Here is a 57,671-nt window from a genome sequence, read left to right as displayed (position 1 = left end):
AAGGCGTTTTTTATTCAGTTTTATATTCTATTTTCACTTCGTTTCCTAGGAAAAACGATTCATTCTCCTTTTTTACAAAATTCAAATTCGGTTCATGGATTATTTCCAAGTTGTTATTGTCAATCCATTTCGCAGAAACTTTTTTACCTTTTCCATTAAAGTACATTATTCCAGCTCCACCACCTGAATTCCATTCCATTATTCCGCTTGTATGGATATATTTTCCGTTCGTAAATTCTTCGTTGATTCTGAATTCCTTTGTTCCATCAGCAGTTGAAATTCGGACGAGTTCGTTTGTCGTAAACTCAAATTTTTGTCGAACTCTTCTTTTTGCTTTTGGCTTTTCAGTCGATATTAATTTCAAGAAGTTCTGTAATTCAGTTTTTCTTTCCTGAATTGTCTTTTCATCTGCACCAAGTTCTTTCCACAATTCCAAGTCAGTTCCGCTATCAATTATTTCTTTTACTTGCTTTAAAATTTTAGGCTCAAGAGATTTTGTTTCCCATTGCGCTAAAGCAAGTCCGAATAATGAATTATTTCGGTCGTCCGAATCTGAAAAATAATCAGCAAATTCCGTTTTTATTTCGTTTGAAACCCAAACTTGATTTCCTCCATTATTATACTTTTCGAAAAAGTTCGAGTAAATATCTAATGTGGTATCATTTCCTTTTATTTCAGTGTTCCAAACTCCCATTCAGTTTCGATTTTCAAATGCCTTACAACTAGTTTATATGCGTAATAAAATTACTTATATATTCCTTTTACGGTAGGATATGCGGAACTTTTAGCAATTTTATTAACACCTTCAAATATAAAGAAATAAGATAAAAAAGTGTAATTTTTTTATCGGGATTACAAACTAAGCCTAATTAGGTTGTCTTCCTTCTTCAATAATAAAAGCAATTTTAAACAAGTTGACACACTTTATTGAATACTCCCCCATTGGGTCGCTGATATCACGGCGTGCTCCGAAGACACCACGGCACGGGTTGCTAATATCACGGCATGCTCCGTTAACACCTCGGCACGGATCGCTGATATTACGGCATGCTCCGAAGACACTACGGCATGAGTCGTTATTATCTCGTTACGATTAGTTAATACTTTTCTCTACTATGTTATTATTTTTTTTCTTAGGATATAATAAGCTAAAAGTATTTTCATTGTTTTTTAGAACATTATTTATGCTTTTAACTCAATGTTAAAGAACAAAAGATATATCATTACTTTTCTAGCTGTAACCATGGTTTCTTTTTTTGGCTCTACAAATAACCTCACTAAAAAAACATAAACAACTGATAATTAATGCTTTTTTTTATTATTTTAGTTCGCAAAAAATAAAAAGCTATGTCTAAAAAACCAGTTGTAACTCTAGGTAGTAATCACCTATGTCCAATGTGTAGTGGGTCTACACCTCATGTTGGAGGACCTGTTACCCAAGGAGAGCAAAACATTTTAATTAACGGTAAACCTGTGGCAACTATTGGTAGCATGTGTATATGTAATGTAGGTATGGATACTATAGTTACTGGAAACCCAAGCATTCTTGCTAATGGTAAACCTATAGCATGTATAGGTGATATGACTGCACATGGGGGAACTATTACTTCTGGAGAGAATAATGTTCTTGTTAGTAGTAGCTCACCACAATCAACTGTAGTGATGCCTATTGATCAAATTCCATTTCCTGATATTAGTTTTAAAGACAGAATTGGGGCTGCTTTTACTGGTAACACAAAAATGCTTAAACAAGCTGAAGCCAATCAACAAAAAATAAAAGAACTTGCTGAGCAACAAGAGCAAGAAAAAAAAGAAAAAGAACTCCCAAAATTACAAGGTGAAATTATTTTTATAAATGGTTATTTAAGCGACTTTAAAACAAACAGCGAATCACACTGGAATGCTATAATGGATTTAAACCCAGATAAACCAGGTTGGTTCACCTCAAGAGGTGAAAACACTAATGAATATAAACGTACTGATCATGATGATTATTATACTGCAGAACAACGTGAAAAGGACCTCCACAAAAGTAAATTTAGAAAAATTGTTGAAGAAAAGTTTAGAAATCCCAATACGTTAATTTTTAAAACTCCCGAAAGTAAATATTATGGTTACTGGAATGATATTGCTAATGACTACAAAGCTACAAAAACCTACGCCAAATACTTTAATGCAGAAGGTAGAGTGCACTACATTAATGGTTCACATGGGCTAGGAAGTAGCGGAGCACATAGAGTTGATCATGGTATTGCTTTAGGCTATGAATGGGCTCGTTATAATTGGAAGCTCATCAAAAAAGAAAAGGTTGATGCTAAAAAAGAAGAATCTCCACAAATAGAAAGCTATTCTCCACATTATAAACCCATAACTATTGTTGGTCATAGTCAAGGTGCTTGTATGGCAGCAGGTGTAAAACTGGGTATTATTAAGTATGCTAACGAAATGGGATGGAAAAAAGTAGCCATAAATACCATTTTTTTAGGAGTGCATCAACCTAAAGGATTGTATGGAAAAAACTACGATAGTCTTATTAAGAAAAAAACACAAGAGTACATGGTTTACAAAAATGCTGTACTTAGAGGAAAAAATGAAGATAGCGGACATAAATTTTTAAGTGCTATTTCTGAATTGTATAGTCCCAAATATAAAAAGGTTTTTAACAAACGAGGTTTATTTGAACATGTAAAAGCTATTTGTTACGATTGGAACGCTTATAAGAGTAGAGCTGTACAATTTACTTTTCCGAACGACAGAGGTGATTTAGTAACTATAGATGGAGATATACCAGAAATAAAAAGTGCCTGTCACCCTAAAAGAGATAAAACGTTATTTAGTGCTGAATATTTTCATAAACAAGATAGTATTCCTTCGTATTACCAAACACAACAAAATAAAAAAATCATTGATTTGTCTATGTATGGAGCTGAAAGTGGCTATGTAGTTATTCCTCCTTATGTAGCTGAAGAACGTTACGATTACGATGCTTTAGAAAAGCTAGACTCTCCCACTATAAATCAACAAATACACGGTATACATTGGAAGGGTTATAGTAGAGTAGCCATACGTTGGGGTGCAGCTATGAATGCCTTCAAACTAGCTAAATCAAGCTACCAGAACTATACAAAACATAAATTTACCGCAAGTGCTGTTGGTGATCTTTTAATTGGGACTTACACGTTTATAGAAAACAATCATAAAAAAATAGCGTTATATAAAAAACTAATTGCTAGTTATAACAATAAAACGATTAAAACTAACCTTACTAATTTGTTTGAAGGACATTTTAAAACTCCTATTAAGGTACCAAAACACCTCACCCGTAAATGGAGATATTCTAGCAACGAAAAGTATGCTATCATTCTATATAATTTAGTCTATGTAACTTATCAAAATATGCTACTACAATACGCTCCCTTACAAAGTGCTGATTTATATGCTCACTTTGCTCCTGTGGGGCATATTTTACACACAAAATTATTACAAGACAATAGTGGTAGTTTTAATGATCAGTACGGTAATACTTCTATATTTGAACGTATAAAGAATGCTGGAAAAGATAAATTCTATAGAATGAAATATAAAGTAGAACTTGGAAAAGAGTTAACAGATGAAGAAAAACGAAAACAAGAAAAAAAGAAAGTTGAAGAACTAAAAGATAAACTTATTGATTCTTCTATTGCTGACACAGAATATATAAATAATGTTATCAAAGCATACGTACACAAAAAGAAAAGTTATGAATCTAAGTTATATGATGAAAGTAAAAATAAAAATTAGTGCTATTTGTTTGCTTTTGTTAACTAGTTCTAGTTGTAATTATTTAAAAAAGAAAAAAGCTATACAAAAAATGGAAAAAGAATATACAGAATATCAAGATTTACATAAACATCAAGGAACAGAAAATTATGATGTAATTACGTTGTTTAAAGAACACTCTATAATTGAAGAGAAATTAGCTGAACAAAAACAACTATTTTTATCTGTTATAGGTAAAGAAAAAGAAAAGTCTAAAAGAATAAAAGTAGATTTTTTCGGAAACCTATTAGGCACAGGTTTATCTTCTGAAACACTAATAGATGGTACTATGTCTGGGTATAAAACATATGGAAACTGGCTCATTAATAATGACACTACTTTAAATAAATATATAGACCCTTTTTTAAATAAAGAAATTAAAGATCCTTTAGATTATAATTTCAAAAATGTAGAAAAAAGAGAATGGTTACAAAAGTTCAAAGAACTATATTTAGATGCCTCATATGTACATATTGACTCATATGATTATTATTTTAAAATCAAAGAAAAGTGGTATTTAATTCAAACTTATAAAAAAGCAAAAGAGTTAAATATTGATATAAAAAAACAGTATCCTACCAAAATAGCTCCCGAAGAAGTACGTATGGTAAAAATTCCTGAGGTCTTTGATAATTTATTAGAAAACAAAACCCTACAATTAGCAGAATATGTAGAAATGGACAAACAAAAAAGTAGTGGTTTAAACCCTATTAGTTTTTCCTCTGGTTATTACATGTTCGAATTACATTTACCACAAGGGGATATCTTAAAATTTAGACGTTATGGTGCCATGGGGTTTAATGCTGATATGAATATATATCAAATACCTAAAGAATTAGGTGGTAGCGACGAAGTTTTTTTTATAGAACAATTACCAAGACAAACTTATCCTGATAAATCCTTTGCTGGTTTTTATGCCATACGACCTAAAAATTACAAAAAATTATCTGAGTATAAATCATATTCCGAAAAAGAGAAAAAAAATTAACATGAATAAAAAAAGTGATAATTTTGGTTGTACACATGTGACATATGGTATTGTTTTCTCTGATATCATTGCTATAATTATATGGCATGAAAAATATATATCTGGTAAATGTAGTTTTTGTACAGGCTTAGGTGAGTTTATTATTTTGTTATTGTATTTAGGAGTAGCTTCAACTATCGGAGCTTTTCTATCACTACCTTTTCATTACATCTATCACTACATTAAAAAGAAAAAACAAAATAATTAATGTTAGCTTCATAAATTCTACTAAAACACTCAAAGTTTTATTTTTAACAAAAAAACAACAACTTTTCTTGTTTTTTAGAACATAATTTATACATTTGGCTCAATGTTAAACAACAAAAGACATATCATTTCTATTCCAGCTGTAACTACGGCTTCTTTTGTTGGCACAACAACTACAATTATTATTACAACCCTTTAGGGGTTATTTTTCTACATATCATTTCCGTATATATTTATTTTTTCAAAAGACTTGAAAACAGATAAATAGCTTAAAAAATCTTATTTTTAATTTATTATTCATTTTAAAATGAACGTTTTAAAATTTGGTGGTTCTTCGGTAGCCAACCCTCAAAACATAGAAAAAGTAGTACAAATCATTGCCAATGCCTCTGTAAACAGTCCACTTATTGTGGTGGTTTCTGCTTTTGGTAAAACAACGAATAAACTTATTGCATCGGCAGAACAAGCTGCTCAAAACAATGCGAATTATCTTGAAAACTATAAAGAAGTTGAGTTAGTACATTTTGAAGTAATTGAAAAATTAGTCCCTGATAATCAGCAAGAAGAAGTTAAAAAGCACATAACTTCCCTTTTTAAACAGCTGAAAACCTTACTAGAAGGTTGTTTGTTACTAAACGAAATTACACCCAAATCACTAGCTACTATTAGCGGGTTTGGTGAATTATTATCTTCTTACATTATTGCAAGCATTGCTAGTAAGAAACTAGATGTAGTATATAAAGACAGTAGAGAGTTAATTACAACTTCCAACGCCTTTGATAAAGCACAAGTTGATTTTCAAGTAACCAACGCTAATTGTAAGGAGTATTTTGGCAATAATAAGCACCAAGTAACTTTGTTACCTGGATTTATAGCTCGCACAAAAGACGGTAAATCAACTACCCTAGGACGTGGAGGATCCGATTATTCTGCGGCTATTTATGCGGCTGCTGTCAATGCTGATGAATTACAAATTTGGACAGATGTTAGTGGTATGTACACTGCGAATCCTCATATGGTAAAGCAGGCATTTCCTATTCCACATATTTCGTATCAAGAAGCCATGGAATTGTCACATTTTGGAGCAAAGGTTATCTACCCTCCTACCATTCAACCAGTGTTGGAAAAGGAAATTCCCATTCGAATAAAAAACACTTTTGAACCTGAAAATATAGGAACACTCATTTCTAAAATTACCGAAAACGGAAAACCAGTAAAAGGAATTTCTCATATCGAAAATATTACCTTACTAACTTTAGAAGGAAGTGGCATGGTAGGTGTTTCTGGCATTTCTAAACGTTTATTTGAAACTTTATCGACGCATAATATCAATGTGGTATTAATCACACAAGCTTCTTCAGAACACTCTATTTGTGTGGGAATTTATGATGAAGATGCCAAAAAAGCAGCTCTAAAAATCAACGAAGCTTTTGCTTTTGAAATAGAACGTCATAAAATAGATCCGATTATTGTAGAACAAGGCTTGGCAATTATCGCTTTGGTAGGTGATAAAATGAGAAATCACCAAGGTTTGAGCGGACAAATGTTCAGCTCTTTAGGCAAAAACAACGTAAATATTCGTGCCATTGCCCAAGGTGCTTCAGAAAAAAATATTTCTGCTGTTATCAATAGTTCAGATGCCAAAAAAGCATTAAATACGCTACACGAACAGTTCTTTGAAGAGAATATAAAGCAATTAAACTTGTTTGTTACGGGTGTAGGAAATGTTGGGGAACGCTTTTTAGCACAAATCCACCAGCAGAAAAAGTACTTAAAAGAACAGTTAAAACTGAATGTACGCGTTGTAGGGATTTCCAATTCTAAACAAATGATTTTTGATGAAGGTGGTATCAGCTTAAAATCATGGAAAGAACAATTACAAAACGGAGAAAAAAGTTCTTTAGAGCTTTTTTTCCAAAGAACAAAAGCGTTGAACCTTCGTAATTCAGTTTTTATTGACAATACAGCCAATCAAAAAGTTTCTGAAATATACGAACACTATTTAGCCAACAATATAGGGGTGGTTACTTGCAATAAAATAGCCTGTGCTTCTGAACTCAACAATTATAAAAAGTTAAAACACATTTCACGAAAATACAGTGCACCATTTTTATTTGAAACCAATGTGGGTGCTGGTTTACCTATTATTGATACGCTTAAAAACTTAATTGCTTCTGGTGATCGAGTGCATAAAATACAAGCGGTGTTATCGGGCTCTTTAAACTTTGTTTTCAATAATTTTAATGAAAGTATTTCTTTTCAGGATGTGGTACAACAAGCACAAGAACAAGGATACACTGAACCCGACCCTAAAATTGATTTGAGCGGTGTTGATGTAGCTCGAAAAATATTAATTCTTGCGCGTGAAAGTGGTTATGAACTAGAACTTTCAGATATTGAAAACAATGCTTTTTTACCTGAAAAGAGTTTAAAAACTACTAATAATGATGATTTTTATGCTTCTTTAACCGAGTTTGAAAGCCATTTTCAACAAGTATATAAAGAAGCTGTCGATAAAAATTGTCGTTTAAAATATGTTGCTGAATTCAATGATGGAAAAGCAAGTGTTGGCTTACAACACATTCCGTTTGATCATCCTTTTTACAATTTAGAAGGTAGCGACAATATCGTATTGTTTTTTACAGATAGATATCCTGTAAATCCCTTACAAATAAAAGGAGCCGGTGCAGGTGCTGAAGTAACTGCTTCTGGAATTTTTGCTGACGTCATACGAATTGGAAATAATATATAAAAATGAACTATTTAAAAATATTTTCACCAGCAACCGTTGCCAATGTTTCCTGCGGATTTGATGCTTTAGGCTTAGCGCTCGAAACGGTTGGTGATACGATGACTTTTACCAAAACAATTACAAAAGGTGTTAAAATCACAAAAATAACTGGAGCTGATTTACCATCTAACCCACAAATAAATGCTGCGGGAGTGGTTGCGCTAGCGATGTTAGAAAAGCATCCAGTTGATTTTGGTATCGACATCACCATTCACAAAGGATATACTCCTGGAAGTGGTTTAGGAAGTAGTGCTGCCAGTGCTTCGGGAGCTGCATTTGGTGTAAATCAGTTATTAGGAAATAGCTTCTCTCCTCTTGAATTGACTCAGTTTGCTATGCTAGGAGAAGAAGCTACTTGCGGAACTCCGATAGCTGATAATGTTTCTGCGGCTATTTATGGTGGTTTTACACTGGTACGTAGTTACGAACCTTTGAGTATTGTAAAAATTCCTGTACCTGCTGATTTAAGAGTGGTGGCTATTCACCCTCAAGTTGAAGTAAAAACCAAAGACGCCAGAGCAGTATTGCCAAAAGAGATTCCTTTAAAAGATGCGGTTACACAATGGGCGAATGTTGGCGGATTGATTAGTGGATTGTATACCAACGATTATCAATTAATCGCAGACTCTTTAACAGATATCATTGTTGAACCTGCTCGTAAACATTTGATTCCTCATTTTGATGAAGTGAAGCAACAAGCAATTAAGGCAGGAGCTTTGGGGGCAGGAATTTCAGGTTCTGGCCCTACAATTTTCACTTTATGTAAAGGAGATGCAACTGCCGAAAACGTTTATAAAACCATTCAAAACACGTATCAAGACAAACAAATTGATTTTAACATGATTCTTTCTAAAATCAATACAGAAGGAATTAAAATTTTAGAACAATACTAAACACAAAATTATGAACTATTATAGTCTCAATCATACATCACCTAACGTTAGCTTTGAAGAAGCTGTTGTAAACGGATTAGCTCCAGATAGAGGATTGTATTTTCCTGAAAACGTTACTCCATTACCAAAAGAGTTCATTGATAACATTGGTGAATATTCTAATGAAGAAATTGCGTATGAAGCCATCAAGCAATTTGTGGGTGATGAAATTCCGAAAGACGTTTTACAAGAAATCATTAAAGAAACCATCAATTTTGAGTTTCCTGTGGTATCTATTGAAGAAAATATCGGTACACTAGAATTATTTCACGGACCTACCATGGCTTTTAAGGATGTGGGAGCTCGTTTTATGGCTCGTTGCTTGGGGTACTTTAATCGCGATAAAAATCAACAAGTAACCGTATTGGTAGCTACTTCAGGCGATACTGGAGGTGCTGTTGCTAATGGATTTTTAGGAGTGAAAGGTGTAGATGTGGTCATCCTCTACCCTAGCGGAAAAGTAAGTGATATTCAAGAAAAGCAATTGACTACTTTAGGACAAAACATTACTGCTTTAGAGGTTAACGGTGTTTTTGATGATTGTCAAGATATGGTTAAAACTGCTTTTTTAGATGCTGAAATCAATCGTACGTTAACCTCAGCAAACTCTATTAATATTGCTCGTTGGTTACCCCAAATGTTTTATTTTTTCTTTGCTTATAAACAAGTTTATAAGCAACATAAAGAAGTTGTTTTTTCAGTACCTAGTGGAAATTTTGGAAATATTTGCGCAGGGATTATGGCGCAAAAACTAGGGTTACCTATCAAACACTTTGTGGCTTCGACCAATGTAAATGATACGGTTCCTAATTATTTAGCAAGTGGTGAATATCACCCTAAACCATCTAAAGCGACCATTTCTAATGCCATGGATGTTGGAAATCCGAGTAATTTTATCAGAATTCAAGAATTATTTGATAATGATTTAAATACTTTAAAATCAGTATTCTCTTCTTTTTCTTTTTCTGATGACGAAACTCGTGACACTATGAAGAACATCTATAAAACCTCAACCTATATTACAGATCCACACGGAGCTGTTGGATATTTAGGTTTGAAAAAATACGGATTACAAAATGAGTATGGAATTTTCTTAGAAACAGCACATCCCGTAAAGTTTTTAGATGTTGTAGAAGAAGTTTTAAATGTAACTGTTGAAATTCCACCACAAATAGCATCTGTAATAGACAAACAAAAAGAAGCTATACAAATTAGTTCCTATCAAGAATTGAAAGATTTTTTAAATGCTTAACACAAAAAATGCCTCAAAAGTGAGGCATTTTAAATTTTATAAGGTTCATTTACAATTTGCCCTTTGCTTCTTGTAAGCCTTCTTTCATAACTTCGTCAAATTGAGAGTTTGGATAATCTTTTATACCTCTTTCAAAATACTTACTGGCATTTTTATAATCCTTATACTTTAAATAAAACTGCCCCAGCCTGTTTTGCCAGTATGCGCTTTTATATCTATTGGTTTCTAAAACGTCTTTAAATTCTTCCATAAAAAAACTAAAGTATTTAAAGTTATCACGTTTCCATGCTAACCAAATCAATGCATTTTTTGTACTATTATCTATTTTTCCGTCACCACCAAAACGTTTAGCTCTTTCTTTGAAATAAGATTTTAGATAAGGGATTCCTCCTGCTTTTTCATAGGCATCAATACTTTCAAACACCAATGAATCATAGTTGTGATAATAATACATGATTCCCTTGTGCATAGCTAAATGAGGCATTGTTTCATGTACCTCATCATTAAACAACTCATACTTCCAAAGTAAATTTTTAGGATTGTGCTTTTTTAATATTTTATTAAACTCTTCTGTAGATTCAATATAATATATATCTCTTTTAGAATTAGCCATGTATAAATACACATCACTATCTGATTTAAAATTTTCAACTAGCTTTTCAGAAGCATAGCCTCCATCCGTTATAATTGCTCCTTTAAATAAATCGTTTTCCTCTAAAATAAGTTTACTTATATAATATGCAGCAGCCTCCCAACCATAAATAACACGTTCGTTCGTAGTTCTAAATTTATCATCTATAAATTTGATTACTTCGTCTTTTAAAAAAGAAGTGAACTTTTGTCTCTCTCTATTAAATAATGTTCTTCTTAAAGGATTTTCATTTTTTATTCCTACAACAATCATTTCTGGAATTGCTCCAGGTGTTCTCAATGATTTCTGAATAGCTACACCATTGGTAAAAAACCACTGACCATCTAAAATGTACAAAACAGGATATGCTTCTTTTGAAGTAGTATAACTATCGGGTAAATAAACCTGAATCTCTCTATCTTGATTTAAAATAGTTGATTTAATAGTATAATTAGTTCCTATGGTTACCTTTCTTTCTGGTGTTTGAGAAAATAAATAGAGGGACCAAAATAAAGTGAGTAATAGCGTAATATGTTTAGTCATTTGATAAAAAGTTTAAACTCAAATGTAAAAATATGATTGCCATATAATTAACATTTGAGTTTTTTTATAAATACTTTAACCAAAATTAAAGTTCTATCACATTATCTACTAAATTTTCATCATTTCTTGTTCCGTAAGGATCTATAGCAATATAACTAGGTTTTTCATTTACTATGAACGAAACTTCTATGAGTTCTCGGTTGATTTGTTTAGACTCATAATACAACACAGTACTATTATCTTTTACTTGTAAAGGATGGGTTGTAAAGATTCCTATTTTGATAGGCTCATTAATCCCAATTTCTTTAATATCTCCGTTTTCCATTGTTTCAAACCGTTTTGCTTTTATGGTGGCGATAACTTCATAGGTTCCATCCGGCAACTCCTTATACGAACTTTTTTCTACAGCTATATCGTAAGTTATTACCTTTTTAAACCAATCTTTTACCAATGGGTGATATTCTTCGGGAGTAATCTTATATATTTCTTCAAGTAATTCTATAGTATGTGCTTTAGGAGAACTTTCAAATCGATGTCGGTGTGTAATGGTTTTTACTATGTCATTAACTTGCTTCTCTCCTATCAAATCTCTTAATGCCATTAATACGGTATAAGCTTTACCATAAGAAATATAACCTTCTTCTTGTACTTTATAAATTGGAGGTTCAATGTTTTCACCAAACGCTCTTCCTAAAAAATATCTCCTGCGTGCATCTTCAGCTAACTCATATAAAACACCTTTTCCGTACATCTTTTCTAACACTACGGCTTCTGTATATTTCGCTAATCCTTCTACTAATAAAGAACCACCCGCTACTGGCTTAGCTATTAACGTATGTCCCCACCATTGATGTGCTACTTCATGAATTGTTCTTTTAGCGACTAAATTAAAGGTGTTTTCATCACGAACATCTGACAAGTATAAACGATCTTCAGTCATGCTAATAACCCCGGGATGTGCAAATCCACCAAACCCCCAATGTGAAGGAACTTCTGCAATTCGAACATGTTTAAAATTATACGTTCCAAAATTTTCTTGACAATATGCTAAGGTTTCTTTTGTACTTTTCTCTATTTCATCAATATTAAAATCGTGACTAGCGTTGTAATATTGTTCTATAGAGATTCCATTATATATTGCTTTTTTAGTTGTATATTTTGCAGAAAAATAGGCTACCATAGGTAATATTTTTCCTTTTGATTTGTAGTGGTAATAGTTTCTATCGTTTTCTGACCAAGTTTTAATTAAATCTCCTGAGCTTATGGCTATTTGGTCTTTATGTGTAGAAACAACTGTTTCAAAACGCACTTTTTCAATTTTAATATCTTCTAATGCTATATGCACATCTGAGTTATCATCCTCATCTCTTTCTGGTAATCCTCTTTTTTTACGTTCTGTTTTATCCAAAATTTCAAATCCAGAAGCATATCCTATAATAGGCTCAAAATTTCTAAAAGTTATATAGGTACCATTGTTAACAATACTTTTGTCTTCTTCATATCCTTTTAGTTCTTTTTCTATAACAAAAGTATAAGCTACAGAATCGTTGGGTTGTAGTTTCTCTTTAAATTCAAACACATAGGCTCCATGTGTAGTATCTTTTGTTGATAAACGAGCTCTTTCTAAATGAATTTGTTTTATAGGTATTCGTTCAGTTATTAATAATTTGGATACTGCTTCATTACTTTTATTTTTTAACACATAATTTGCCTTGACAGTATACTTTCTTTTCTTCGGAAAAATAGCTACTTCTGTTTTTTGAGAAACTGGATATAGCTTTTCTAACGTTTGATAATGTTTATACTTACGTTCGTAATCTTCACTAAGATTTAAGTTATCATCATTCGTATGGTAATCTGAAAGAAAATTGGTATTGTAAAACACTAAGCTTCCTGCTCCAATAACTAACAAAGAAAAGCTTAAAAGTAATATCCTCTCTGTTAAGTTATAACCTTGCTTTAGTTGCTTTATTTTATACGAAAAACCTTTTACCATTCCTCTATTCCAAACTTTAAAAGCTATTAAAACAAATAAGACTCCTATCCCTAGCCAATACAACCCTAAATGATTAAACTGTGTAGTATTGCTATTATACATAGCCATATCTCCCAAGGCTACTCTAGGCATAAAACCAATACTTGTTAAAGGGTGTTCTAGACCTAAAAGATTAGCTTTCATACTTATTATAACTAACAAACCAAAAGCTCCCATTCCTACATACTTACTTTTAGCTATACTATTTATAAACACGGCTAGCATAGCGTATATGATAAGCTGTAAACCATAATAATAAAATACAGAAGCATACATACCAATGTTTATACTTTCAAAACCTAAACTAACTTGAAAAGTAATACACATAAATATTCCTAAAGCAATTAATAATATGGGTAATACTGATAAACTGATAAACTTAGCAGCAAAAAACACCCAATTTTTAGTTGGAGTTGCCCCAATAATTAAATTAAAATTTACGCTATGTTCTCTCCATACTATTTCTGAACCATAAAAAATTAGTAATAAAAGACCGAAAAGGGTTAACGGATTTGTAATAAGTTCTATTAGTTGATTTGTAAATGGATATACACTTACTCCGTATTCACGCCCTTCAACAAAATTTGCATACAACTCAGAAAAAACAATTAGTAACCACATAGCTACAATTACTAAAAAAGGTAAGCTTTTAAACACACTATTTAACTCTAAACGTACTAATGACAAAAGCCCTTTTATTTGTGCTGTAATATTGTATGTTCCTTCTATTGCTTTATAGGGAGTTAGCTGTTTTATATTATTTTTTAATGTTTTTTGTTTCTTTACTTTCTTCGTAATTTTTCTAAAAGAAAACCTTTTATAGGTAAGGAACAATATTCCAAGAGAAAAAGCTATCCAAAGTATTCTATTCCATAAAAACAATCCTGAAAAAGAAAGTAACTGCGTATTTTTCTGATGAGCTGTCCAATACTGAGTTTGCTCAAAAAAAGCTGCTATTCCAAAAGAATCTGCTATTGCGGCTACCGACATCATTTCTGGTGATGCAGGAACAGATTGGGCTAATAAGGGTGAATTTAAAAAAATAGAACTCACAAAATATAACATATAAATGCATACTGCACTTGCGTAAGTTGCAATGCTATTTTTAGTAAATATACTCACAGAGAATATTAAAGAAGTACATATAAAAATATTAGGTAGCACTATATAAAACCAAGGCTGTATATAATTAAGTAAACTAAAGGTTCCTAACCTTTCTGCATCTAAACCAGAAAAGTAGTTCCCTAATATATATCCGACTATAAAAGGAGAAAAAGCCAAAACACTAAATATAAATGCTCCTAAAAATCGACTCCAAAAATAATGCTGTTTTGTTATTGAAGAGCTATAAATTAAGCCCTCCATATGATGCTGTTTGTCTCTTATGGTAGCAGTTACCGTAAAAAACATAATAATAAAAACACTTCCTAAAGTAAAAAGACCTGTATGAAAATAAACTTGATAAACAGCATTAAAGTTTACTCCAGTAGGCGCATAACCTTGACTTCCTGTAAAATAACCTAATCCTAAAAATAATATTGAAAATATTGGAAAGGCTCGTTGTTTTAATTGATAATACGTTTCAAATTGTAATAATTTCTTAAACATAGACTAGGCTTTTTTATGGTGAAACAACGTAGTGAAATAGTAATCCTCTAAGTTTGGAGTAATTCTTTCAAATCCATTTGATAAAGTAGCTTCAGAGAAAACCCTTATTTGTGTTTCGCCTGATACTAATTTGGTTGAAATTATATCATATGTCTTTCTATAGTGTTCAATATCACTTTTAGCTATAATTTTTGTCCAAATATTGTTTTGAATACTCGCTACCAGCTCTTTTGGGTTTCCTTGAGATATAATTTGTCCTTCAGATAATATTGCCATTTTAGTGCATAGGTTTCTAACATCTTCTACTATGTGAGTAGATAAGATGACTATCACATTCTCTCCTATTTCACTTAAAAGATTTAAAAAACGATTGCTTTCTTCTGGATCTAAACCTGCCGTAGGCTCATCTACAATAATTATTTGAGGGTTTGCCAACAAAGCTTGCGCAATTCCAAAACGTTGCCGCATTCCTCCTGAAAATGTATGTACCGCTTTTTTTCTGTGTTGATAGAGGTTTACTTGCTGTAATAAAGAAGTTACTTGCTCTTTTCGCGCTGAGTTATTAGTAATACCTTTCAGAATAGCTAAATGATCTAACAATCTTTCGGCTGATATTTTAGGGTACACACCAAATTCTTGAGGTAAATACCCTAAGTATTTTCGTATTTCTTCTGGCTTATTAATAATATTACAGTCGTTAAACACAAGCTCTCCAGAAGAAGGCTCTTGTAAAGAAGCGATAGTACGCATTAAAGAAGATTTACCTGCTCCATTGGCACCTAACAAGCCAAACATTCCGTTCGAAATTTTTAAGTTAATTCCGTTTAATGCTTTAACTCCGTTAGGATATGTTTTTGTAAGGTTTCTAATTGTTAATGTATTCATATGTGGTTAGGTATTTGTTTTCTACAAATCTCCAATACCTTACCTTTCTGATAAATTAAAAATGATATATCAGCTTATTTTTAACACACATAATATTTATTTAAGTACTAACTAAAACTCAACTAAAAAAGCTACTTGTTCGTATAAAAAACAATAGTGTTTGTCAATATAATTGTGAAAACAGTTTTACATGAGTAATTTTGAAGTATGATTGATTTTTTAAAGAAATACAAAGCTTTTCTTATTGGCTTTTTAATTATAATTCCGTTGTTCATTTTATTGGATTACATAAATGTTCTAAATATCCCCAATGACCAGCCAGTTGAGGTTATTGTAATCATTATTTTTTGGGCGTTAGTTGTAGGATTACCCATACATAATTATCAATATTTAAAAAGGAAAAAGAAAGCCGTAATTGGTATTCTTTCGCTTTTTCTACTGTTGTTTATTACGGTGTTGATTGATTCTTTTATGAAGCTTCCAGATAACCCAATCACATTCATTTTATTAATAATATTTTGGTGCGGATTAGCTTATTTTTTAGTACCTAACTTCATTAAAAAATATTGGAAATTCATAGCCCTTCTATACACTCCATTGCTCTTATACTTTTTTTATCTCAGATTATTTTCTGGTGATTTAGAAGCTTATTTAAAAGTAAAACAAGAAACCCCTTTTTATATATTCTTTTTGCCTATTCCTATTTTCTTTTTTCTTTGGATTTTTGAACAATGGAAATGGGTACAAGAGTTAAAAAAAGAAAAATCTAAAACTGAATTATCACTATTAAAAACCCAAATAAACCCGCATTTTTTCTTCAACACATTAAATAACTTGTACGCACTTACAGTAAAAAATTCTCCTCAAGCACCAGAAGTTATTTTAAAACTATCTGACATGATGCGCTACACAATTTACGATGGAGAAAAAGAAACAGTAAAAATTTCAGAAGAAATAGAATACCTAAATAATTACATCGAACTTCATAAAATCCGATATAAAAAGTCTGTAGAAATTACTTTTAATCACGACATCGATACCTCTTTAGACATCCCTCCTTTACTGTATATTATCTTACTTGAAAATGCCTTCAAACATGGTATAGAAACGCTAGCAGAAAAAGCTTTTATTCATATTAATTTATACGAAGATGCTCATTTTATTTACTTTGATATAGAAAATAATTTTGATTCTAGTGAACTCAATAATTCTAAAGGAATTGGATTACAAAACCTAAAACGAAGATTATCTTTGCTATACAAACAACAACATGAACTAAGTATTAGTTCCACAAATAATATCTATAAAACACAGTTAAAAACACCAAAGCATGCTTAACTATATAATTATTGATGATGAGCCTTTAGCTCATGAAATTATAACAGAATTTTGTAGCATGCTCCCTCATGTTCAATTAGTAAAAAGCTGCTATAATGCTATGGAGGCTATGCAATTTTTAAATGAGCATACTGTTGATTTTATGTTTTTAGATATAAACATGCCCAAGTTAAAAGGCTTGGATTTTTTAAAGACGCTGTCTAATCCACCTAAAACCATTATTACCACTGCATACAAAGAATACGCTCTTGAGGGGTTTGAACTAAATGTTGTAGACTATCTTTTAAAACCTTTTAGTTTTGATCGTTTGGTAAAAGCTGTTAATAAAGTATCAGACACTTTACCTATCAAAACAATCAACAAAGAAAGTATACAGACAAGTCAAATCAATACTCGTATTTTTATCAAAGGAGATAAAAAACACCATCAAGTTGATTTAAATGATTTGTTATTTATAGAAGCTTACGGAAATTATACTAAACTATTTTTAATAGATGAAATGATTGTAAGCCACGAAAAGATTTCTCATTATGAAACTATCTTAGATGAAAACAATTTCCTAAGAGTACATAAATCATTTATTGTTGCTGTAGATAAAATAAAGTTTATAGAAGGGAATCGTATTATAATTCATGAGCATAAGGTTCCTATTGGTCAAACCTATAAAAGCCTAGTTAGTAAACTTTACAACTAACATCTATTTTATTTTTCTTTTATCTCTTTTATTTTCATAGATTTATGCATCACCAAAATCATTTACATGCATATATCTTCAAAAGTTACACGTCTTTTTGATTTACCTTATCACCAACTAGAAAACTACCCACAACAACATTGCTTAGTTTCTAAAGAGAATAATGAATGGAAAAGTATTTCTACTAAAAAATATATTGAAGATGCTAACATCATAAGTAAAGCTTTATTAAATCTTGGAGTGAAACCAGGAGATAAAATTGCTGTAATTACTTCTGTAAATCAACCAAAATGGCATTTGTTAGATATTGGAGTTATGCAAATTGGTGCAGTAAATGTTCCTTTATACCCTACTTTTTCAGAAAAAGATTATGCATATATCTTAAACCATTCCGATAGTGCGTATTGTTTTGTTTCTGATGATGAACTCTATCAAAAAGTAATCAAAATTCAAGAACAAACACAGCTCAAAAAAGTATTCACTTTTGAAGAATTAGATGTAGATTATGGGTGGAGTTCTTTCTTAAGTCTTGGTAACGAAACAGCTCTTCAAACAAAAGTAAACGAATTAAAAGAGTCTATAAATCCATCTGATTTAGCTACTATTATCTATACTTCAGGCACTACTGGAACTCCAAAAGGGGTTATGCTCTCACATAATAACATTGTTAGCAACGTTTTTGCTGTTGGAAAAAGACTTAATCTACAAGACAATCAAAAAAAAGTGATAAGTTACCTTCCCATTTGTCACATTTTTGAGCGTGCAGCCTCTTATTACTGTCAATATATGGGCTTTGAAATTCATTTTGCTGAGAGTATTGATAAAGTTGGAGATAATTTACGGGAAATTCAACCTCATTTTATGGCTGTAGTACCTCGTTTATTAGAAAAAGTTTTTGATAAAATTGTAGATAAAGGCAGTAACTTATCTGGTCTAAAAAAGCGATTGTTCTTTTGGGCATTACAATTAGGTGAACAATATCAACCCTATAAAGCAAACGGTTGGTGGTACGAATTCAAGCTTTCTATAGCACGAAAACTTATTTTTTCTAAATGGAAAGAAGCTTTAGGAGGAGATTTAGAATTTATGCTAGCAGGTAGCGCTCCAACTCAAGCTAGGCTTGTAAGAATCTTTACTGCGGCAGGCATTCCTGTTTTTGAAGGCTACGGACTTACCGAAACCTCTCCTGCAATTTCTGTTACCGATATGCGAAACAACGGGTTTAAAATAGGAACTGTTGGGAAGGTAATTGAAAATGTAACTGTAAAAATAGCTGAGGATAGGGAAATCTTAGTGAAAGGACCTAATGTAATGATCGGCTACTATAAAGATATAGAAAAAACTAACGAATCTATTATAAATGGTTATTTCCATACAGGAGACATTGGAGAACTAGATAATGAAGGATTTTTAAAAATTACAGATCGAAAAAAAGAAATCTTCAAAACTTCAGGTGGTAAATACATCGCTCCTGCTATCTTAGAAAGTGAGTTGAAGAAGTCACGTTTTATAGAGCAAGTTATGGTAATTGGTGAAGGTGAAAAAATGCCGGCTGCATTAATTCAAATTGCTACTGAATTTGTTCAAGAATGGTCAAAAAGACACCACCATACAATTTCAGATATTACTACAGATGAGAAACTACTCAAACGAATTCAAAAAGAGATTGATATTTGCAATGAAAAATTTGGGAAGTGGGAACAAATAAAACGCTTTGAAATTACTCCTGATGAATGGTCTATCAATTCGGGTCATTTAACTCCGACATTAAAAATGAGACGAAAAATAATCTTAGAAAAATACAATAGTTTGTGTCAAAAAATATATAATCCTCAATAAATCAACCAGTAAACTACAACTTGTGCAATCGGGGTATTTTTCATACTTTGCAGAGCCCAAAAATTTGAACATATGTCGATTGAAATTACACGTCTTTTTGATTTTCCTTATTATCAACAAGAAAACTATAATTTAGATAACACATTTACCACAAAATACAACGGTAAATGGCAATCTATTTCAACCAATGAATATATTAAACAAGCCAATGCTATAAGTAGAGGTTTGTTACGATTAGGAGTACAACCTAATGATAAAATTGCTGTAATTTCAACAAATAATAGAACTGAATGGAATGTTTGTGATATTGGAATATTACAAACAGGAGCTCAAAACGTTCCTATCTATCCAACTATCTCTAAAGAAGACTACGAATATATTTTAAATCACTCAGAAGCTACTTATTGCTTCGTTTCTGATGAAACTATTCTAGAAAAACTAAACCAAATAAAAGCAAATACTCAACTTAAAGAAATATTTACTTTTGACGATATAACTGACGAAAAAAGCTGGAAAGAGGTTTTAAAATTAGGAGAAGACGAAAGTAATCAAAATGAAGTTGAAGAACGTAAAAATGTTATTACAACTAACGATTTAGCAACCCTAATTTATACTTCTGGTACTACTGGACGCCCTAAAGGCGTTATGCTTAGTCATAAGAACATTGTATCAAATGTTTTAAGTAGTGAGAAAAGAGTACCATTAGTATATGGACAAGGTCGTGCATTGAGTTTCTTACCTGTGTGCCATATTTTTGAACGTATGCTTCTATACCTATATCAATACTGTGGTATCTCTATTTATTTTGCTGAAGCTATTGATAAATTGAGTGAAAATGCTCAAGAGGTTAAACCGCATGTAATGACCGCGGTTCCTAGATTGTATGAAAAAATTTATGATAAAATTTATGCCAAAGGAGCCGACTTAACAGGAATTAAAAAGAAATTGTTCTTTTGGGCTATTGAGTTAGGTTTACAATACGAACCTTATGGAGCTAACGGATGGTGGTATGAAAAAAAACTAAATATTGCTAGAAAACTTATTTTCTCTAAATGGCAAGCTGCTTTAGGTGGAGAATTAAAAATAATGGTTTCGGGTTCTGCCGCGTTACAACCACGTTTAACTAGAGTATTTACAGCTGCTGGAATGCCGGTAATGGAAGGTTATGGTCTTACCGAAACTTCACCTGTAATTGCTGTAAACGATATGCGTAATGGAGGTTTTAAATTAGGAACTGTAGGTCGATTAATTGATGGTGTTGAGGTTAAAATAGCCGATAATGGAGAAATTTTAGTAAAAGGACCAAATGTAATGCAAGGATATTATAAAGATCCTGAAAAAACTGCTGAAGCTTTACAAAACGGATACTTCCATACAGGTGATAAAGGTGAATTATGTGAAGATGGTTTCTTAAAAATAACTGGACGTACCAAAGAAATGTTTAAAACCTCAGGTGGTAAATACATTATTCCACCATTACTAGAAGGTCAATTAAAACAATCTCGCTTTATTGAGCAAGTAATGGTTATTGGTGAAGGTGAAAAAATGGCTGCTGCTTTTATTCAACCAAATTTTGAATTTGTTCGTGAATGGGCAATTAGGCACAATATAACTGTTGGAGATAATAAAGACTTGGTAAATAACCCTAAAGTAATAGAGCGTATTCAAGAAGAAGTAGATTACGCCAATACTAAGTTTGGTAAATGGGAAACTATTAAAAAGTTTGAGTTAACCGAAGAAGAATGGTCTATTGACGGAGGACAGCTTACTCCTACCATGAAAATGAAACGAAACATTATCAAAGAAATGTATAAAGACTTATACGATAAAATTTATAGAGATTAATCGTTTAAAGTGTTGTGAAAGCAACACTTTTTCTTTTTATTATGACCAAAATTATTTCTTTTTCTTCGGATGTTTCTATTATTGAAATACCTAAAAAATTCGATTATCCTTATAATTATTCACCTCATACTCTAGCAAAAATAGCTGCTAAAGAACTACAAGAATATTTAACAAATCAAACTGATTTTTCGCACAACTTTGGAATTAAAAACCCTAAGGATACTAACTCACTAGGAAAAATGTTTGGAGTCTTAGTTGTGCAAGATCAAAATGGAACCTTAGGTTATTTAGCTGCATTTTCTGGTAAACTAGCTGAAAGCACACAACACAAACATTTTGTGCCCCCTGTATTTGATGTTTTAAATAAAAACGAATTCTATCTTACAACAGAAGAACGACTTAATGAGTTAACCCATAAAATAGCAAGTCTAGAAAGTTCCTCTGGTTTTATTGATGCAAAAAAAGCATATCAAAAAACACAACAACTGCACAAAAAGCTTTTAGCTGATGAGCAATCAAAAATTAAACAACGAAGAAAACTTAGAAAAAAACTAGGGCAACAAAACAATCAGTTAAATATAAATGAAGAGTTTTACTTGCGTGAATATGAAGTGTATTTAAACGATAAAATAGCGGCATCAAAAAAAACGTATCAAGAAAAGCAACATCAAGCTCAGGAGTTAAAACAACAGCGCACAAACCTTTCAGCTTGGACACAACAAGAAATATTTAAAAAGTATGCGTTTCTTAACTATCAAGGAGAAACTAAAAACTTATTAGATATTTTTACAGACTCCACTCAAAACATTCCTGCTGGTGCTGGTGATTGTTGCGCTCCTAAATTACTTCAATATGCATACAATCATCAATTAAAACCTATTTGTATGGCTGAATTTTGGTGGGGAAAACCTTTAAAAACTTCCATAAGAAAACATCAATATTTTTATCCTGCGTGTACTGGTAAATGCAAGCCTATTCTAACGCATATGTTACGAGGAATGACTGTAGAAGAAAATCCGTTAGTTGCTCTATTAAAGGAAGAAAAAGAAATTACAATTATTCATGAGGATTCTGATTTGTTAGTCATCAACAAACCACATGAGTTATTATCGGTAGCTGGAAAAGAAATAAAAGACTCTGTGTTCAGTCGTATTCAAAAATTATATCCAAAAGCAACAGGTCCGTTAGTAGTACATCGGTTAGACATGTCAACTTCTGGAATTCTCTTAGTTGCTAAAAATGAAGAAACTTATAAAGCTTTACAAGCACAATTTGTTCATAAAACTATACAAAAACGCTATGTGGCTTTATTAGATGGTATTTTAAAAGAAGATAAAGGAAAAATTGAGTTACCCATTAGAGTAGATTTAAACGATCGCCCTAAACAACTTGTGTGTTACCAACACGGAAAAGAAGCATTGACTACTTGGGAAAAAGTTGAAGTTCTAAACAACAAAACAAAAGTATACTTTTATCCTATAACTGGACGCACGCATCAATTACGTGTGCATGCTGCACATAATTTGGGACTAAACACTCCTATTGTAGGTGATGATTTATACGGAAACAAAGCAGATAGATTGTATTTACATGCCGAAAAAATCACATTTGTACACCCTACTTCAAAAAAACAAGTCAGTTTTACCTCTCCAGTTCCTTTTTAGTTATTCTACGTATTTTGTCTTTTTTAGTGTGCTTAAAATGATAAATGAGGCCAAAAAGAAAATAGCTAAACACAACACACTCCATTGCATAGAACCTGTAATCCAATTTAGTGTTCCATATACAGCAGTTCCTAAAACAATGGCTATTTTTTCAGTAACATCATAAAAACTAAAATACGTAGCATGATCTTCTGTTTCTGGCAATAATTTTGAATACGTAGAACGTGTTAAGGTTTGAATAGCCCCTTGTACCAATCCCAGTAAACCACCTAGTCCATAAAAGTAAATAGCTACATTTTCTTGAGATTTATCTAACATGAAAGCACAAAAACAAACTAACATCCATACTACAATAGTTACTTTTAAAGCTGTTATATTCCCCCATTTTTCTGAAAACCTTGAAAATAAAATCGCTCCTAAAATTGCTACTATTTGTACTAATAAAATGGTAATTATTAAACTTGTAGACGACAAGCCTAATTCTGAAGAACCAAAAATAGCAGCCATTAAAATAATAGTTTGTACACTAATACTTAACAAAAAGAAAGAAATTAAAAAACGTTTTAACGTTGGATAGTTTAATACTTCTTTTATCACTATTTGTAACTCTTTGTACCCTTTCCATATATAATCTTTTTCAGGCTTTTTATTATACACATTACCAGGTAATCGTTTAAAGGTTATTTGAGCAAAGCCTAACCACCATAAACCTACCATGACAAAAGAAATTCTAGATGCCATTCCTGCACTAATTCCTAGAGTTTCTGGGAACATAATCATCGCCAAATTGATGAGTAATAAAATTACAGAACCTACATAACCATATACAAAACCTTTGGCACTGGCTCTATCTTGTTGTTCAGGATGGGCTACTTCGGGTAAATAAGCATTATAAAACACCAAACTTGCCCAAAAGCCAATACTTGCTAAAACAGTAAATAAAATACCTATCCATACAGTATCAATTCCATCAAAAAAGTACAAACTCATTACCGATAATGCTCCTAGAGTACAGAAAAACTTCATAAACTTTTTCTTACTTCCTGTATAATCTGCAATACCCGATAATATTGGAGAAATAAAAGCCACTACTAAAAACGAAAAAGACAATGCATAACTATATAAACTATCTGGATGCTCCCAGTCCATTCCTAAAAAGCTTACAATTTTACCTTCTGTTACTCCGCTGTAATACAACGGAAAAACAGCTGTGCTAATTACCAATGAATATACTGAGTTGGCCCAATCGTAAAATGCCCATCCGTTAATTAGCTTCTTATCTCCTATTTTATACATATAAATTCTAATAAAAAAACCGCTCATATAACATGAACGGTTTGCAATATACTATAATTTATCAATCTTATTTACTCGCAGACACGTTGTATTTTGCTGCTAACTTTTTAGCCTCTGGTAAAAAATTCCGTAACGTCTGAATACGAGTTTGATTAGATGGGTGTGTACTCATAAACTCTGGAGGAGCTCCTCCGCCTGAGCGTTCACTCATTCGTACCCATACTTCAGCAGCTTCTTCTCCTTCATATCCTGCCATAATCATAAAAACTAACCCTAACTTATCTGCTTCGGTTTCATGTTCCCTACTAAATGGTAACATTACTCCTACTTGAGTTCCTAAACCATACGCCATATTCCACATTTCAGCATTTTTGCTATTTTGAGTACCTAAGGCTAGAGCAACTCCTCCTAATTGTTGTAATTGACCTGTAGACATACGTTCTTGTCCGTGTTTTGCAAATGCATGAGCAACCTCGTGCCCCATCACAGCAGCAACCCCATCTTCATTAGCACAAATAGGCATAATTCCTGTATAAAACACCACTTTTCCACCAGGTAAACACCAAGCGTTAACTGTTTTATCTTCTACTAAATTAAACTCCCATTCATAAGCATTTGCTTCGGCAGTCATTCCATTAGCACGCATAAAACGATCTACTGCTGCTGAAATATTTTTTCCTACTCGTTTTATTTGATTTGTTTTAGCAGTATTTGTAGATAATTTATTTTCTTCTAAAAACCCTTTGTATTGTGCAAAACTTGCAGGTAAGATTTGAGCATCGTTTACAAAGTTTAATCTTTTTCTTCCCGTAATTGGCACAGTACTACACGCTACTAAAAAAGCAGCTAAAAATGTTAGGGCTATAATTTTTTTCATTGTTTAATAGTTTAAAATTCTATGTTCTTGGTTGTATCTTTTATGACACGAAATTAACTTATTTGTCACAAACTTGATAATATATTATGTCTTTAAAGCTACAAATTCTATCTTTATCTTAAAAACTAATTCATGAATTTTACGCATTCAAAAACAGCTTTACCAAGTATTAAAATACCTAAACCTGTCATACTTTCAGCTAAGACTTTACAGTTTATATCTACTAACAAAGCAGCTAAATTTGGTACAAGGCTTTTTACAACTCCTGTTAACTTTCCTATTCCTAAGAGAGAAAAAGTAATGTTAGAGAGTGCTCAAAAGAAAACAATAAATGTGCCATCCATCTCAAAAGACATTCAAGTACTATCATATGGTTACTCAACTAAAAAAGTATTATGGGTACATGGTTGGGCAGGAAGAAGCACCCAATTATATATGATTGCTGACAAACTCTTGGAAAAAGGCTATATGGTTATTTCTTTTGACGGACCTGCGCATGGAAAGTCTACAGGAAAAACTACCGAAATGCCAGAGTTCTTAGAAACCATTACTGAACTCAACAAACAATTTGGACCTTTTGATGCTGCTATAGGGCACTCGTTTGGCGGTGTATGCTTGTATAACGCTCTTTCAGAAAATTTTGCTGTAAACAAATTGGTTACTGTTGGTGCTGCTGATAAAATATCAGATGTTATTTTAAACTTTACTAAAAACTTACAAGTAAAACCAGTTATAGCTCATAAAATGAAACGCTTATTTGATAAAAAATGGCAACGAGATATTGATATACACTCCTCTAGCGTAAAAGCTAAAGATGTAAAAATACCTACTTTAGTTGTTCATGATTCATTTGATGGCGATGTTGATGTAAGTTGTGCAATAGCAATACGTCAAAACTTACAGAATGGAAAACTTTTAATTACGGAAGGCTTAGGACACACCAGAATTCTTCGTAACTCAAAAGTTGCTTCCAAAATTGTTGATTTTATAAGTAAAGAACCATGAGAAAATTAGTTGTTTTATTCCTTTTAGCAATAACAGTTAGTACTACTGTAAATGCCCAAAACAAGAAAAAGTACGCGGTAAACAAAACCAACAGTGAGTGGAAAAAGTTATTAACTCCAAAACAGTACTATGTACTTAGAGAAGCGGGTACAGAACGTCCAAACTCTAGTCCTTTAAACTTTAACAAGAAAGAAGGAACCTATGTATGTGCTGCCTGTAAAACCCCATTATATAAATCTGAAAACAAATACGATTCAGGTAGTGGATGGCCTTCTTTTGATAGAGCCATTAAAGGAAATGTAGAACTAGATACAGATTATAAACTAGGATATGCTCGAACAGAATTAAAGTGTAATACTTGTGGCGGACATTTAGGACACTCTTTTAATGATGGTCCTAAAAAAACTACTGGTAAACGTCACTGCATTAATGGAGTTGCTTTAGAGTTCATCCCTAATAAATAAGTAAATTAAGGCTGGTTTTAACCAGTCTTTTTTATTAGCACCATCAAAGAATTTAATACCAAAGGCTTGCCTCAAAAACCATGAACTTTTTTCCTGTAAATGCCTCGTGAGCTTGCCCCGAGGTACTATACTAAAACATTACGCCATGCAAAACTCTTATTTAGAAAGTGTAAAAAAACAAATAACCTATTATAAAAATTTAGGCGATAAAACTTTTAATCAACTTACCCAAGAAGCGCTATTTTACCAATACAATCAAGAAAGCAACTCTATTGCGGTAATTGCAAAGCATATTGCTGGTAATATGTTATCTCGTTGGACTAACTTTTTTACTAAAGATGGAGAAAAATCGTGGAGAAATAGAGATGATGAGTTTATAAATACTTTTACAACCAAAGAAGAAATGATTGCCTATTGGGAAAAAGGTTGGGATTGTTTTTTAAACACTATTAACTCTTTAGAAGAAACTGATTTAGAAAAAATCATCTACATAAGAAACCAAGGGCATACAGTAACCGAAACAATAAACCGTCAAATTTGCCATTATCCGTATCACATTGGGCAAATTGTATTTTTAGGCAAAATGCTACAAAACGAAAAATGGGTATCGCTATCCATTCCTAAAAATGCTTCTAAAAACTTCAATCAACAAAAATTTAGTCAAGAGAAAAGTCGCAAACATTTTACGGATGATTTATAGTATTTACTCCTCTTGTTACCAATACAAGAACTAAAAAAAGTGACTACTACTCTTACTAATTATTAAAAATCGGACACTTTTATACAATAATGCAGAAAAAATCTACTAACAAATTGCTAAAAACTAACAACTAATAACTAAATTTGTGCCTCTAAAAAATGAAGCCGATACATGTTTAATAATTTAAGCGAAAAGTTAGATAAGGCGTTACATACGCTGAAAGGACACGGAAAAATTACCGAAGTTAACGTTGCAGAAACTTTAAAAGAAGTTCGTAGAGCTTTATTAGATGCCGATGTTAACTTTAAAATAGCAAAGAATTTTACCAAAACAGTAAAAGAAAAAGCCTTAGGTCAAGACGTATTAACAACGTTAAACCCTGGGCAATTAATGGTAAAATTGGTTAAAGATGAATTAACCGAATTAATGGGCGGTGATACCGTTGGTATTAACTTAGGTGGTTCACCTACTGTAATTTTAATGTCTGGTTTACAAGGTTCGGGTAAAACAACCTTTTCTGGTAAGCTAGCTAACTATCTTAAAACTAAGAAAACTAAACAAGTTTTATTAGTAGGATGTGACGTATATCGTCCTGCCGCAATTAACCAGTTACGTGTTGTTGGAGAGCAGATAGGTGTTGAAGTATACGCTGAGGAAGGAAATCAAAATCCTGTAGAAATTTCTCAAAATGCTATTAAGCATGCAAAAGCAAACGGTAAAAACGTGGTAATTATTGATACCGCGGGTCGTTTAGCTGTTGATGAGGAAATGATGACTGAAATTTCTAACATCCACAAAGCTGTAAGCCCACAAGAAACCTTATTTGTGGTAGACTCTATGACAGGGCAAGATGCTGTAAATACTGCCAAAGCCTTTAACGATGTATTAAATTTTGACGGAGTTGTTTTAACTAAGTTAGATGGTGATACTCGTGGTGGAGCTGCTTTATCTATTAAATCGGTAGTAGACAAGCCTATTAAATTTATAGGTACGGGTGAAAAAATGGATGCAATTGATGTATTCCACCCTAGTCGTATGGCTGATCGTATTTTAGGAATGGGAGACGTTGTTTCGTTAGTAGAGCGTGCCCAAGAACAATACGATGAAGAAGAAGCTAGAAAATTACAAAAGAAGATTGCTAAAAATCAGTTTGGTTTTGATGATTTCTTAAATCAAATCAATCAGATCAAAAAGATGGGTAGCATGAAAGACTTAGTAGGTATGATTCCTGGTGCTGGTAAGGCCTTAAAAGATGTTGATATTGACGACGATGCTTTTAAAGGAATTGAAGCTATTATACACTCTATGACTCCTGAAGAAAGAAGTACTCCTTCTGTTATAAATGCGAGTCGTAAAAAACGAATTGCCAAAGGTTCCGGAACTTCGGTACAAGAAGTTAACCAGTTGATGAAGCAATTCGACCAAATGAGCAAAATGATGAAGATGATGCAAGGTGGTGGCGGAAGAAAAATGATGCAAATGATGAAAGGCATGAGATAATGTAAAAAAGATAGGCTTCTGCCTGTCTTTTTTTATTTAGTTTACAGTACCAAAGTAAACAGTATTCAATAAGCTGTATTTATGAGTTTTAAAACTATTAAGTTCTTTCTATGCCATGTCGAGTGATTTTTCTGACTAAAAAGAAGATAAATTGTATCGAGACATTTGGAACTAGTTCTCGATACATCTCCCTCCGGTCGATACTCGAACTGACATATAGTATTTGAACTTAATTTATGATTAAAAAATAATACTTCTACTGAAGTAACTTTTAAAATATTACTATTAAAAACAAAAGCAAAGAAGTTGGGAAACTAATCAATTATATGATTAAAAATCCTGATAAATTTGGAATATAACAACACAACAATTACAACACAACAACTGTATACTGAAGACAGTATACTGAAAACTTAACAAGACTATGATTTTACTAGACGGTAAAAAGACATCAGCAGACATTAAAGAAGAAATTGCTTTAGAAGTAGCAGCATTAAAAGCTAACGATAAAAAAACACCGCATTTAGCAGCGGTTATCGTAGGTAATGACGGAGCTAGTTTAACCTATGTAAACGCAAAAGTAAAGGCATGCGAACGTGTAGGTTTTGAATCTACTTTACTTCGTCTTCCTGAAGAAACTACTGAAGAAGAACTATTAAACGAAATTGCTATTTTAAATATAGATAATGATATTGATGGTTTTATAGTACAATTACCCCTACCCGATCATATTGACGAACAAAAGGTATTAATGGCTATTAACCCTGATAAAGATGTAGACGGTTTCCATCCTATGAATGTAGGAAAAATGGCTTTAAACTTACCAACCTACATTTCTGCCACTCCTTTCGGAATTTTAGAATTGTTAGACCGTTATAATATTGAAACCTCGGGTAAAGATGTAGTAGTTATTGGTCGTAGTCATATTGTAGGAAGCCCAATGAGTATTTTACTATCTCAAAAAAGAAAAGTAGGAAATGCAACGGTCACTTTAACACATAGTAGAACAAAAAACTTAAAAGAGGTTACTAAAAGAGCAGATATTATTATAGCTGCTATTGGTATTCCTGAATTTTTAAAAGGTGATATGGTAAAAGACGATGTAGTAATTATTGATGTAGGAATTACTCGTGTTGCTGATCCTTCTAAGAAAAGAGGATTTAGATTAGTAGGTGATGTTGCTTTTAACGAAGTAGCAGAAAAAGCATCGCACATTACACCAGTACCTGGTGGTGTAGGTCCTATGACGATTGCTATGCTCTTAAAAAATACTTTATTAGCTTGTGAGCGTAGACAAGAAGAGTGTTAATACACACAGCTTAGTATAATAATATAAAAGACTGCCTAAGGGCAGTCTTTTTTTATAGAAAACAGTTTATACATTTCTCTTACTCTGCTATTAATTACCTTTTTATTATATTAGCTAGCACTAATTAAAAAATTGCAATAATTACGTTTACACTTCCTTTTTAGGATATATAAAGACACTAAAAGTGTTTATAAAAAGTTACCTTTAATATGAAAACAAGAAAAAATGAATGTAATTCAAAACTTTAAGCAAGATATAAAATCAAGTTTATTTTTTAGTTCTTCAGGAAGTGAATTGAAAAGTCAATTATTATTATTACAGAACAGACTAGACAGTTATGTGAGTTCTTATTTTGATGACAAAACTAACCCAATAAGCAAGGAAAAGTTAAGAGAGCTTAAAAAGCGTGTTAAAGAAAAAATAGATACTTTAAATACCCAACTTGAAAAAGCAAGAGGAGCTGCAAAAAAAGATTTAATAGCTAGAATTAAAGAGTTGAAAGAGGCTTTAAAAGAAATTAAAGTTATTCAAAATTCGGAAACCGAATACAATTTTAAGATTAGTAATAAACCAAAGTTTACTTATGAAAACACTTCAAATAAAGGAACTGTGTTTTATAATGGAACATTAGGTAGTTTGTTAAATGAATTAAAACACGCTTTTCAATTTGAAACAGGTAAAATAGACTTTATTAAAGTAAATGGAGTTCCTGAAAATCTTCCTGGTGTTTTATACGATTTAGGCGATGAATTAGAGACTTACAAAAGACAATATGCATATGATGGTATATTAAAACTTCGAATTGTTATGACTGAGACAGAAATGTTAAACCAAATTAAAACAGGTAAAATAAAAAAAGGATTAGGTTTAGGTGGGCTAGAAATAAAACAAATGAAAAAAATTACAGCGAGTGTAATTGTTAAAATTGAAGATACTCTTGGTAGTGGTTCTTTATACAATACAATATCAAAAAAGAGTTTAGATATTCACTCAACGCTTGGAGAGATTAAAAAGGGTAACAAACATCGAAGTAACTTTATTCAAGGGTTAGGTATAGATAAACAAGATAAAAGAAAACCATATATAGATTTTATAAAAGTATTTATTGAAACTAATCCATTTATTTATGTTAAGTACTAAAACTTTTATCAGCATATTTTTTCTTTCTTATTTTTGTTTTATACCGCAACCTTTTCCTGAAGGCACTACTTATATTACACCTTCATTTAAATCAATTCCTAAACATTCAGTTGATATTCAAAAAAACAATATCATCATAACCATATTTTCAAAAGATATGTTCTATCGTGGAAATGAAATAAAATTTAAAAGTGAAATAAAAGGAGATACAATTTACATTCTCAATAAAATTAAGAATAGTAAGAAAAACGATGGAATTAAAATTAATAATGAAAAACTTATATCTTTTTTTACAAACACTCGTTTTTTTATAAAGTCAAAAAACACTTTAATTCATACTGAAAGTAATAGACCTTATTTTAATAAAAAGTTAGTAGATAGCACCTTAAGTAACCAAACAGTATATAGCATAAATGGTAAAATACTAATGTCTACTAAAGATTCTTCTGTATTAAATCCAATATTAAATGAAAAGAAGTTTAAAATAAAAACCTTGGAGGTAATAAAGCCTGAAAACGCTATAAAAACTTACGGACTATTTGGCTTTAAAGGTATTATAAAAATAAAGGGAAAGTTTAAAAAATGTAAATAAAACACTGAAAGTGCTTATGTAAACAAGTTGCTTTAATTTAAATAAAAACTATGGAGTTAACTTAAACTTATATTTATAAATGAGTAATAAAATAAAATTTTACATATTAAGTTCAGTTCTAAACTTTCTGTTAATATTCTTTGCAGTTGTTGTTTCTGGTTTAATTACCGAAGAATATTTAGTTTCTGGTATGTTTGTTACTCAAAAAAATGGAGGTGCAGACTTTTTGTTCTTAAGAAGAATATATATGTTTTCAGCTTTTTTGTTTCCTTTTTTTATTTATGTAATTAAGAATTACAAACACCACGGTCTTGTTATTTTTATAATCAGTTTAATAGTAGTTTTTTCTAGACAATTATTTTATTATTATCAACTACCCAACGAGTACTACTCTATATCAAGAAGTTTTAAAGAAACTATTTTACTTATATTTTTTACATCTGTAATCGTGCATTTTTCACAAATGATAATTGGAAAAAAACTACTACCAACATTATATAAAACTTATAAAGGCAGATTCTCTTAATCGGAAACCACATCTTTTTATTAGCCTAAGAACTTAGACAAAAAAGCGTAATAAAACAATTTCATATATAATTGAAAAGACTATTTTAGCTAGCATTATAAAAAGACTGAAAGTATTTTATGTAAACAAGTTGTCGTGCATTTAAGACGAACATCGTGACAAGCAATGAAATTTATAAATGACAGAATCGGAATTACTTTATTATTATCCTTATTTTATTGACAAAAGAAATAATTATAGACATTTTGTCAACGATAATGATGGTTTTTTAAGACAGTTCATTCCAAACTACGATAGTACGGAAACAAACCGGCACGAATTTATAGAAAAACATACAGATTTAACGAAGTTAGAAATAGCTAAAATCGATTATAAGTATGGTGAATTTACTAAATGGTTAGATTGGTACAAAAACGGTAAACATATTTTCTCTTTCTCGAAAGAATTACTTGAGATGCTGAAAAAAACTGATGTTAGTGAAATAACAGCAGATAAGTTTCATCCACCCTACGATAGATTTTATCTTTCCTTAAAACCATTGAATTTAAAAATTTCAAATGATAGTAAAGAAATTATAGAAGGGGTTTACATTGACCATCAAATATGGGATATAAATGGAGAAACCTATAGTGGTTATTGTGAATTGAGTTTGGATTTTACTGGAGAATTTGAGAAAATATATTTAGAATATATACATAAAGTTAACAGCCAACTTCCATATAATATAGATGGTATTGAGAAATATGATATTTCACCATTAGGTAATTTTTGGAATGTTTGGCTTTGGTTTGACCCTAAACAAAACAAGCTAACTGTCAAAAATTCTGTAGATGATTATCTTGAAGAACTAAGAAAAGAAATTTTCCCACTTGAAAACTCTAACAGAGAAGTTACAGATGCAGAATTAGATTTTTACAATTCCACTAAACAATTATTTGAGAATACAATCAATCTCATAATAAACTGTATACTATATCTATCTCAACCAACTGAAAAAATTGATATTAAAAATAGTTTTCCAAAAGGTTTACCTCACAATTTTGACCGTAAAAGAAGTTTAGCCAAAACAAAACGTGAAAATTCTAAACTTGATCAAAAAATTGAGAATTTAGGGTTTTCAAAAATTTCTTTTATAGGACAATCTTTTAAACGTCAAAATAAAGAATTGTTTAGTAATTATACGATTGAACCACATTGGAGACGAGGACATTGGAGGAATCAAAAATATGGTCGTGGACTAAATGAAAAAAAGTTAATTTGGATACTACCAACAATAGTAAACAACCAGAAAGAAGAGCCTATAAAAGGCCAAGTTTATAAAGTTAATGAATAAAAAAGTGCTACTACTAATAGCAAATAACCTTCGACAGCGACTAAAAAATGACAGAAACAATCCAAACTCTTCTACATTTAGGAACACAAATTAAGTTCATTACAACAATGAACTATGCTTATAGGGATAATGAAGAATATTTGAATAAAATAAAACTATCAGGTCATTATAAAAATCTTGCTTTTTCAAGAGCTGTATCTGGAAATTTACAGAATTATGCAATTATTATTATTTGTTCTTTTTTAGATGAATTAAATGGAGAATTTACACCTAAAAAACATGCTCAATACTCTAATCGAATAATTAAAGTTAGAAAAGCAATTAAACCGATAAAAAAAAGAATAAGTAAATGGGAAAATTTAAGAAACTATAGAGATTATGTATTAGCACACAACTTAAGAGAGAAAAACATCCCTATCTTTTCTAAAAATCGAGAAAAAAAAGAATATAAAGTGCCTTTTTCAAACTCTGAGCATTATTTATTGAGCGAATTAATAATACTGATTATCCAAATCATAACTGAAGAATTTTATGATGTTGTCTCCGAAATAAACCTTAATGAAAGCCTATTGGACAAAATTGAATTCACAGAAAATGAAGTTGACGTACAAAAAGAATATGATTTAATTCGAATGGAATGTTTTGAAATAATAAAATCTGAAAATTGTAAGTAAACTACCTACCAAAAATCACCTATTCTTGCATGATTTTACTTTCTCCTAACACGCAACTTCTCCACCTCTTCAATGGTAAGACCTGTGTTTTGAGCAATTAATTCATTATCAAGACCACTTCTTTTAAAAGCTTTGGCAATTTCAATTGCTTTATTCTTTTCAGCTATTTCTGAAGCCTCTTTTTTAAGACGCTGTTCCAGTACATATTTAGGAACATATTTGGTACTTTTTGCTAACTCTTGTAAAAGACCAACATCAGCAAAACTCAAATAACTTTTATCAGAAATAATTAAATGATCTATAACATGTGTATTTACTATAATACCTACTTGTATCAACCTATCTGTTAGGTTTTTGTCATTTTCTGACGGAGTTAACTCTCCGCTTGGGTGATTATGACATAATATTATTTTTACAGCTCTTTTTTGCAATGCAAGACTAAAAACTTCCATAGGTTCTACCAAAGTAGCATTAATAGTGCCTAAGCTTATTAACTCAATAAAAAGAATACGGTTGTTGTTAGCTAAACCAATTACCCAAAAGTGTTCACGGTTTTGGTCTATCTTACTTTCACGAAGTAATATTTTTTGCATTATTCCGTAGATATCATCGGAATTTAAGATTTTTATCTTCTCTTGTTCTGTCAATTTTATGTCCATATCGTAAAAATAGGATTTTTTCAAAGATAGCCTATATAGTTTTCATAGAAAGTAGTTTTTTTAGCATACGTTGTTCTTTCATTTTTTATAGCTTAAAACAACATTTGTTACCTATTAAACCTGAATTATAAGGAGACCATGGCGAAGTAATCTGTTTATTTAAATTTCAATTTATAAAGTACTATTAAGCTTGATATGTATAATGGAAATGTCTTTTCGTACCTAATACGAAAGACATTTAGTGCTTAGTAGAAGTGACATTTGGTGCCTAATGGAAAAGTCTTGATAATAAATAAGCCCAACAAGTTCGTTTCTTAACTTATCAGGCTTTAAATGGTTGCTTTCTTATAGTATGCCACAGTAACAATAAAAATAGCTTATAAAAAATCTTTTTAACTATAAAGTATTTCTTTTAAGAGGTTAAAAATACTGGCTAACCTCTGTATTTGTGGCTAACTCCTCAGCTTCCTTTCCTTGTTTAAATAAACGTGCGGTGTAAGTTCCTCTTAATATAATTGAATCTCCGTTAACCTCTAGCCAGCTACCTTCACGTAACCCTAGCACTGGTGTTTCATTAAATACATGATATTCTTTAATGCGTGTTTCACGCGTTTCACCCATGTGCGTAGAATCTGGATTTGGGTCTAAATAATGTGCGTTGATATTAAACGGAATAAACCCTAAGGTTTTAAAACTTGGTGGATACACAATAGGCATATCGTTCGTATTCATCATCGTTACCCCACAAATATTACTTCCTGCACTGGTACCTAAATACGGAGTTCCGTTTTCAACCGCTGTAGTTAAATCAGAAAGTATATCGTTTTTATATAGTTGATTTACCAATTCAAACGTATTACCTCCTCCTGTAAAAATAGCCTCCGCTTGCTGAACAGCTTCTTTCGGATTATCAAACTCATGGATACCCACAACTTTTTTATCAATAGTAGCAAAAGCCTTACGAGCTACAGAGGTATATTCATCGTAGGTTTTTCCGCTTGCACGTGCATACGGTATAAATAATATGGTAGAGGCTTCTTTAAAAAAGTTAGTTAAGGTTGGTAAAATATATGCTAGGTATCCACTACCATGAACGGTAGATGTGCTAGCTATAAGTAGTTTTTTCATTTGTTTACTATCTATTTAAGTTTAATTAGTATGAGTTTTAACTCCTCAAAATCAATCTTTAATTATGCTTTATATACTTCAAATTAACAAAAATTTACCATGTCCTTAAAACATTTTTAAGACAAGTAGGTAGTTTATTTGTGATATGAGAAAATTGTTACTTGTTCTTTTTACCATAACTACCTGTGCTATAACTGCTCAAAACACTCCTAAAATTATTACGGGTACTGTGTTTATAGATAGTATTGCTACCCAAGATGTACATATTATTAATAAAAAACTAACGCTTGGTGCTGTTTCTAATGAAAACGGGCGTTTTGAAATTTTAGCTTCTGAAAACAACGTTTTACTTATTTCTCATCTTAACTTAGAGTATAAAGAGGTTACCCTTACCAAAGAGCATATTAAAGCTAAAAACATTGTAATTTTTGTTGATAGTAAAACGCACATGTTAGATGAGGTTGTGCTTGAAAAGCAAAGAAGTATTTTAGAAATTGATCCCGACATTCTTAACAACGCCCCTGTTGTAAATGCTAAAACCTTAAAACTACCTTATGCCAATGTTATACAACCAAAAGATGAAAAAACAGTAAAGGTAGAATCGGGCTTAGCTATTAGTGTAACGGGGCTTATAAATGCACTTAACGGAACAAACAAACGAAAAAAACAATTAAAAAAGATTACTGTTGAAGATAGAAATATTGAAAAAATTAGAAAACACTTTACAGATGGCTTTTTTATACGTCAACTAAAAATAAAGAAAGAAAACATCAATCAATTTTTACAAGCCTGTATTTCTAAAGGAATTATAAACCTATATAATAAAGACAAAGTATTAGAACTTACGGCTGTTTTAATTGAAAATAGTAAATCTTCCCCTTACCTACTAGAAAATGAAAATATAAGAGTTACCAAAAAATAATTGCATGATTAAACAACTACCCATCACACTTTTACTACTAATTACTTTAGGAGCTACAGCTCAACAAAAACGAAAATTCGTTTACGGAACTTTAAATGATGAACTTGGTGCTATACCCAACGCTCATATTATCAACCTAAATACCCAACAAGGTACATTTAGTACCGACTTTGGTAAATTTAGAATTTTAGCAAAACCTAACGATACTTTACAAATATCTTTTGTAGGATACGAAACCCAAAAAATTAAGCTTACCCATATTCATTTTGGAATACAAGAAAATAAGATTACCCTAGTTAAAGTTCCTTTTGAATTGGATGAAGTGGAAGTAAAAAAACACAACTTAATAGGTTCACTTGCTATAGATACTAAACAAACACCTAAAGATATTGGTATGGAAAAAGCTAAAAAGGCTATTGATTTTTCTATGATTAATTTTCAAGACCCTATTATTATGCCTATTGATGAGATTGATAAAATGGGGGTTCCTAATATGAGAAAAGTAACTGACCCTACTGCTAAATTTGCTGGTGTTGGAGGCGCAATTAGTTTAGGGAAAGATAATTATTCTGAACAACTAAAAAGAACCCGAAAAACAATACAGTTTAAAGAGAATTTTCCTAAAATGCTCCTCTCAGCATTTGGAGAGTCCTTCTTTTTTAAAGAGCTTAACATACCTAAAGACAAGTATCTTCATTTTTTAGAGTATTGCAATCCACTAGGTATAGAAAAACTATATAAAGAACAACAGCTTTTAAAAGTCATTGCTATCTTGCAACAAGAAAGTAAGAGTTATTTAAAAGCAATTAATAACTAAACACATGAAAAATATACTCCCTTCAATTATTTGTCTGTTTTTTATAATAAAAGCTACAGCACAAGAAAGTAGAAAATTCTTTTACGCTATAATACAAGATGAAGTAAGTGCTGTTCCTAACGCACATGTAATAAACCTTAACACTAAACAGGGAACTTTTACTAATAATAATGGTGAGTTTAGGATTTTAGCCAAAATAAATGATACTTTACAAGTTTCGTTTGTGGGCTATGAAACTAAAAACTTTGTAGTAGATGTCAATCACTTCGGAATGCAAGAAAATTACATTCAATTAAAAAAAGTACCTATTGAACTGGATGAAGTAGCGATAGAAAAACATAATTTACTCGGGCATATTTCCTCAGACACAAAACATATAAAATCTGAAAAAGAAATTAATGCCGAAACATTAAACCTGCCCTTTGCCGGTTCTAGAATACTTACTCCTGCTGAAAGGAGGTTACACACTGCTACTTCAAGTTATGGAGGTATAGCAATTGACCCTTTACTAAATTGGATTTCTGGTAGAATAAAAAAACTAAAAAAGTTTAAAGCTATAGAAGACAGAGAAAAAAGAATAGAAAATATACGTAACAACTACCATATAGTTATTGAGCATGAAATAAAAATACTAAAAGAGGATATTGACAGGTTTATTTATTTTGCTGAATCTGCCGATGACTTCAATACTCTTTATTTAAATAATGAAGTAGCAATGATTACATTTTTACAAAAGAAATCAAACGAATTTAAAAAACTTAACCCTAAAAAATACAATTAAAACCTCTTCCCTATTTCGTTGTTATTGGTTACGCTTTCTTAAAATATTTCGTACCTTTAGGTGTATACTAATCTAACCTAATAAAGTACCATGAAGAAAGTTCTAATAGCCTTGTTGTTTTTATCACAATTCGTATTCTCTCAAGAAGAACGAAAAACACTTTTTGGAATTGTTTATGATGAAAATGGTGTGCTAGAAAATGCTCATATTGTTAACTTTTCAACAAACCAAGCCACGTTTTCTAACGAGAATGGAGAATACAGACTTTTTGCTAGACCTACAGATTCTATTAGATATAGTAGTATAGGTTATAAAACCATTTATGAAAAACTAACCAAAGCCGACTTTAATACCTACAGAAAAAGAACTACTCTTGAAAAACAAGATTATGAACTAGATGAAGTTTTACTAAGAAACAACGAATTATCAGGTGAACTTGCCAAAGACCTTAGAAAGGTAAAGCGTGATAAAAACTTAGAAATAGCAAGTAAAGCTACCGACTTTTCAAATGTTAATTACAGTAATTACCATTCAGACGATTATATAAGTAAACACGTAAAACCTAATGTGGTAAATATTGACCCTACAAAAGCTTTTGAAGGAATGGGTACTACCAACACGTTTCCTGTAAAAAACTCAGAAAAACTAATAAAACTTCGTAAAGAATTAGCTTTTAAAGAAAATATGCCTGCTAAATTACTTAATGAATTAGGAGAAGACTTCTTTTTTGTTGAACTTAAAATTCCGGTTGATAAATATTATCACTTTTTAGAATATTGTAATCCGTTAGGAATAGAAAAACTATATCAAAACCGTGAAGTGTTAAAAGTTATTAAAATATTTAGAAAAGAACATACAGGATACCTCAAACTTATTGGAAAAGATTAATTTGGCGCAATAATTGACCTTTATTAACCATGAAAAAACTTTTTGTTCTCTTATTAGTCCTTCCCTTACTATCATTCACTCTGCATAAATACTATGTTGCGTTAACTGAAATTGAATACAGAGAAGATACTCAAAGCGTACAAATGATTATGAATGTTTTTATGGATGATATTGAGCTCGCCATAAATAAAGATTACAGCACCAACCTACAAATTGCCACTAAAAACGAATTACCATCTATTAATGAATACTATTACAAATACTTAAAAACTCATTTTAAAGTTATTATTAACAATGAAGAAAAAAACTACAAGTTTATAGGTAAGGAATACGATGGTAATATTGTTTACTTTTATTTAGAAATAGAAAATGTTTCATTACCAAAATCAATAAAAATAGAAAACAATATTTTAATAGATCACTTCCCTGATCAACAAAACCTTATTAAAGCAACTGTTAAAAAGGAGCGCAAAAGTTTGTTTTTATCGAGCAATAATGATAAAGGTTTGTTAAATTTTTAATAAAGCTTCTTTTTTAGTAATAAGATTTCATTAACTTTCCGCTTATTTATTCAAAAACTAACAAGCATATAATGAGAAAATATTCTACGCTATTATTTTCAGCGCTCTTTGTATCAGCTTCTTTATTTGCCCAAGAAGCACCTAAAAAAGAACGTCAACAAGGTCATACCGACCAAAACAAATTTCGACAATTAAAAGATGTATTAGCTACTCCTAACGATCAACGTACAGCATCAGGAGCCCCTGGTCATGCATACACACAACAAAAAGTTGATTATGTAATGAACTTACGCTTAGATGAAGCTACAGATAGATTGTACGGAGATGAAGATATTACTTACCACAACAACTCTAAAGATCATTTAGAGTATTTATGGTTACAGTTAGATCAAAATATGCGAGCTCCAGATTCTAAATCTCCCTTGGCAGAATCTAATGCAGCAAGAAGTTTTCAAACTCCTGATAAATTTGTGAGTGACAATATGGATAAACCAAAAGCATTTGGTTTTAATATTGAAGCCGTAAAATATGCTGATGGTAGAGATTTATCTCATACTATTAACCGCACGATGATGCGTATTAACTTACCTAAGCCATTGGCTCCTGGTGAGATTTTTAAATTCAAAATTAAGTGGAACTACTTAATTAACAACTCTGTTGAAGACGGTGGTCGTTCTGGTTTTGAATCTTTTCCTGACGGAAATAAAAACTATACTATTGCTCAATTTTTCCCAAGATTATGTGTGTACAACAATGTTGAAGGATGGCAAAACATGCAATTTTGGGGGCGTAGTGAATGGGCTTTAGAATTTGGTGATTACGATGTGAAAATTACTGTTCCTGCCGATCATATTTTAGAGGCTACTGGTGAACTACAAAACGAAAAAGAGGTATTAAGTAGAGAACAACGTAAACGTCTTGAAAAAGCTAGGAAGTCTTTTAAAGACCCAGTGTTTATTGTTACTCAAAAAGAAGCTGAAGAAAACGAAAAGCAAGGAACTACTAAAACTAAAACTTGGCACTTTAAGGCAAATAAAGTACGTGATTTTGCTTTTGCTTCATCAAGAAAATATATTTGGGATGCTATGGCTGTAGATATTAATGGTAAAACCGTTATGGCATTATCTTTATACCCAAAAGAAGGAAACCCGCTATGGGAAGAGCACTCTACTCGTGTTGTTGCTAATACATTAGAAGAGTATTCTAAAATGACTTTTGACTATCCATATTCTAAAGCAGTATCAGTACACGCTAAGCGTCAAGGAATGGAGTATCCTATGATTTGTTTTAACTACGGACGCCCAAATCCTGATGGAACCTATTCTGATAGAGTTAAAAACGGAATGATTGGAGTAATTACTCATGAAGTTGGTCATAACTTCTTCCCTATGATTGTAAACTCTGACGAGCGTCAGTGGACTTGGATGGATGAAGGCTTAAATTCATTTGTTGAAATTTTAGCTGAATTAGACTACGATCCAAACTTTAACACTGGTAACTTACCTAAAGATATTGTTCGTTACATGAGTTTAGATCAAGATAGGTTAAGCCCTATCATGTCTCAAGGTGATTATGTACATAATTTCGGGCCTAATGCTTATACAAAACCAGCTGCTGGTTTATACATGTTGCGTCAAACAATTATGGGACCTGAGTTATTTGACTATGCTTTTAGAACATACTCTAAAAGATGGATGTTTAAGCACCCTACCCCTGCCGATTTCTTTAGAACAATGGAAGATGCTTCTGGTATGGACTTAGACTGGTTTTGGAGAGGTTGGTTCTACACCACTGATTATACTGATATTGGAATTAAAGAGGTTAAGCCTTTATATTTAACCAATAAGCCAAATGAAGAAAGTAAGAAGTTACAACAGCAATATCCTTCGTACTTTGCTCAATTAGGTAAGTTAGTTTACTTAACTACTAAAAAAGAAGATGCTGATAAATCTGAAATAGAAGCATATATTAATAGCTTACCATCAGACAAGAAAGCTAATTTAAAAAATATACCTAATTATATTTATCAAGTTGAGTTTGAAAAACCAGGTGGTTTAGTAATGCCTATTATTGTTGAATTAACGTATGCAGATGGTTCTAAAAAACGCCAAACTTTCCCTGCTCAAATTTGGAAAAAAAATGAGCATAAAGTAAAAAGAGTATTTACATCTACTCAAGAAATTAAAAGTATTGTTGTAGACCCTGATTTAGAAACTGCCGATATTGATACTTCAAATAACAGTTGGCCTAAACAAACAACAAATAAGTTTGATGCTTTTAAAAAGAAAGCTAAAAACTAATATAGTTTTATTTAAACCTAACAAAAAAGCAGCCTATGGGCTGCTTTTTTGTTGCTGTTATTTTAACTATTTGCTAAATAACTTATTTACTTCTTCATATGTAAGTAACTTAGAAACTGTCATAATATCTGGATCTCTACTTACATACTGTTGAATTTGTAACATTACTACTCCATCAACTTTAGTATATTTTAACCAGATTACATCTCCATTTGCTTTAATTTTATAAGGATCTCTAGGGTTTTCTTCAAAGCCTTTTACAATTATTTGATGTAATTTTTCTACATCATTATCTAAGTTTTTAAATGAAAAATGAACATATTCATGAATAGGATCATTTATATTCTTATAGTAAAAGTTGTAAGCTTTATCTCCTATTTTCTCTAAATAAACGTACTCTATTTTTCCTACTATTTCTGTTTTAGTAGTTTCAATAAATTCAATCTGAGAATACGAGGCTACAGAAAATAAAAGACCTGCTAATAAAAAAAGTTTTTTCATGAAATTTAAGGGTTTAAGTTTTATATTACTTTTTAAAAATTTTTTAAATATAACTAAAACAACAACGCTTTTTATTTATAAAAAGTATTTTCTCTTTTTATTTACATATTATCTTATTATGTTCTTATAACATTTTTTTAGAAATAAACTAACTTACTGTAAATCAAAAATAGAATAGAAGAAATAGCTTTCTTGTTAAATTATTTTTATTTTGCAACTACTATTAATTTTCCTCTAACCCTTCAAAAAAATTATGTTAAAGCAAATTTTATTTCTCTTCTTAGTAATTTTTAATTGTATTCTTTCTTTTTCTCAAGAAATAGAGAAGTATAACGAAAGTGACTTGATAAAAATTAAAAAAAAGTTCTATTTAAATAAAGAAATTGGTGTTGATAGTTCTTTATACTATATGAACAAGCTTCTACTAAGTAATAATACTGCTTATAAAACTTTTGGATATGCTGCTATAGAATATTTAAAAGTAAGAGAAAAACAATCTATAAACACTTCTTTTAAAGATAGTATTAATAAATATCTTCCTAAAATAGTAAGAGTAAATAAAAATTTTCCTTTACTGTTTGATATTCATATTCTCTTAGGCAACTCTAATAAAAGAAGAAAGTTAATTAAACCAGCTTTACAAAATTATATTACAGCCGAAAATTACGCTTTGTTAGCCAAAGATATTGAGCGAATTATTAAAATAAAAGGGAACATCGCACTTATTTATCAAGACATGGGAGAGCTTGATAAAGCTCTTAATAAAGCAAAAGAAACTCTTGACCTTATAGAAGCTAATAAAGAATCCCTTTCAAACAAGTATTATAGTAGCAAATATAAAAGAATGTTTAATGTTGCTGCTATTTACGCTACTTTATATAAAAAAAACAGAGAAAAACAGCAGTATGCAGACTCTTCTTTACATTACTATAATTTGATACTAAAAACAAAAGAGTTTAATCTTAATAGCTATTATACCGGCAAAGTTTATTATGGAAAAGGGACTATTTATACTTTAAAAGAAGAATACTCTAAAGCTAGTTCTTTTCTTGAAAAAAGTTTAGCGTTATTCGAAAAAAGCAAGTCACAGTCTTATTTATACAAAGGATACTACAACAATGGTCTAAACTATTATAATTTAAATAAATTCGAAAAGGCTAAACATAACTTTTTAACTGCTCTTAAAATAAAAAAAGACACCATTTTAGATGATAATTATATAAAGATGAATGGATACCTTTCACAAATTTATACTTATCAAAATAAAGTAGACTCTGCAAATTATTATTTAAACACATATGTAAATAATCATTCAAAAGTTTCATTAAGAGATAAAAAACAGTTTAAAGAAGCAATTAAAGTTGATTTTGATAAAAAAATTAAAAAGTTAAAAGAGGATAGTAACAAAAAGAATTTTTATTATGAAATTATAGTTATAGGATTAATATCTACAGTAATAGTTATCTCTTTTTTAGTATTTAAAAACGCTAAAGAAAAAAAGAAAGCAAAGAAAAAGTTAAGTGAACTATTAAATAAAATTTCAAAAAAAGAAGACCTAACTGAAAAACCCTTTTCTTTACCTAATCCATTAAAAATAAAAGACGAACAACATCAACAAATTATTAGTGGCTTATTAAAAATAGAGGAAAAAAAGTACTTTTTAAAAGAAGAGTATAGTTTATATAATGCAGCTAAAAAAATAGGAACCAATACTACTTACCTATCAAAAATCATTAAAGATTATAAAAAAATGAGCTTTAATGATTATACGAATGAGTTACGTATTAATTACATTATTGGAATATTGAGTAATGATAAGAAAGTGAGGTCTTATACAACACAAGCTATTGGAGAAATTGCTGGATATAAAAATGCGAAGTCTTTTACTCGAATTTTTAAAAAATATATAGGTATAACTCCTTATCAATTTATAGAGAAAATTAATAAGGAGTTATAATGTTTTTTGTAATTATTTTAAACCTTAAAATTATTTTTACGATCGTAGCATTTATCTTTTTCTGCACTTGGTGGTAAAACAAAACAGTCTTCTTCTCCATCTGTATCTGGTCCGCCAAAATCTATTTTTTCATAATTCGCCTTAACTGGATCTCCTGCTAATATCTTTGTTTTTTCCTCTAATGTTAATTTATACTTTGCTAACATCTCAATAGATAAACATTTCATAAGTTTTAATTTTTAAGTTATATGTAAAGTTAATTTTTTAATCTATTGTTTTTATTTTTATCAAACTCACCAAAAAACAAAACACACAAAGCGCTACAAAACAACAACTTAAATCCAAAATAATAATGTCATTATTTTTAAATAGTACCTCCTATTTTCATAAATAGTACCTGTTTTCACTTCTTTTGTAGCTAACAATGTTTAATATTTGTTATAAATCAAGCTTGTTTTAATGCGTCCCCCGAAAAGCATTTAATAGAGTAGGGATAACTCGAATTAATTAATCATGTTAAAATCAATTTCTAAATTAGGAAACGTTCTGAATAAATCAGAACAAAGAACTATTAATGGTGGACAAATTGTTTGCCCTAGAGGAACTTATTTAAAATGTAATTGGATAAGATGTTGGTGTGAACCAGAATATGTTGAAGAATTACCTGTAGACTTTGACCACTAAAAATTATCAATAACCAAAACTAATTAATTATGAAAACAAAAGTTTTAAACTTAGGTACTGTTATTAATAAAACAGCACAAAAACAAATTTTAGGAGGTGAATCTCCTATGAGGTGTCCTATAGGTTATTTTTATTATTGTACTCCAAGAAAAACTCATTGTTATTGTAAGCTAGAATTTTTAGATAATTCAAAAGAGCTGATGGAGATAATATAACCGTTGTAAACAATTTAATAAAGTTAAAAACTTTACAACAATTACTTATGTTTTACAATTTAAAACAAGTACTTAACTCAATAACAAATTAATAATTATGAAAACAAAAATTTTAAATTTAGGTACTGTTATTAATAAAACAGCGCAAAAACAAATTTTAGGAGGTACACCTGCAAAATGTCCTGGAGATGGAGTGTTGAAATGTAGAGGAAAAGAGCCTTATATTATGTGTTGGTGTGAATATGATAAGAAGGATTTTCTTGAACCTAACTATTAGTAATTAATTAAAAATATAATTATGAAAACAAAAATTTCAAACTTAGGTACTGTTATTAATAAAACAGCACAAAAACAAATTTTAGGAGGTACACCTAAAAAATGCCCTGGAGATGGAGTATGGACATGTAGAGGAAAAGAGCCTTATATTATGTGTTTTTGTATATACGATAAACACTATGACCGTGAACCTAACTTTTAAGTAACAAAGCAATGTATATTCATGAAGTTTCTTAAGTAAAACTCTACTTAAAAAAACAGCCAATAGAACTATATTGGCTGTTTGTTTAGTTTTTCTAATATTATAAAAGTTTCTTAGCTTTTTTAACTTTTTGCTTCGTAAGTGCTATATCAATTACCTCACTCATGTCGGTTACATAATGAAATGTTAACCCTTTTAAGTAGCTCTCTTTTATTTCTTCTATATCCTTTTTATTATCAGCACACAAAATAATTTCTTTAATATTTGCTCGTTTTGCTGCTAATATTTTTTCTTTAATTCCACCAACTGGAAGTACCTTTCCGCGTAGCGTAATCTCTCCAGTCATGGCTAATTTATTTTTCACCTTACGCTGTGTAAATACAGAAACTAAAGAAGTTAACATCGTGATACCTGCACTTGGACCGTCTTTAGGGGTAGCTCCTTCAGGCACGTGAATGTGTACATCATACTTATCTAATACTTCAGGATTAATTCCAAATTCCTCAGCATTAGATTTTATATATTTCATTGCTATTGTTGAAGACTCTTTCATTACAGTACCTAAGTTACCTGTTATTGAAAGATTTCCTTTTCCTTTAGAAATAATAGATTCTATAAATAAAATATCTCCTCCAACGCTTGTCCAAGCTAACCCAGTAACAACACCTGCAACATCGTTATTCTCGTACTTATCACGTTCTAAACGTGCAGGTCCTAAAATAGTTTCTATATCTTCATTTGTCAAAACAACATTGTACTCCTCTTCCATCGCAATAGACTTAGCGGCAAAGCGAACTACTTTTGCTACTTGTTTTTCTAAACCACGGACTCCAGACTCTCTAGTATATCCTTCAACTATTTTCTCTATCTGCTTTTTACCTACTGTTAAATGTTCTTTTGATAATCCGTGCTCTTTTAATTGCTTTGGGAACAAGTATTTTTTAGCTATTTCTACCTTCTCTTCAATAGTATACCCTGTTACGTTAATAATTTCCATACGATCACGTAATGCCCATGGAATTTGATTAATGTTATTAGCTGTTGCTATAAATAATACTTTAGAAAGATCATATCCCACTTCTAAATAATTATCATAAAAAGCTGTGTTTTGTTCTGGGTCTAACACTTCTAACATTGCTGAAGAAGGATCTCCTTGATGACTTTGACTTAACTTATCTATTTCATCTAACACAAATACAGGATTTGAAGTTCCTGCCTTTTTAATATTTTGGATTAAACGACCAGGCATTGCTCCAATATAGGTTTTACGGTGTCCTCTAATTTCAGCTTCATCACGTAAACCTCCTAAAGACATACGTACGTACTTGCGTCCTAATGCTTCAGCTACCGATTTACCTAACGATGTTTTACCTACTCCTGGAGGTCCGTATAAACAAATAATTGGCGATTTCATATCACCACGTAATTTTAAAACCGCTAAATGCTCTAAAATACGCTCTTTAACTTTCTCTAACCCAAAATGATCTCTATCTAAAATTTTTTGAGCTCTTTTTAAATCAAATTTATCTTTTGAATACTCTCCCCAAGGTAACTCTAACATTAACTCTAAGTAGTTACGCTGTACACCATATTCTGCCATTTGAGGATTCATACGTCTTAAACGCCCTAACTCTTTCTCAAAAGTTTCTCCAACCTCTTTATTCCATTTTTTAGACTTAGCCTTAGTACGCATTTCATCTAGCTCTTGCTCGTGAGAAACACCTCCTAATTCATCTTGAATGGTTTTTAATTGTTGATTTAAATAGTATTCACGTTGTTGTTTATCTAAGTCAGAACGTGTTTTAGATTGAATATCGTTACGTAATTGTAACTTTTGAAGCTCTTTATCTAAATTCTTTAACGTTAATAATGCACGTTCTTTTAAATTGTCTTTCTCAAGTAATACCTGCTTTTGCGATACACTTAATTCCATGTTTGACGAAATAAAATTCACCAAAAATGAATTGGATTGAATATTTTTTATCGCAAAAGATGCTTCTGAAGGTAGCATAGGGTTTTCTTTAATTACCTCTAATGCTAAGTCTTTAATCGAATCGATAATTGCATCAAACTCTTTTTGATCATCAATTTCTCGCTCATCTACAGCTTCTTTTACTCTTGCTTTTAAGTAAGGGGCTTCTTGCGTAATTTCCTCTATTTCAAAACGCTTTTTACCTTGAATAATTACAGTTGTATTACCATCAGGCATTTTTAATACACGTAAAATTTGTGCCACTACACCTGTTTGATAAATATCATCAATTCCTGGATCTTCAACCTCACTATCTTTTTGTGCTACAACACCTACAACTTTATCTCCCTTGTTGGCATCTTTAATTAACTGAATAGATTTATCTCTACCTGCCGTAATTGGAATTACAACTCCAGGAAATAACACTGTATTACGCAATGGAAGAATTGGTAATTCTTCAGGAATACTTTCTTGATTTATTAACTCTTCATCTTCTGGTGTTAATAATGGAATTAACTCTGAATCCTCATTAAAAACATCTTGAAGCGACAAATTGTCTAAATGTAATATTTTTGATTTACTCATATCTTATTTATTCTGTCATAGTGGCACTTATCACTCTTTTATTGAAAAAAAACCACTTTTAAAAAACCTTAATCTACTGATAAACAAAAGAATAAACTAAAACTCTTATCTATCTCGTTATCTATATTTCAATTCTTATGCCAACGAAAGCTATAAATAATTTAATTTGTAACTTATTTGATTCTAAATCGTCTTACTAACATCTTATTTCAACATAAAACTAACCAAAAATGAAATTTAATTTTTTAATTCTTTCACTTATCTTACTACTAATTAGCTGTACTTCAAAAACAAACTCTTCTAAGTTTATTGAAAAAGCAGCAGGACGCTATTATTTTAATGCTGATGAAATTATAGAAGTTACTTTTAATAATGACAATAAATTACTTATAAAATGGCGTAATCAAAACTTAGAACCTTTAAAAGTGAATGATTCTTCTTTTTACGTTAGAGAGTTAAATGAAAAACTAATTTTTAATACTTCTAAGAATATGATAGGGTTAGCTGAAAAGCGTGAGCATGAAGGTGAAAAGTATGTCTTTAAAAAACTAAAAAAAGGAGAAAAAACTCCCAGCGAACATTTAGCAGAAGGTAACTTTGAAGCTGCTTTAAAAGGTTACAAAGCTATAAAAGAAAAAGACAGTTTAAATCCTGTAATCAGAGAACGAAATATAAATAGGTTAGGATATCAATATCTTAGAAAAGATGAGTTTGAAAATGCCCTTAATGTTTTTAAAATTAATATTGAATTGTATCCTAACAGTTCAAATACTTATGATAGTACCGCTGATGCTTATACCAGAATGAAAGATACAGCGAACGCTATTGAATACTATAAAAAAGCTTTAACCATTAACCCTGAAAATAGAAGTTCTAAACGTGCTTTAGAAAAACTTACTTTAAAGAAAGAGGAATAAATAATCTTGAAAGTTTTTTAAAGTAAAATTAACATCGCTATACCTATAAAAACTACAATTTGCGCCCATTTTAAATATATTCCCACCTTTTTGTGCCGTTTAATGTAATTAGAAATTTTTCCTGCCAAAATAGCAATGGAAGAAAATATTAAAAAAGATGTTAAAATGAATAATCCTCCTAATACATAAAACTGGAGTACGTTTGACAAGCTGTCAGAAAACAAAAACTGCGGGAAGAATGCCAAAAAGAAGATTGTAACCTTCGGGTTTAATACATTCATCCAAAAACCTGTTTTGAATAACTGCATTGTTGATTTTTTCTGAACATTCTCCGTAGAAAAGGCAATTTTAGCATCACTTTTATATACTTGAAATGCTAAATACAGTAAATATCCTGCTCCAAATAGCTTGATGATAAAAAACAAATTCGGATTCTGTTTGATGATTTCAGATACGCCAAAAGCTACCAAAGTTGTATGAATGATACATCCTGTCATTAAACCAGCAACTGTAGCCAATCCATATTTTTTACCATTGACAATACTTTGTGTTAAGACAAAAACATTATCAGGTCCTGGTGAAATCGCTAAAGTAGCCGTGGCTAATACAAAAGATATGAGGGTTTCTAGCATTTAAATAAGTTATTTGATCTTTAATTCATCAAATGTTGGATAAGTAATTAGTTTACCAAAATTAATCTTAAAAAAATCTAATTCATACAGTCTTCCTCTTTTATCCACGGACAATTCAATATCAACTAACACATTATCACTGTCGAGATACTCAGCTTTAAAAATACTTTCAAATCTTTTAGATTCATTTTTTAAATCAAAAGAAATACTTCCCATTTCTCCGTCATTTAAATCTTTTACTAAATTTGGCACTTCTTTTTTATCGTTAATTATTGATATAATCAACTCTTTTTCTTTGTTCTCAATTTTTCTCATAATTAACTTTCAGCTAAAATAGCCTTATTGATTCTTTTTACCAAACTAGGTCCTTCGTAAATAAATCCTGTATAAATTTGTACCAAATCTGCACCTGCTTTTAGCTTTTCTAAAGCATCTTTTTCAGAATGGATACCTCCTACTCCTATAATTGGAAATGCTTTATTAGAGTTATCCGTTAGATACTTAATTACTCTTGTGCTTCTATCTTTAACCGGTTGTCCGCTTACACCCCCATTACCTATTTCTTGTAAACGTTCTTTAGAAGCTTTTAAATTATCTCTATTTACTGAGGTATTTGATGCTATTACTCCATCAATTTTAGTTTCAGCAACTAACTCAATAATTTCATCTAATTGTTGGTTGTTTAAGTCTGGAGCTATTTTTAATAAGATTGGTTTTTGTTGTGCTTCTGCATTATTCAATTTTTGAACTTCAGTAATCAATTCTTTTAAATAATCAGCATCTTCTAATTTTGCATGACTTGATACATTTGGGCAGCTTACATTCAATACAAAATAATCTACATACGGGTGTAACCCTTTAAAACACGCTACATAGTCTTCCGTATAATTTTCAGGGGCTGTATTGGTGTTCTTACCAATATTTCCTCCAATAATTATTTTTCCTTTGTTCTTTTTTAATTGCTCAATCGCTGCTTCTAACCCTTCATTATTAAACCCCATTCGGTTGATAATTCCTTTATCATCTTTTAAACGGAATAAACGTTTTTTCGGGTTTCCTTCTTGACCTTTTGGTGTAACCGTACCAATTTCAACAAAACCAAAACCAAAATTAGCCAACTCATTATACAGTACTGCATTTTTATCAAATCCTGCTGCTAACCCTACAGGATTTTTAAACGTTAATCCGAATAAATTACGTTCTAACTTTTTATCGTTTACTTGATACATTCCTCTAAAAATAGAAGACATTCCTGGTATTTTAGATAGAAACTTTACGAGTGAAAATGTAAAGTGGTGAATCTTTTCAGGATCAAAAAGGAAAAAAATTGGGCGAATCAGTAATTTATACATTAGTTTATTTTAAGTATTGTTCTTTGTTAAATATAAAAAAAGCTCCAAAAATGGAGCTTCTGAATTATCGTAATACAGCATCTAAATTCTTTTCGAATGTTTGCTGTAGTTTCTGCATTATTTTGTCTATTTGCTTATCTGCTAATGTTTTGTTTTCATCTTGTAATACAAAGCTTACTGCATACGACTTTTTACCTTCTGGTAATTTGTCTCCTTCATACACATCAAACAAATCCACTTCTTTTAAAAGCTTTCTTTCTGATTGAAATGCTAAGTTATAAATTTCTTTGAATTCAACTTTATTATCCAATAACAATGCTAAATCACGCTTTACAGCTGGAAACTTAGGTAAATCGGCTACTTTTATTTTTTTCTTGCCTACTAAATCTAAAATATTCTGCCAGTTAAAGTCTGCAAACAATACTTCTTGTTTTATTGAAAACTCTTTTAAAATCGCTCTTTTAACAACTCCTAACTCTACTAACTTAGTTTTTCCTAAACTTAACGTAATTCCTTCAGAAAACACATCTGATTTTGTTGGAGTGGTTTTTAATTTATCAATTCCTAAACGACTTAATAAAGCTGTTACAATCCCTTTAACATAAAAGAAGTCTGATGCTTGTGAAGCAACTTTCCAGCTATCTTGTGTTCTATTTCCTGTTACAAACAATGTTAAATGCTTGTCTTCTTGGTATCCGCTTTCATATTTATGATACGTCTTACCAAACTCGTAAAACTTTAATGAATTGTTCTTTCTGTTAATATTGTACGCTACAGATTCTAAACCACTAAATAGTAACGATTGACGCATTACTTTTAAGTCGTTACTTAACGGATTCAACATTTCAACGTTAAAATCAGCATTTAAGTTCTCAGACAATTCAATATAATCTGCCTTTGTTAACGAATTTGCCATGGTTTCATTAAACCCTAACGATGTTAACTGGTCAGCAACAATATTCTCTATTTTAACTTCTTTATCACTATCAAAAGAAATAGACGTATTTAATTTATGAGAAAATTCTACATTATTATATCCATAAACACGTAAGATTTCCTCTATAATATCTGCTTCACGTTGTACATCTACACGATACGATGGTACTACCAATCCTAAACCAGCTTCAGTAACACTATTAATTTTAATATCTAATGAAGCTAAAATCTTTTTAATCGTTTCCTTAGGTATTTCTTGACCTATTAATTTATACGCATTTTCAAACGATAAAAACACTTCAAAATCTTCCACCTTTACAGGATAAAAATCTAAAATATCAGAAGACATTTTTCCTCCTGCATATTCTTCAATTAATAAAGCAGCACGCTTTAAGGCATATTTTGTTGTGTTGATGTCAATACCTCTTTCAAAACGGAAAGAAGCGTCTGTATTTAACCCGTGACGTTTTGCAGTTTTACGAACAGACACAGGGTTAAAATAAGCACTTTCTAAGAAAATAGAAGTTGTATGCTCTGTAACTCCTGATTGTGCTCCTCCAAATACACCTCCAATACATAATGGATTATCATCTGCATCACAAATCATAATATCCTCAGATGACAACTCTCTTTCTACATCATCTAACGTAGTAAACTTAGTACCTTCTTCTAAAGTTTTCACTACTACTTTGCCTCCTCTAATTTTAGAGGCATCAAAAGCGTGTAGTGGTTGTCCTAACTCATGCAATACATAGTTAGTAATATCTACAATATTATTTTTTGGAGTTAACCCAATTGCTTTTAATCTGTTTTGAATCCATTCTGGTGATTCTTTTACTTCAACATCAGTAATGGTTATACCACAATAGCGAGGTGCTAAATCTTTATCTTCAATTTCAATATCAATTTTATGAGTACGCTCATCAACATGAAAATCAGAAACAGAAGGAGATATTAACTCAATATTAGTTCCTTGCTGAATTAATCCAGCTCTTAAATCGCGTGCAACACCGTAATGACTCATGGCATCTGCTCGGTTTGGTGTTAACCCAATTTCAAAAACATAGTCTGTCTCAATGTTAAAGACCTCCGAACAAGGAGTACCTGGAGCTAAATTCTCGTCTAACACCATAATACCATCATGACTTTGTCCTAAACCTAATTCGTCTTCGGCACAAATCATTCCATGACTCTCTTCTCCTCTTATCTTTCCTTTTTTAATTTTAAAGCCTTCTCCTTTTTCATCATGCAACATGGTACCAACAGTAGCCACAGGAACTTTTTGTCCTGCCGCGACATTTGGTGCTCCACATACAATTTGTACAGGGGTACCATTTCCTAAATCAACAGTAGTAACCTTTAACTTATCTGCATTAGCGTGCTTTTCACAAGTTAAAACTTCTCCTACAACTACCCCTTTTAGGCTTCCTTTAATACTCTCTACAGTTTCTATTCCTTCAACTTCAAGACCTAAATCAGTTAATAACTCACCTGTTTTCTCTGCCTCCCAGTCTGTCTGTAAAAATTGTTGTAACCAATTGTATGATATCTTCATAATCAATCTCTAATTTTAGCGTGCAAATTTACGCAAAATAAAGGAAAAACTATAAACTAGTTACCTACAAAAGATATACTATTGATTATTAACCTTTTGATAACATCAAAAAATTATATTTTTTATTGATTTGCAGGAGGTTAACAAAAATTTAACTTTTTTTCAATAAAATATTATGAAACACAAACTACTCTTCTTCTTTTTAATAGCTTCATTAGCTGTTTTTTCACAAATTCCTTCATATTATAACGATGTTAATTTGAATTTATCTGGTTCAGCATTAAAAAATGAGCTCGCTACTAAAATTATTAATACACATACAACAAACCTATCATACACACCTGGTGTGTGGAATGCACTTAAACAAACTGATTTAGATCCTAACGACGCTAGTAAGGTTTTATTAATTTATGGGTATAGTGATACTGATGGTAATTATGTAACCGATAGAACTAGAAGTAAAGATGCTAATGGTGGTAGTGCTGGTACACAATGGAACAGAGAACATGTATACCCTAAATCATTAGGAAGTCCTAATTTAGGAACTTCTGGTCCTGGTGCAGATGCACATCATTTAAGACCTTCTGATATTTCTTTCAACTCTCAAAGAGGTAGTAAAAAATTTGTAAATAGTTCTGGTAATGCTGGTAGTGTTTCTGGAGGTTGGTATCCTGGAGACGAATGGAAAGGTGATGTTGCTCGTATGATGATGTATATGTATTTACGTTACGGTAACCAATGTTTACCTACGGGTGTTGGTACAGGAGCTACGATGGCTTCTGACTCTAACATGCTTGCTTTATTTATTCAATGGAATGTGGATGACCCTGTATCAGACTTTGAAAAGCAACGTAACCCTATTTTAGAAGGAATTCAAGGAAATCGTAATCCGTTTATTGACAACCCTGCATTTGCTACTAAAATTTGGGGAGGACCTCAAGCTGAAGATTTATTTGGAGGTGGTAGTGTATCAGACACACAAGCTCCTACTGCTCCATCTAATTTAGCTGCTTCAAATATTACAGAAACTACAGTTGATTTAACTTGGTCAGCTTCTACTGATAATGTTGGTGTTTCAGGATATGATGTATACAATGGAACTACGAAAATTGCTACCGTTACAACAACTTCGTATAGCGTTACAGGTTTAACAGCAGCAACTAATTATACTTTTTCTGTAAAAGCTAAAGATGCTGCAGGTAATCAATCTACTTCTAGTAATTCTGTTTCTATTACAACTAACACAAGTTCAGGTGGAGGAAATGGAACAGCTGCGGATTTATTAATTTCTGAATATATTGAAGGTTCTTCAAATAATAAAGCTATTGAAATTGCTAATTTCACTGGAACCAGTGTAAACTTATCAGGGTATTCATTAAAGAAAGCTGCCAACGGTGGTGGATGGACCAATACATTAACCTTAAGTGGTCAATTAACAAATGGTGATGTGTATGTCATAGCTAATAGCAGTGCTTCTAGTACAATATTAAATAAAGCTGACAGAACAGATACTGGTGTAATTTCTTTTAATGGAAACGATGCTGTTGGTTTATTCAAAGGAAATACTCTTATCGATTTGATTGGAAATCCTAATAGCTCTTCAACTTTTGCACAAGACAAAACAATGCAAAGAAAATCTTCTGTTACATCTCCTAACAGTACATATACAACTTCTGAATGGAATATATTAGCAAAAGATACATTTAGCGGCTTGGGAAACCACAACATTGATGGAGGAACTTCTACCCCAGACACAACTGCTCCATCTGCGCCAACCAATGTTGCTGCTTCAAATATTACACAAACTTCTGTTAATTTAAGCTGGACTGCTTCAACTGACAATATTGGTGTTACAGGATATGACATATATCGAGGAAGTTCAAAAATAGCCACTGTTACTACTACAAGTTATTCTGTAAGTAAATTAACAGCCTCTACAAGCTATACTTTTTCTGTAAAAGCCAAAGATGCTGCAAACAATATTTCTTCTTCAAGTAATACGGTAAACATAACAACTCTAGCAAACACAATTTCTTATTGTAGTACTAAAGGGAATAATGTAAATTATGAATGGATTGACAATGTTGTTATTGGTGGAATTTCAAACGCTACTGGTGCCAATGGTGGATATGCTGACTTTACTTCTTTAACTGGAAACTTACCTTACGGAAGTAATACTATTGTAGTAAGCGCTGGATTTGCTAGTTCTTCATACACAGAATACTGGAAAGTTTGGATTGATTTTAATAAAAATGGAACTTTTGAATCTTCTGAAGAAGTTGTTAGTGGTTCTTCATCTAGCTCTGGTAATTTATCCTATAATTTTTCTGTCCCTACCTCTGCTTTAGCAGGTACCACAAGAATGCGTGTATCAATGAAATGGAATGCAGCTCCATCTGCTTGTGAGACTTTTTCTTATGGTGAAGTTGAAGATTATACTGTTAACATAGGTAGTAGCTCTAAAGGTTTAGGATACAACAACATCACTATCGATGGAAAGTTGGGCAATGAAGCTTCTATTTTTGATGCTAGTGTTTCACCAAACCCTAGTGTAGACTTTGTAAAAATTAAATTAGCTGATGACAGAAATGCTACTTTTAAAGTTACAACCTTAACAGGACAACAAGTTTTAACAGGAAAAGTTACTCATAATAATCTTGATGTTTCAAACTTACATAACGGCATATATATTCTTGAAGTAAACGACGGTCAAAAATCATTTACAAAAAAAATCATCAAGAAATAGTTTATAGTTATAGAATACTAAAAAGAGCTTCCAAAATTGGAAGCTCTTTATTTTTTTATTCGACTTAAAAGACTAAACTTCAATCGTAGTTTTTGTTTCCTTTGAAGAAAAAACATAAGTATATAACCACATAAGAGTAAATGTTGGCACAACATCTAACCCAGGCATCGCTTCTTCAATAAAAGCAATGGCTCCTGCTACTTTACCTTTATTTCCTTTATACATTTTTGTCATTATATACGCTGATGCTGGTGCCCAAACAATATCTGACAACTCTCCAAGCCCAGGTATTAAATAAGATACATACCCTATAGCGTCAAACAACAAACTTAATGCTAGTTTTTGGTACTTTTTTTCTTTATTCATTTAATATTAAATTAATTCTACACTAAACAAATCAAAATTCAAGCCAAAATTTATAACTTTTATCTTGTAAATTGATAAGTTTGTTCTAAAATACTAAAAACGAATGACTTTTTCTGATTTTATCAATCAAATAGAAAGATTGCAGCAAAAGCAACTAGGTGGTTTAACTTCTCAATTTAAGTTAGCTCCAAAATTAAGAACACGGTTTTCAGAAGAATTAATACTAAGCAAAAATCCAAGAAAAGCAGCTGTTT

General features: G+C 31.1%; 51 protein-coding genes (1 of these 51 running past the window's edge). 34 read left to right on the top strand and 17 right to left on the bottom strand.

What is annotated here, in order from left to right; genetic code table 11:
• Window positions 1–10 precede the first annotated feature (10 nt).
• Window positions 11–694 (bottom strand): hypothetical protein, encoded by a 684-nt coding sequence (locus AC3VJB_RS03750; RefSeq protein ID WP_167713885.1) that lies wholly within the window; start codon window positions 692–694, stop codon window positions 11–13.
• 230 nt (window positions 695–924) lie between these two features.
• Window positions 925–1,062, bottom strand: a complete 138-nt coding sequence (locus tag AC3VJB_RS03745; protein ID WP_167713886.1) for a hypothetical protein — start codon at window positions 1,060–1,062, stop codon at window positions 925–927.
• Window positions 1,063–1,347: 285 nt separating this feature from the next.
• Here AC3VJB_RS03745 and AC3VJB_RS03740 point away from each other — a divergent pair, with 285 nt between their 5' ends.
• From AC3VJB_RS03740 to thrC, 6 genes are all read left to right on the top strand, one after another.
• A complete protein-coding gene (locus AC3VJB_RS03740; RefSeq protein WP_497666776.1) occupies window positions 1,348–3,780 on the top strand; it encodes a PAAR domain-containing contractile injection system baseplate protein in 2,433 nt (810 codons plus the stop codon).
• Complete coding sequence (locus AC3VJB_RS03735) at window positions 3,740–4,786, top strand: hypothetical protein (RefSeq protein ID WP_167713888.1); 1,047 nt, start codon at window positions 3,740–3,742, stop codon at window positions 4,784–4,786. Before AC3VJB_RS03740 ends, AC3VJB_RS03735 begins: the two co-directional genes overlap by 41 nt.
• Window position 4,787: 1 nt before the next feature.
• Window positions 4,788–5,033, top strand: coding sequence for a hypothetical protein (locus AC3VJB_RS03730; protein WP_159495147.1), 246 nt, complete (start codon window positions 4,788–4,790; stop codon window positions 5,031–5,033).
• Between the two features lie 306 nt (window positions 5,034–5,339).
• Complete coding sequence (thrA, locus tag AC3VJB_RS03725; RefSeq protein WP_497666775.1) at window positions 5,340–7,784, top strand: bifunctional aspartate kinase/homoserine dehydrogenase I; 2,445 nt, start codon at window positions 5,340–5,342, stop codon at window positions 7,782–7,784.
• Between the two features lie 2 nt (window positions 7,785–7,786).
• On the top strand, window positions 7,787–8,716 hold the full coding sequence (locus tag AC3VJB_RS03720) for a homoserine kinase (RefSeq protein WP_437824555.1): 930 nt from the start codon (window positions 7,787–7,789) through the stop codon (window positions 8,714–8,716).
• Between the two features lie 10 nt (window positions 8,717–8,726).
• Window positions 8,727–10,007, top strand: a complete 1,281-nt coding sequence (thrC, locus tag AC3VJB_RS03715; RefSeq protein WP_437824553.1) for a threonine synthase — start codon at window positions 8,727–8,729, stop codon at window positions 10,005–10,007.
• 49 nt (window positions 10,008–10,056) lie between these two features.
• Here the strand turns inward: thrC and AC3VJB_RS03710 are convergent, their stop codons facing one another.
• The 3 genes from AC3VJB_RS03710 to AC3VJB_RS03700 all read right to left on the bottom strand — a co-directional run bounded on the left by AC3VJB_RS03710 (window position 10,057) and on the right by AC3VJB_RS03700 (window position 15,709).
• Window positions 10,057–11,181, bottom strand: a complete 1,125-nt coding sequence (locus tag AC3VJB_RS03710) for an alpha/beta hydrolase-fold protein (RefSeq protein ID WP_437824551.1) — start codon at window positions 11,179–11,181, stop codon at window positions 10,057–10,059.
• A gap of 85 nt (window positions 11,182–11,266) precedes the next feature.
• The gene (locus tag AC3VJB_RS03705; protein WP_497666774.1) at window positions 11,267–14,824 is read right to left on the bottom strand and encodes an ABC transporter permease/M1 family aminopeptidase; all 3,558 of its coding nucleotides are present in this window, start codon (window positions 14,822–14,824) and stop codon (window positions 11,267–11,269) included.
• A gap of 3 nt (window positions 14,825–14,827) precedes the next feature.
• Entirely contained in the window at window positions 14,828–15,709 is an 882-nt protein-coding gene (locus AC3VJB_RS03700; RefSeq protein WP_497666773.1) for an ABC transporter ATP-binding protein, read from the bottom strand.
• Between the two features lie 207 nt (window positions 15,710–15,916).
• Between AC3VJB_RS03700 and AC3VJB_RS03695 the strand changes: the two genes are divergently transcribed.
• From AC3VJB_RS03695 to AC3VJB_RS03675, 5 genes are all read left to right on the top strand, one after another.
• On the top strand, window positions 15,917–17,047 hold the full coding sequence (locus AC3VJB_RS03695; protein WP_497666772.1) for a sensor histidine kinase: 1,131 nt from the start codon (window positions 15,917–15,919) through the stop codon (window positions 17,045–17,047).
• The gene (locus tag AC3VJB_RS03690; RefSeq protein WP_239179577.1) at window positions 17,040–17,741 is read left to right on the top strand and encodes a LytR/AlgR family response regulator transcription factor; all 702 of its coding nucleotides are present in this window, start codon (window positions 17,040–17,042) and stop codon (window positions 17,739–17,741) included. Before AC3VJB_RS03695 ends, AC3VJB_RS03690 begins: the two co-directional genes overlap by 8 nt.
• Before the next feature lie 66 nt (window positions 17,742–17,807).
• Window positions 17,808–19,580, top strand: a complete 1,773-nt coding sequence (locus AC3VJB_RS03685; protein WP_497666771.1) for an AMP-dependent synthetase/ligase — start codon at window positions 17,808–17,810, stop codon at window positions 19,578–19,580.
• A gap of 72 nt (window positions 19,581–19,652) precedes the next feature.
• Complete coding sequence (locus AC3VJB_RS03680; RefSeq protein WP_047787841.1) at window positions 19,653–21,425, top strand: AMP-dependent synthetase/ligase; 1,773 nt, start codon at window positions 19,653–19,655, stop codon at window positions 21,423–21,425.
• 41 nt (window positions 21,426–21,466) lie between these two features.
• Window positions 21,467–23,089: an RluA family pseudouridine synthase gene (locus AC3VJB_RS03675; protein WP_497666770.1), complete on the top strand. Its 1,623-nt coding sequence runs from the start codon at window positions 21,467–21,469 to the stop codon at window positions 23,087–23,089.
• Here AC3VJB_RS03675 and AC3VJB_RS03670 read toward each other — a convergent pair whose 3' ends face one another.
• Both AC3VJB_RS03670 and AC3VJB_RS03665 read right to left on the bottom strand, forming a co-directional pair.
• Entirely contained in the window at window positions 23,090–24,385 is a 1,296-nt protein-coding gene (locus AC3VJB_RS03670) for an MFS transporter (protein ID WP_159495138.1), read from the bottom strand.
• Between the two features lie 67 nt (window positions 24,386–24,452).
• Window positions 24,453–25,262, bottom strand: a complete 810-nt coding sequence (locus AC3VJB_RS03665) for a M48 family metallopeptidase (protein WP_497666769.1) — start codon at window positions 25,260–25,262, stop codon at window positions 24,453–24,455.
• A gap of 132 nt (window positions 25,263–25,394) precedes the next feature.
• Between AC3VJB_RS03665 and AC3VJB_RS03660 the strand changes: the two genes are divergently transcribed.
• From AC3VJB_RS03660 to AC3VJB_RS03615, 10 genes are all read left to right on the top strand, one after another.
• Window positions 25,395–26,267, top strand: a complete 873-nt coding sequence (locus AC3VJB_RS03660; protein WP_167713899.1) for an alpha/beta hydrolase — start codon at window positions 25,395–25,397, stop codon at window positions 26,265–26,267.
• Entirely contained in the window at window positions 26,264–26,731 is a 468-nt protein-coding gene (gene msrB, locus AC3VJB_RS03655) for a peptide-methionine (R)-S-oxide reductase MsrB (RefSeq protein ID WP_349264847.1), read from the top strand. The genes AC3VJB_RS03660 and msrB overlap by 4 nt, the downstream gene beginning before the upstream one ends.
• Window positions 26,732–26,876: 145 nt before the next feature.
• Window positions 26,877–27,431, top strand: coding sequence for a DUF1572 family protein (locus tag AC3VJB_RS03650; protein ID WP_497666768.1), 555 nt, complete (start codon window positions 26,877–26,879; stop codon window positions 27,429–27,431).
• 171 nt (window positions 27,432–27,602) lie between these two features.
• Complete coding sequence (gene ffh / locus AC3VJB_RS03645; protein WP_073182820.1) at window positions 27,603–28,931, top strand: signal recognition particle protein; 1,329 nt, start codon at window positions 27,603–27,605, stop codon at window positions 28,929–28,931.
• Window positions 28,932–29,355: 424 nt separating this feature from the next.
• Window positions 29,356–30,240, top strand: a complete 885-nt coding sequence (gene folD, locus AC3VJB_RS03640; RefSeq protein ID WP_437824533.1) for a bifunctional methylenetetrahydrofolate dehydrogenase/methenyltetrahydrofolate cyclohydrolase FolD — start codon at window positions 29,356–29,358, stop codon at window positions 30,238–30,240.
• Between the two features lie 225 nt (window positions 30,241–30,465).
• Window positions 30,466–31,380, top strand: coding sequence for a hypothetical protein (locus AC3VJB_RS03635; RefSeq protein WP_047790851.1), 915 nt, complete (start codon window positions 30,466–30,468; stop codon window positions 31,378–31,380).
• Window positions 31,367–31,972 (top strand): hypothetical protein, encoded by a 606-nt coding sequence (locus AC3VJB_RS03630; RefSeq protein ID WP_047790850.1) that lies wholly within the window; start codon window positions 31,367–31,369, stop codon window positions 31,970–31,972. The genes AC3VJB_RS03635 and AC3VJB_RS03630 overlap by 14 nt, the downstream gene beginning before the upstream one ends.
• Window positions 31,973–32,051: 79 nt before the next feature.
• Window positions 32,052–32,498: a hypothetical protein gene (locus tag AC3VJB_RS03625; RefSeq protein ID WP_497666767.1), complete on the top strand. Its 447-nt coding sequence runs from the start codon at window positions 32,052–32,054 to the stop codon at window positions 32,496–32,498.
• A 178-nt stretch (window positions 32,499–32,676) separates the two neighbouring features.
• A complete protein-coding gene (locus AC3VJB_RS03620; protein WP_497666766.1) occupies window positions 32,677–33,831 on the top strand; it encodes an AcrVA2 family anti-CRISPR protein in 1,155 nt (384 codons plus the stop codon).
• A 47-nt stretch (window positions 33,832–33,878) separates the two neighbouring features.
• Complete coding sequence (locus AC3VJB_RS03615; protein ID WP_497666765.1) at window positions 33,879–34,505, top strand: hypothetical protein; 627 nt, start codon at window positions 33,879–33,881, stop codon at window positions 34,503–34,505.
• Between the two features lie 35 nt (window positions 34,506–34,540).
• Here the strand turns inward: AC3VJB_RS03615 and AC3VJB_RS03610 are convergent, their stop codons facing one another.
• Both AC3VJB_RS03610 and pepE read right to left on the bottom strand, forming a co-directional pair.
• Complete coding sequence (locus tag AC3VJB_RS03610; RefSeq protein ID WP_497666764.1) at window positions 34,541–35,164, bottom strand: JAB domain-containing protein; 624 nt, start codon at window positions 35,162–35,164, stop codon at window positions 34,541–34,543.
• A 420-nt stretch (window positions 35,165–35,584) separates the two neighbouring features.
• A complete protein-coding gene (pepE, locus tag AC3VJB_RS03605) occupies window positions 35,585–36,292 on the bottom strand; it encodes a dipeptidase PepE (RefSeq protein ID WP_047789567.1) in 708 nt (235 codons plus the stop codon).
• A 145-nt stretch (window positions 36,293–36,437) separates the two neighbouring features.
• On the opposite strand from pepE, the gene AC3VJB_RS03600 reads away from it, so the two are divergent.
• The 6 genes from AC3VJB_RS03600 to AC3VJB_RS03575 all read left to right on the top strand — a co-directional run bounded on the left by AC3VJB_RS03600 (window position 36,438) and on the right by AC3VJB_RS03575 (window position 42,521).
• Window positions 36,438–37,214 carry a carboxypeptidase-like regulatory domain-containing protein gene (locus tag AC3VJB_RS03600; RefSeq protein WP_239179557.1) on the top strand — a complete coding sequence of 259 codons (777 nt, stop codon included), beginning with the start codon at window positions 36,438–36,440 and terminating at the stop codon, window positions 37,212–37,214.
• A 4-nt stretch (window positions 37,215–37,218) separates the two neighbouring features.
• Entirely contained in the window at window positions 37,219–38,031 is an 813-nt protein-coding gene (locus AC3VJB_RS03595) for a carboxypeptidase-like regulatory domain-containing protein (protein WP_167713910.1), read from the top strand.
• Between the two features lie 4 nt (window positions 38,032–38,035).
• Complete coding sequence (locus tag AC3VJB_RS03590) at window positions 38,036–38,812, top strand: carboxypeptidase-like regulatory domain-containing protein (RefSeq protein WP_253680326.1); 777 nt, start codon at window positions 38,036–38,038, stop codon at window positions 38,810–38,812.
• A 90-nt stretch (window positions 38,813–38,902) separates the two neighbouring features.
• Window positions 38,903–39,700 (top strand): carboxypeptidase-like regulatory domain-containing protein, encoded by a 798-nt coding sequence (locus tag AC3VJB_RS03585; RefSeq protein ID WP_239179551.1) that lies wholly within the window; start codon window positions 38,903–38,905, stop codon window positions 39,698–39,700.
• A 29-nt stretch (window positions 39,701–39,729) separates the two neighbouring features.
• Window positions 39,730–40,221: a DUF6702 family protein gene (locus AC3VJB_RS03580; protein WP_497666763.1), complete on the top strand. Its 492-nt coding sequence runs from the start codon at window positions 39,730–39,732 to the stop codon at window positions 40,219–40,221.
• A 71-nt stretch (window positions 40,222–40,292) separates the two neighbouring features.
• Window positions 40,293–42,521 (top strand): M1 family metallopeptidase, encoded by a 2,229-nt coding sequence (locus tag AC3VJB_RS03575; protein WP_253056726.1) that lies wholly within the window; start codon window positions 40,293–40,295, stop codon window positions 42,519–42,521.
• Window positions 42,522–42,587: 66 nt separating this feature from the next.
• Here AC3VJB_RS03575 and AC3VJB_RS03570 read toward each other — a convergent pair whose 3' ends face one another.
• A complete protein-coding gene (locus tag AC3VJB_RS03570; RefSeq protein WP_047789560.1) occupies window positions 42,588–43,022 on the bottom strand; it encodes a hypothetical protein in 435 nt (144 codons plus the stop codon).
• A gap of 253 nt (window positions 43,023–43,275) precedes the next feature.
• Between AC3VJB_RS03570 and AC3VJB_RS03565 the strand changes: the two genes are divergently transcribed.
• On the top strand, window positions 43,276–44,979 hold the full coding sequence (locus AC3VJB_RS03565; RefSeq protein ID WP_437824519.1) for a helix-turn-helix domain-containing protein: 1,704 nt from the start codon (window positions 43,276–43,278) through the stop codon (window positions 44,977–44,979).
• Window positions 44,980–44,996: 17 nt separating this feature from the next.
• Here AC3VJB_RS03565 and AC3VJB_RS03560 read toward each other — a convergent pair whose 3' ends face one another.
• On the bottom strand, window positions 44,997–45,206 hold the full coding sequence (locus AC3VJB_RS03560; RefSeq protein WP_073182855.1) for a hypothetical protein: 210 nt from the start codon (window positions 45,204–45,206) through the stop codon (window positions 44,997–44,999).
• Window positions 45,207–45,692: 486 nt separating this feature from the next.
• Here AC3VJB_RS03560 and AC3VJB_RS03555 point away from each other — a divergent pair, with 486 nt between their 5' ends.
• From AC3VJB_RS03555 to AC3VJB_RS03545, 3 genes are all read left to right on the top strand, one after another.
• Window positions 45,693–45,878: a hypothetical protein gene (locus tag AC3VJB_RS03555; RefSeq protein ID WP_497666762.1), complete on the top strand. Its 186-nt coding sequence runs from the start codon at window positions 45,693–45,695 to the stop codon at window positions 45,876–45,878.
• 97 nt (window positions 45,879–45,975) lie between these two features.
• Window positions 45,976–46,155, top strand: a complete 180-nt coding sequence (locus tag AC3VJB_RS03550; RefSeq protein WP_497666761.1) for a hypothetical protein — start codon at window positions 45,976–45,978, stop codon at window positions 46,153–46,155.
• A gap of 21 nt (window positions 46,156–46,176) precedes the next feature.
• Window positions 46,177–46,356: a hypothetical protein gene (locus tag AC3VJB_RS03545; RefSeq protein ID WP_497666760.1), complete on the top strand. Its 180-nt coding sequence runs from the start codon at window positions 46,177–46,179 to the stop codon at window positions 46,354–46,356.
• Between the two features lie 100 nt (window positions 46,357–46,456).
• Here AC3VJB_RS03545 and lon read toward each other — a convergent pair whose 3' ends face one another.
• Window positions 46,457–48,913 carry an endopeptidase La gene (gene lon, locus AC3VJB_RS03540; RefSeq protein ID WP_047789554.1) on the bottom strand — a complete coding sequence of 819 codons (2,457 nt, stop codon included), beginning with the start codon at window positions 48,911–48,913 and terminating at the stop codon, window positions 46,457–46,459.
• Between the two features lie 230 nt (window positions 48,914–49,143).
• On the opposite strand from lon, the gene AC3VJB_RS03535 reads away from it, so the two are divergent.
• The gene (locus tag AC3VJB_RS03535) at window positions 49,144–49,830 is read left to right on the top strand and encodes a tetratricopeptide repeat protein (protein WP_497666759.1); all 687 of its coding nucleotides are present in this window, start codon (window positions 49,144–49,146) and stop codon (window positions 49,828–49,830) included.
• A gap of 17 nt (window positions 49,831–49,847) precedes the next feature.
• Here AC3VJB_RS03535 and AC3VJB_RS03530 read toward each other — a convergent pair whose 3' ends face one another.
• From AC3VJB_RS03530 to pheT, 4 genes are all read right to left on the bottom strand, one after another.
• Entirely contained in the window at window positions 49,848–50,462 is a 615-nt protein-coding gene (locus AC3VJB_RS03530) for a LysE family translocator (protein ID WP_497666758.1), read from the bottom strand.
• A gap of 9 nt (window positions 50,463–50,471) precedes the next feature.
• Complete coding sequence (locus tag AC3VJB_RS03525; protein WP_167713918.1) at window positions 50,472–50,777, bottom strand: DUF6984 family protein; 306 nt, start codon at window positions 50,775–50,777, stop codon at window positions 50,472–50,474.
• A 2-nt stretch (window positions 50,778–50,779) separates the two neighbouring features.
• Window positions 50,780–51,814 carry a quinone-dependent dihydroorotate dehydrogenase gene (locus AC3VJB_RS03520; RefSeq protein WP_159616718.1) on the bottom strand — a complete coding sequence of 345 codons (1,035 nt, stop codon included), beginning with the start codon at window positions 51,812–51,814 and terminating at the stop codon, window positions 50,780–50,782.
• Between the two features lie 64 nt (window positions 51,815–51,878).
• The gene (pheT, locus tag AC3VJB_RS03515; RefSeq protein WP_281979355.1) at window positions 51,879–54,305 is read right to left on the bottom strand and encodes a phenylalanine--tRNA ligase subunit beta; all 2,427 of its coding nucleotides are present in this window, start codon (window positions 54,303–54,305) and stop codon (window positions 51,879–51,881) included.
• Between the two features lie 175 nt (window positions 54,306–54,480).
• Here pheT and AC3VJB_RS03510 point away from each other — a divergent pair, with 175 nt between their 5' ends.
• Entirely contained in the window at window positions 54,481–57,051 is a 2,571-nt protein-coding gene (locus AC3VJB_RS03510) for an endonuclease (protein ID WP_281979356.1), read from the top strand.
• 72 nt (window positions 57,052–57,123) lie between these two features.
• Here AC3VJB_RS03510 and AC3VJB_RS03505 read toward each other — a convergent pair whose 3' ends face one another.
• Window positions 57,124–57,417: a hypothetical protein gene (locus AC3VJB_RS03505; protein WP_073182871.1), complete on the bottom strand. Its 294-nt coding sequence runs from the start codon at window positions 57,415–57,417 to the stop codon at window positions 57,124–57,126.
• Between the two features lie 103 nt (window positions 57,418–57,520).
• Here AC3VJB_RS03505 and AC3VJB_RS03500 point away from each other — a divergent pair, with 103 nt between their 5' ends.
• Window positions 57,521–57,671, top strand: partial view of an NUDIX hydrolase gene (locus AC3VJB_RS03500; RefSeq protein WP_167713922.1) — the start only. The gene runs 476 nt beyond the window's last position; 151 of the gene's 627 nt are visible here — the first part of the coding sequence; its start codon is at window positions 57,521–57,523; its stop codon lies beyond the right edge, outside the window.

Source organism: Tenacibaculum sp. TB-53 (genome assembly GCF_059716285.2).
The sequence above is the reverse complement of the archived record's forward strand: the minus strand, read 5'-3'. Positions and strand labels throughout refer to the sequence as shown.

Coding starts and splice junctions, on each gene's coding strand:
- AC3VJB_RS03750 (WP_167713885.1), bottom strand. CDS start 694: ATGGGAGTTTGGAACACTGAAATAAAAGGAAATGATACCACATTAGAT.
- AC3VJB_RS03740 (WP_497666776.1), top strand. CDS start 1,348: ATGTCTAAAAAACCAGTTGTAACTCTAGGTAGTAATCACCTATGTCCA.
- AC3VJB_RS03735 (WP_167713888.1), top strand. CDS start 3,740: ATGAATCTAAGTTATATGATGAAAGTAAAAATAAAAATTAGTGCTATT.
- AC3VJB_RS03730 (WP_159495147.1), top strand. CDS start 4,788: ATGAATAAAAAAAGTGATAATTTTGGTTGTACACATGTGACATATGGT.
- thrA (WP_497666775.1), top strand. CDS start 5,340: ATGAACGTTTTAAAATTTGGTGGTTCTTCGGTAGCCAACCCTCAAAAC.
- AC3VJB_RS03720 (WP_437824555.1), top strand. CDS start 7,787: ATGAACTATTTAAAAATATTTTCACCAGCAACCGTTGCCAATGTTTCC.
- thrC (WP_437824553.1), top strand. CDS start 8,727: ATGAACTATTATAGTCTCAATCATACATCACCTAACGTTAGCTTTGAA.
- AC3VJB_RS03710 (WP_437824551.1), bottom strand. CDS start 11,181: ATGACTAAACATATTACGCTATTACTCACTTTATTTTGGTCCCTCTAT.
- AC3VJB_RS03705 (WP_497666774.1), bottom strand. CDS start 14,824: ATGTTTAAGAAATTATTACAATTTGAAACGTATTATCAATTAAAACAA.
- AC3VJB_RS03700 (WP_497666773.1), bottom strand. CDS start 15,709: ATGAATACATTAACAATTAGAAACCTTACAAAAACATATCCTAACGGA.
- AC3VJB_RS03695 (WP_497666772.1), top strand. CDS start 15,917: ATGATTGATTTTTTAAAGAAATACAAAGCTTTTCTTATTGGCTTTTTA.
- AC3VJB_RS03690 (WP_239179577.1), top strand. CDS start 17,040: ATGCTTAACTATATAATTATTGATGATGAGCCTTTAGCTCATGAAATT.
- AC3VJB_RS03685 (WP_497666771.1), top strand. CDS start 17,808: ATGCATATATCTTCAAAAGTTACACGTCTTTTTGATTTACCTTATCAC.
- AC3VJB_RS03680 (WP_047787841.1), top strand. CDS start 19,653: ATGTCGATTGAAATTACACGTCTTTTTGATTTTCCTTATTATCAACAA.
- AC3VJB_RS03675 (WP_497666770.1), top strand. CDS start 21,467: ATGACCAAAATTATTTCTTTTTCTTCGGATGTTTCTATTATTGAAATA.
- AC3VJB_RS03670 (WP_159495138.1), bottom strand. CDS start 24,385: ATGTATAAAATAGGAGATAAGAAGCTAATTAACGGATGGGCATTTTAC.
- AC3VJB_RS03665 (WP_497666769.1), bottom strand. CDS start 25,262: ATGAAAAAAATTATAGCCCTAACATTTTTAGCTGCTTTTTTAGTAGCG.
- AC3VJB_RS03660 (WP_167713899.1), top strand. CDS start 25,395: ATGAATTTTACGCATTCAAAAACAGCTTTACCAAGTATTAAAATACCT.
- msrB (WP_349264847.1), top strand. CDS start 26,264: ATGAGAAAATTAGTTGTTTTATTCCTTTTAGCAATAACAGTTAGTACT.
- AC3VJB_RS03650 (WP_497666768.1), top strand. CDS start 26,877: ATGCAAAACTCTTATTTAGAAAGTGTAAAAAAACAAATAACCTATTAT.
- ffh (WP_073182820.1), top strand. CDS start 27,603: ATGTTTAATAATTTAAGCGAAAAGTTAGATAAGGCGTTACATACGCTG.
- folD (WP_437824533.1), top strand. CDS start 29,356: ATGATTTTACTAGACGGTAAAAAGACATCAGCAGACATTAAAGAAGAA.
- AC3VJB_RS03635 (WP_047790851.1), top strand. CDS start 30,466: ATGAATGTAATTCAAAACTTTAAGCAAGATATAAAATCAAGTTTATTT.
- AC3VJB_RS03630 (WP_047790850.1), top strand. CDS start 31,367: ATGTTAAGTACTAAAACTTTTATCAGCATATTTTTTCTTTCTTATTTT.
- AC3VJB_RS03625 (WP_497666767.1), top strand. CDS start 32,052: ATGAGTAATAAAATAAAATTTTACATATTAAGTTCAGTTCTAAACTTT.
- AC3VJB_RS03620 (WP_497666766.1), top strand. CDS start 32,677: ATGACAGAATCGGAATTACTTTATTATTATCCTTATTTTATTGACAAA.
- AC3VJB_RS03615 (WP_497666765.1), top strand. CDS start 33,879: ATGACAGAAACAATCCAAACTCTTCTACATTTAGGAACACAAATTAAG.
- AC3VJB_RS03610 (WP_497666764.1), bottom strand. CDS start 35,164: ATGGACATAAAATTGACAGAACAAGAGAAGATAAAAATCTTAAATTCC.
- pepE (WP_047789567.1), bottom strand. CDS start 36,292: ATGAAAAAACTACTTATAGCTAGCACATCTACCGTTCATGGTAGTGGA.
- AC3VJB_RS03600 (WP_239179557.1), top strand. CDS start 36,438: ATGAGAAAATTGTTACTTGTTCTTTTTACCATAACTACCTGTGCTATA.
- AC3VJB_RS03595 (WP_167713910.1), top strand. CDS start 37,219: ATGATTAAACAACTACCCATCACACTTTTACTACTAATTACTTTAGGA.
- AC3VJB_RS03590 (WP_253680326.1), top strand. CDS start 38,036: ATGAAAAATATACTCCCTTCAATTATTTGTCTGTTTTTTATAATAAAA.
- AC3VJB_RS03585 (WP_239179551.1), top strand. CDS start 38,903: ATGAAGAAAGTTCTAATAGCCTTGTTGTTTTTATCACAATTCGTATTC.
- AC3VJB_RS03580 (WP_497666763.1), top strand. CDS start 39,730: ATGAAAAAACTTTTTGTTCTCTTATTAGTCCTTCCCTTACTATCATTC.
- AC3VJB_RS03575 (WP_253056726.1), top strand. CDS start 40,293: ATGAGAAAATATTCTACGCTATTATTTTCAGCGCTCTTTGTATCAGCT.
- AC3VJB_RS03570 (WP_047789560.1), bottom strand. CDS start 43,022: ATGAAAAAACTTTTTTTATTAGCAGGTCTTTTATTTTCTGTAGCCTCG.
- AC3VJB_RS03565 (WP_437824519.1), top strand. CDS start 43,276: ATGTTAAAGCAAATTTTATTTCTCTTCTTAGTAATTTTTAATTGTATT.
- AC3VJB_RS03560 (WP_073182855.1), bottom strand. CDS start 45,206: ATGAAATGTTTATCTATTGAGATGTTAGCAAAGTATAAATTAACATTA.
- AC3VJB_RS03555 (WP_497666762.1), top strand. CDS start 45,693: ATGAAAACAAAAGTTTTAAACTTAGGTACTGTTATTAATAAAACAGCA.
- AC3VJB_RS03550 (WP_497666761.1), top strand. CDS start 45,976: ATGAAAACAAAAATTTTAAATTTAGGTACTGTTATTAATAAAACAGCG.
- AC3VJB_RS03545 (WP_497666760.1), top strand. CDS start 46,177: ATGAAAACAAAAATTTCAAACTTAGGTACTGTTATTAATAAAACAGCA.
- lon (WP_047789554.1), bottom strand. CDS start 48,913: ATGAGTAAATCAAAAATATTACATTTAGACAATTTGTCGCTTCAAGAT.
- AC3VJB_RS03535 (WP_497666759.1), top strand. CDS start 49,144: ATGAAATTTAATTTTTTAATTCTTTCACTTATCTTACTACTAATTAGC.
- AC3VJB_RS03530 (WP_497666758.1), bottom strand. CDS start 50,462: ATGCTAGAAACCCTCATATCTTTTGTATTAGCCACGGCTACTTTAGCG.
- AC3VJB_RS03525 (WP_167713918.1), bottom strand. CDS start 50,777: ATGAGAAAAATTGAGAACAAAGAAAAAGAGTTGATTATATCAATAATT.
- AC3VJB_RS03520 (WP_159616718.1), bottom strand. CDS start 51,814: ATGTATAAATTACTGATTCGCCCAATTTTTTTCCTTTTTGATCCTGAA.
- pheT (WP_281979355.1), bottom strand. CDS start 54,305: ATGAAGATATCATACAATTGGTTACAACAATTTTTACAGACAGACTGG.
- AC3VJB_RS03510 (WP_281979356.1), top strand. CDS start 54,481: ATGAAACACAAACTACTCTTCTTCTTTTTAATAGCTTCATTAGCTGTT.
- AC3VJB_RS03505 (WP_073182871.1), bottom strand. CDS start 57,417: ATGAATAAAGAAAAAAAGTACCAAAAACTAGCATTAAGTTTGTTGTTT.